Consider the following 57671-nt stretch of genomic DNA (forward strand, 5'->3'; position numbering starts at 1 on the left):
GAAGCTAAGCTCGCAGATACGCCTGAAAAACTGGGGCAGTTGTTAACCGCGCTGTCAGACGCAGGTGTCGATATATTCCACTGCTCGACACGCCGCTTCTGGGAGCCTGAATTCGAAGGCTCTGAGCTGAACTTTGCCGGTTGGGCTAAGAAACTGACAGGAAAAACGGTCATCACCGTCGGCTCTGTTGGCCTCGATGAAGTGTTTACCAGCCTCTTTACCCAAGGCAAGGGTGCTGGTCACAAGGACATCGATGAGCTCTTGAACCGCCTTGAGAAACATGAATATGACCTCGTTGCCGTAGGTCGTGCTCTCCTGGCTGATCCGCAATGGGCTGCCAAGGTACGCGACGGACGTTTCGACGAGCTTGAGCCATTCACGCCGGAATCCTTGAATACCCTGGTTTAATGCTGTTCTGGCCCCTATAGACCTGGGCTGCATTAGGCCTTCGAAATATCCATCAGAAGCCGGAAGAGGACCGCAGTCTTCTACCGGCTTTTTTTGCTGTGTACATAAACAAAGACCAAGCTCTCCCAGGAGAGTTTGGTCTTCATGTATTACATCATCTATTACAATAGGGAATCTTCGCCAAGTGCGTTCACGATCACGCCCGCTAACGTTGAGGTCAGCATGGTCGACACATTGCTTAACACGATTACCGCGATTTCTTGATCCAGCAGCTTTAGATAGGAAGCCGTGTAACCGTTAATCCCGCCATGATGGAAGGCCATGGTCCGGTTGGCCCGAATGCTTGTCCTATTCCAGCCATAACGGTAAGGCTGCTGCCCGTCCCAAGAGAATAGCTTGACCGTCATATCGCCGGACAACAGCTTCCCCTCATCCAGTGCACAGTTAAGCATATGCAGATCTCTAGCGGTAGAGACAATGCCCCCGGCCGAATAAGCGTTGGACATGTCGATGTATGAGGCGTTCCGAAGTTCTCTCTCCGCCGTCATCTCATAACCGCTCGCTCGGTTAGATAAGATCGAGCTGGATTCAAGGGAGGAATCCTTCATGCCCGCAGGGCCGAATATTTCCCGTTCCAGAAAGTCGGCGTACGTGGAGCCGCTGACGGTTTCGATGATTTTGCCCAGCAGAATGTAGCCAGAGTTCGAATAGCTAAAGTTCGTCGGAACCTCTGACTCCATGGGAAGAGAAGATATCCATTCCACAAGTTCATCAATTGAATGCTTTTGAACCGATATACGCACCGCCTCACAGCCCTCGTCCAAGGTGCCTCCCTTGCCTTGCCTAGCCTTCCCCACCCACACCCAAAAGCCCAGTTCATGCGACCAGGCTGAACTGGGCTATCTTTGCTCCCCAGCGATGGCTGCAAAAGGCTGCACACCTCCCTCATGCTCAGGTGCGTATATCGGTGGAGGAGCAACGCGTTCGCCTTTAAAATCGGGAAGCCTCCTTACCCTAATCCATCCAGCTTCCCGATTTTAACAGCGACCGGAGCCGATATTCGCACCGCCCCACAGCCCCCATCCAAGGTGCAGCCTTCCCTTTCTCCCCCTCCTCCACCCAAAAGCCCAGCTCATGCGACCAAGCCGAGCTGGGCTTTATCTCTTGTACTCTCCGGCGATGGCTGCAAAAGGCTGTACACCTCCCTCATGCTCAGGTGCGTATATCGGTGGAGGAGCAACGCGTTCGCCTTTAAAATCGGGAAGCCTCCTTACCCTAATCCATCCAGCTTCCCGATTTTAACAGCGACCGGAGCCGATATTCGCACCGCCCCACAGCCCCCATCCAAGGTGCAGCCTTCCTTGACTCTTCGACATCGCCCAATCACACGCAAAAAAAGCCCAGCTCCCAAAAAGCAGGAGCTGGACTTTCTTCTATTTCAATTATTTTTGCTTCAAGTTGTAGAACGACTTCAAGCCGTTGTATTGAGCAAGTTCGCCCAATTGATCTTCGATGCGAAGCAATTGGTTGTATTTTGCCACACGGTCGGTACGGGAAGGAGCACCCGTTTTGATCTGACCTGCGTTGGTTGCCACCGCGATATCAGCGATGGTGCTGTCTTCGGACTCACCGGAACGGTGGGAGATAACAGCCGTGTATCCTGCGCGTTTTGCCATTTCGATTGCATCGAATGTTTCAGTCAATGTACCGATTTGGTTAACTTTGATCAGGATGGAGTTACCGATACCTTCGTTGATCCCTTTTTCCAAACGCTCGGTGTTGGTAACAAACAGATCGTCACCCACGAGTTGAATTTTGTTGCCCAATTTCTCGGTAAGCAGCTTCCAACCTTCCCAATCGTCCTCGGAACATCCGTCTTCGATCGTAACGATTGGATATTTGTCTACCCAAGAAGCGAGCAAGTCAACGAATTCTGCAGGCGTGAAGGATTTGCCTTCGCCTTCCAGAACATATTTGCCATCTTTGAAGAATTCAGTGGAAGCTACGTCCATACCGAGCAATACGTCTTCACCTGGCTTGTAGCCGGCTTTTTCAATCGCTTCGATGATGGAAGTCAATGCATCTTCGTTAGAAGTAAAGTTAGGAGCGAAGCCGCCTTCGTCACCAACCGCCGTGTTCAGGCCTTTGCCTTTCAGAACGGACTTCAGGTTGTGGAAAATTTCAGCGCCCATGCGAAGTGCTTCTTTGAAGCTAGGTGCGCCAACAGGCAATACCATGAACTCTTGAACGTCCACGTTGTTGTCTGCATGAGCACCACCGTTAACGATGTTCATCATAGGAACTGGAAGCTGTTTCGCGTTGAATCCGCCAAGGTAAACATACAATGGGAGATCCAGAGCGTCTGCAGCAGCGCGAGCTACAGCCATGGATACAGCCAGAATTGCGTTTGCACCCAATTTGCCTTTGTTTGGAGTTCCGTCCAAAGCGATCATCAATTTATCGATGCCGAGTTGGTCCAAAGCGTCCATGCCAATTACTTCAGGAGCAATGATTTCATTCACGTTCTCAACAGCCTTCAGAACGCCTTTGCCCAGGTAACGGGATTTGTCCTCGTCGCGAAGCTCAACGGCTTCGTGAATACCAGTGGAAGCACCGGATGGAACGATAGCGCGACCGATCGCACCGGATTCCAGGTATACTTCAACCTCTACGGTTGGGTTGCCGCGGGAGTCAAGGACTTCGCGTGCATATACGTCAGAAATAATAGTCATGTGTATAGTCTCCTTTAAATGTTATGTTTACGTTCCATTATGAACGACTTACTTCCGTGCTGCAATCATGGAGGTTCCCGTCATTTCGTCCGGCTTCGGCAGACCCATCAGATCGAGAATCGTTGGTGCGATGTCGGCAAGAATGCCGCCTTCACGCAGCGTTACGTTCTCATCCGTTACGATGAACGGAACCGGGTTCGTGGTATGCGCTGTGAATGGACGCCCATTCTCGTCAAATACCATGTCCGCATTTCCGTGGTCAGCGGTGATCAGAACAACCCCGCCTTTTGCCAAAACAGCCTCGACAACCTTTCCAACACATTCGTCTGTGGTTTCAACAGCCTTGATTGTTGGCTCCAGCATACCGGAGTGACCTACCATGTCCGGGTTCGCAAAGTTCAGGATGATCGCATCATGCTTATCCGCTTCGATCTCTCGCACACAAGCATCCGCCACCTCATAAGCGCTCATCTCCGGCTGCAGGTCATACGTCGCGACCTTCGGTGAATTGATCAGTACGCGCGTTTCGCCTGGAAGCTCCACATCGCGTCCACCGCTGAAGAAAAACGTCACGTGTGGATACTTCTCGGTTTCCGCAATACGCAGCTGCTTTTTGTTGTGCTGAACCAGCACTTCACCGAGGGTGTTGTCCAGATTCTTCGGCTTGTAGGCTACGAAGCCTTCCACCGTCTCGCTGAACAACGTCAGGCAGACAAAATGCAGGTTTTGCGGGAACTTCGGTCCACGTTCAAAACCGCGAAAATCATTGTTCGTAAACACTTGGGACAGCTGAATCGCACGGTCAGGACGGTAGTTCAGGAAGATAACGGAATCTCCGCTCTCCACCAGGCTTACCGGCTCGCCCTCACCGTTCACAATCACGGTCGGTTCCACGAATTCATCATAAACCGATTTCTCGTAAGATTCGGTGATGGCTTTCAGCGGATCCGTGTATTGAGGTCCTTCGCCGTATACCATAGCACGGTATGCTTTCTCGACACGATCCCAACGCTTGTCACGGTCCATCGCATAATAACGACCGGAGAGTGTAGCGATTTGGCCAACGCCCACTTCTTCAATCTTCGCGATCAGATCCTTAACAAACTGCTTGCCGCTGTCCGGTGCCACATCGCGTCCATCCATGAAGCCATGGATGTATACGTCATGGAAATCTTCCTTCTTGCAAAGATCCAGCATCGCAAACATATGCTCAATGTGACTGTGCACGCCGCCGTCGGACACAAGTCCGTACAGATGCAATTTCTTGCTGTTGTTCTTAGCTGCGCGAACGGCTTCCACCAACGTATCGTTCTCGAAGAATTCTCCTTCACGAATCGACTTCGTGATGCGAGTCAAGTCCTGATACACAATCCGGCCTGCGCCAATGTTCAGGTGACCCACTTCGGAGTTCCCCATTTGACCTTCCGGCAAGCCAACAGCTTCGCCGCAAGCGGTCAATGTTGTGTTCGGGTATTGCTTCAAATACCGGTCGTAATTGGGTTTGTTCGCTTGAGCGACCGCATTACCCACATCGGTGTTGCGAAGCCCGAAACCGTCCATGATGATCAGAGCTACGGGTCTTGGAGCTGACATCTACTTCGCCCCCTCAACGAGTGCGATGTAGGAAGCCGGTTGTAGACTTGCACCACCAACGAGCGCGCCGTCGATGTCGCTTTGTCCCATATACTCCGTTACATTTTCAGGCTTCACACTGCCGCCGTATTGAATACGCACCAGTGCTGCGACACTTTCACCATACAGGCCTTTTACGAGTTCGCGGATATAAGTGATTACTTCGTTAGCGTCCTCAGCTGTTGAGGATTTGCCTGTACCGATAGCCCAGATAGGTTCGTAAGCAATAACAACATGAATGGCTTGATCAGCAGGAATACCTGCGAACGCGGCTTCAGTCTGTACTTTGCACACGTCTTTGGTTTGGCCTGCTTCGCGTTCTTCCAGCTTCTCGCCGACACATACGATCGGAAGAAGACCATGACGGAACGCCGCATGTACTTTCTTGTTCACGATCTCATCGGTCTCTGCAAAATACTGACGACGCTCGGAATGTCCGATAATGACATAATCCACGCCCAGATCCTTCAGCATCAAACCGCTGATTTCGCCTGTAAAGGCACCATTATCTTCAAAATGAAGATTTTGTGCACCAATTTTGATGTTCGTGCCCTTTGCAGCTTCAACCAGAGCAGGAAGAGTGGTGAACGGCGCGCAAATTACGCTTTCCACGCCTTCAACTTCTGCTTTGCCTTTTACATCTTCGAAAAATGCGGTTGCTTCCGGAACAGTTTTGAACATCTTCCAGTTACCCGCTATGATAGGTGTTCTCACACGATTCACTCCTTTATTCCCCCCGAAGAGCCGGGGTTCAAACTTCATCCACTTGCTACCATCTTATATCATAAATCTATTTATCGTTCAGTGCCACAACACCAGGAAGTTCTTTGCCTTCCATGAACTCAAGAGATGCACCGCCGCCTGTGGAGATGTGGTCCATCTTGTCAGCCAGACCGAATTTCTCAGCTGCTGCAGCAGAATCGCCGCCACCGATAATCGTGTAAGCTTCCGTTTCCGCACAAGCTTGTGCAACTTCACGAGTACCGTTTGAGAACGGAGCGATTTCGAATACGCCCATAGGACCGTTCCACACGACAAGCTTCGAGTTTTTGATCACTTCTGCATACTTGGCACGAGTCTTAGGACCGATGTCAACGCCTTCCCAGTCTGCTGGAATGCCGTCGATGCCAACAATCTTTGTATTCGCATCTGCGCTGAACTCGTCCGTAACCACGATATCTTCCGGCAGGTAGAAGTTTTTACCCAGCTCTTTGGCTTTCTCGATGAAACCGAGCGCAACATCAAGCTTCTCTTTATCGAGCAGAGATTGACCGATTTCATGGCCTTGAGCTTTGAAGAACGTGTAAGCAAGTCCACCGCCGATGATGACATTGTCAGCAAGCGTAAGCAGATTGTCGATCACGTCGATTTTGTCTTTAACCTTCGATCCACCGATGATCGCGGTAAAAGGACGATCCGGATTCGAAAGGGCTTTGCCGAGAACGGACAGCTCTTTCTCCATCAACAATCCCGATACAGCCGGAAGATGATGAGCAATACCTTCTGTCGAAGCGTGCGCACGGTGAGCAGCACCAAACGCGTCGTTCACGAACAGATCAGCAAGCTCTGCGAACTGCTTCGCAAGTTCCGGATCATTCTTCTCTTCACCAGGGTAAAAACGAACATTTTCAAGCACGAGCACGTCGCCATTTTGCAGCTGGTTTACTTGTGCTTTTACTGCTTCCCCTACCGCTTCATCCGCTTTGGCTACCGGTTTGCCGAGCAATTCGGACAAACGTTCGCTTGCCGGAGTCAGGCGCAAAGATTCAACGACCTCTCCTTTGGGACGACCCATGTGGCTGGCCAGGATAACTTTCGCTCCTTGCTCCACCAGGTAGTTGATCGTCGGCAAAGTCTCACGAATACGAGTGTCGTCTGTAATTTTACCATCTTCGAGCGGTACATTGAAATCGACGCGGACAAACACCCGTTTGCCGCTTACTTCTACATCACGTACACTTTTCTTGTTCATCTCCACGTTCCTCCTAAGAAAACTATTCTCCTCACCGACAGCATGCAGTTGCTCCCGTTTCTCTCTCTATCGTCTCACCAGCGCCCGGATATGATCTATTCTTCCCAGTGCTCTGGCATGAAACAAGTAAAAACCATGAACCAAAGAGGAGACCCGTGAACGGAACTCCTCTTCGATTGGATGGCTAGATCAATTACAGACCTTTGCTTGCGATGTAAGCAGCGAGGTCAACGACACGGTTGGAGTAGCCCCACTCGTTGTCATACCAGGAAACGACTTTCACCATGTTGTCGCCAACTACCATAGTGGAGAGCGAATCGATAGTGGAAGAAGCCGGGTCACCATTGTAGTCGCTGGATACAAGCGGCTCATCGGAGTAGTTCAAGATGCCTTTCAGTGGGCCTTCAGAAGCTTCTTTCAGCGCACCATTCACATCTTCAAGCGTAACGTTTTGGGACAGTTCTACTACGAGGTCAGTTACAGAAACGTTCTTCGTAGGTACACGCATCGACATGCCGTTCAGCTTGCCTTTCAGGTGTGGCAGTACGAGACCAACCGCTTTAGCAGCACCTGTTGTGGATGGAATGATGTTCTCAGCAGCTGCACGAGCACGACGCAGGTCTTTGTGCGGCAGATCAAGCACTTGCTGGTCATTCGTGTAAGAGTGAATAGTATTCATCATACCTTTCACGATACCGAATTTCTCGTCAAGAACCTTAGCGAAAGGAGCCAAGCAGTTCGTTGTACAAGAAGCGTTAGAGATGATGGTGTGGTTAGCAGCATCGTATTTATCTTCGTTAACGCCCATAACGATGGTGATATCCTCGTCTGTAGCCGGAGCGGAGATGATAACTTTCTTAGCGCCGCCTTTCAAGTGAGCGGAAGCTTTGTCTTTCGCTGTGAAAATACCAGTGGATTCTACAACGATTTCTACGCCGTACTCAGCCCAAGGCAATGCTTCAGGGTTACGCTCAGCGAATACTTTCACTTCGCGGCCGTTTACCACAAGTGCGCCTTCTTTAGCTTCTACTTGTGCGTCAAGTCTGCCGTGAGTTGTGTCATATTTCAAAAGGTGTGCCAGTGTTTTCACGTCCGTCAAATCGTTGATTGCCACGATTTCAACTTCGCTGTTGTTCAGCGCAGCGCGGAACACGTTACGTCCAATACGTCCAAAACCGTTAATACCTACTTTAACCATGAGTAGTTCCCTCCATATTTGTAAAATTTATATATTCAAGATTGACCATAAGATCAATCAAGACAACAAGGTTTGTAAAAACTGTGCTGCTCTAAATTTCTGGACTCAATCAAATGGCGGCATCGATTTCCTTCTCAAGCTCCAACGCTGCCGCTTCATCCGTCACGAGGATGTCCTCATGTCCGAATTTCAGCACGGCGTGAATCGCTTTGCCCTTGCCTTGGCCTCCGGCAATGCCGATGATCGTCTCTGTTCGCATAATGTCCTCAAGCCGAAGTCCGAGGGTTAGCATCTTATGCACAACTTCGCCTTCTTCGCTGAAATAATAGCCGAATGATTCAGCAATCGCGCCATCTGCCTGCAAGTTCTGAATGGAGCCTTCATCCAGCTTGCGTCGTCTCGCCATCTCCATCGCGTCGCCGATGCCGTGTATAATGACCCGGCAGCGCCGAATTACATCCACAATCTCCTGGATATGCTGATCCTGAACAAGAGACTGATAAGCATCCTCGCTTAGCAGATCAGGCACATGGAGCAAACGGTATTCAGCCCCAACACGCTTTGCCATCTTGGAAGCAATGGTGTTCGCTTGAATCTCCATACTCTCTCCGAGGCCTCCGCGCGCAGGCACAAACCACGTGCTTCTGAGCGGTCCGCCACCAGGCAATGATGACATCTGCTCCGCCACTTCAGCGAGTGTAGAGCCGCCTGTTACGGCGATTGTATCTCCATCCTCCACAAAACTAAGCAGCGTCCTTGCGCCGGCCCGGCCAAGCTCACGTTTGACTTCCGGAGATGACTCACTGTCACCGGGAATAATGACCACTTTACGAAGCCCATAAGCCTGACGGATCTTCTCTTCCAGTTCAACCAGTCCGAACAACTCATTCATGACCGGTTCAAGTTCCTCAACCAAGCATAATCCTGCACTGCTGATTCGCATGCCAAGCGTCTCAATCTCGATCAGCCCCTGCGCTTTCAGAAGATCAGTCTCTGCCCTGAGGACACGCTCGGTCATCGAGAGTGATGAAGCCAGCGTTCTTCGGCCAACCATTCCGGACAACTTGATCTGATGAAGGATGGAATACCTTCGTTTAAGAGTGTTCATCAGATCCGGCAGAAGTTGCTCTTGTATTTCTAATAGGTTACGCATGCATTCCACTCCTGCAAACTTCGTCTCGGCTCTCCTCTATCGGGCCGTAAAATGTCCCAGTTAAACTTTTTGAGTCCCACCTTTATTCTAACCAATAATCACGCCCGTTGCAAGTGTCCGAAAGTATATTTCTCTGCCCCAGCCATTCTTATACATTATGGCCAAATGCAAGCTTGTCTATATAGTAGGAACAAAGTTTTGTCCGCTATTGTATTTTCGAAATAGATGCGGTATAATCAACTTCGTTGCTAATTTTTTAGATATCAGAAAGTATATACATCGCAGAGTGTGCTTCCTGATATCGCAAGAAAATCTACCGCTAAACGCGGTCTGTCTTCTTTGAATGTACGTCGATAGACCTTTTTATTATGCGCCCGTGGTCCAATGGATATGACGTAGGCCTCCGGAGCCTGAGATCGAGGTTCGATTCCTCGCGGGCGCGCCATTTTTACTTTTTCTATATACTGATTACCCCAAAGTGCCCATGACGGCTCTTTTTTTTACCCAATAGTTTGACTTTCTTTGACTTTTTGATTTAAATTGTTTATCATGTGGGTAATACGGTAACAGTATTTATATGAGGTACTTAAGAGGAGGTTTTCCACGTGAGTTTTATACCTATGGTCGTTGAACAAAGCAACCGCGGTGAGCGGGCGTACGACATCTATTCCAGATTGCTGAAAGACCGCATTATCTTCCTCGGCTCCGACGTAAATGACGTGGTCGCCAATTCCATCATTGCCCAAATGCTGTTCTTGTCGGCTGAGGATCCCGAGAAGGATATTCATCTTTACATCAACAGCCCAGGCGGTTCCATTACCGCAGGTATGGCGATATTCGATACGATGCAGTTCATCAAGCCGGACGTTTCGACGATCTGTGTCGGCATGGCTGCTTCCATGGGCGCATTCCTGCTGAATGCAGGCGCTAAAGGCAAACGTTATGGTCTGCCTAACAGCGAGATCATGATTCACCAGCCGCTCGGCGGCGCACAAGGTCAGGCCACGGATATCGAGATCCGTGCTCGCCGCATCCTCAAGATGCGCGACAAGCTGAACCGCATCCTGTCCGATCGTACCGGCCAACCGCTGGAACGCATTGAGAAGGATACCGATCGTGACTACTTCATGACGGCTGATGAAGCCAAGGAATATGGTCTTATCGATCAAGTACTGGAAAATACACCACCGCAGGGACTATAAAAGAATGCAAGCAAAGGGCAGGCGCCGTTATCCGGTGCCTGCCCTTTCTTATCCTCTGGATTATTCATTGAAGACTTCGAGTACTAAATCGTGAGAGTATCCCCTCCGGTCGCTGTTGAAATCGGGAAACATGAATGAACAGATAAGGAGGTTTCCCGATTTCAAAGGCGAACGCGATGCTCCTCCGAGGATACTCTCACTTCGGTACGACTCTTTTCAATAAGACATAAAGAAGGTAAGAGCATCCCCCTCCTAAAAGACCTGCCTTAACTTGTGGGGAGGGGAATAGAGGAAAACCTATGTAGGGTATCTTGCAAGGGTAATTGGTTGCGCACAGCCTAATGTGCTCCCCTCACTCTCTGCGTCCATAAACGGGTGGCATCCGATATCGCATAGGGCGACTTATGGCATTTTCCCCCGGACCATGCACCGTGCTCACAGGGAGCAGTGCGCACGGTGTACAAACCATATAAGTCACCATCGAGGCAAGCCTCTCGATAAACACAAAAATCCCCTGAGCATAAGGAGCGGGAGGATGCTCCACGCCCGTTATCAAGGGATTTTTCGCAACTAGTTCCAGCACAGTGTTAAATCAGGACAACATCATGTATCTAAACAAGCTATAGTATTAAAAATGATTTCAGCTAATACAAACTGATTGATCGAGTCTTACTTCCATTCCTTCAGCTTGAACTCAAACTCAGGGAATCCATAGGCATACGCCGTGTACTCATAAAGCTGGAAGTACAGTACCGCCGCGTTATCCTTCACATAGAAGTCGGCATCGGCAGGCACTCCCTCAAAACCGCCGAGATAACCTCCCTCTTTCTTCAGCTTGCTCAGCACAAGGTTGTTCATCTTCTGCTTGTTCTTGCCCTGCATGTTGATGAAATCGCCCAGCTTCATTTGCTTGCCGTCCTTCAGTGAGAAGGTGAAGCTCTTGCGGAAGGTCATGCCATGAGCACCGCCCGTGTACGAATAATCGTACGCCGTAATGCTCAGGATGCCATCCTGATTGTAATGAACTACATAATCACCGCTGAATTCATACGGAAAATCTGTTCCCGATGGCGGGAGTGTGCCCACATTTCCTTCAGCGCCCGTGATGACGCCGGATGCATTTTCTTTTAGCACTTTGTTGATCTCTGCCTGCACCTCAGTATTACCGAGGCCACTGATAACCGGATAATTCACAACGGCATCAACGCCTTGAATTTTCTTTTTCAGCGCAGTCGATTTGATTGTAATGTCGTTTTGCTTTTTCTGCGTCATGCTGAGTGTTTTCAAGGAAGGATTCCACTGTCCCTGAACTCCCATATATTCGCTGATCGTTTTGAACGGCATATACAGACGACCGTTGATAATCTGTCCGCCTGGCTCACCAGCATAAGCTCCGTTCACCAAAATACCGATTTCACTCGCATCATATACGACGGCGCTCAACTTGTTATATCCGTTACCCAGCGTGTAGGTCCGATTCTTCGCATCATATTTAAGAGGCATTCCCAGACCATCCCGTAAAGCGGTTGCCGGAACATAGGTTACCCCATGCAGCACGATGCCCTTCTGTGATAAGGTTTTGCCATTCCATTTCAATACAACTTCATTCTTCGACGATTTTTGACTGGCGGAAACGGATGCCTTAGAGGTGCTTGCATCGATCACCTGTCCACTCAAACCAAGACTGCCAAGCAGGACACTAGTTGCAATTAAGGATGCACATACACGAAATTTAGGATTCATATTAGAATTCCACCTTTGTTAAAATAAGTTTCCGTTAGTTGTTACTCTATTACCCTCATTCATTATAAGGAAAGCTTTCAATCTATTGGTAACAAAGTCAATGACAATTTTGACTCCATGCTAAAGGACCTATATATTCTTGCTTATCTTTGAGTATGGGCCTCGTTATACTAATGAACACAAAACAATGATGTCATGCGCCCAACATGAACATTTCACGGACCCGGACAACGTAAACCAATGGAATGATAAGCAATACCCCCAAGTGCTCCTTCAATGTTTATCAACAGTAAGCGCAAGGGGCTTTTTCTGGAAAACATCCAGTCACAACCACTGCAAATATATAGCTAAAAGCAGCAAGCAGCCAGAGAATTCATGCTGTCTTTATCCCGACTTGTTTAAACCCTTCAGAATCCATATCAAAATGGCATATTTCCACTCTTTATATATAACAATGAAAAGACCCCGTAAGTTATGGGAAAATTCGTATAAGCGATCTTCTACACCAATTTATAGGTCTTAAGATTCAATTTCTATAACATAAAAAAACCTGCCCCCTTGAGGGACAGGCTTTCTATATTACAGTTATATGAAGAAATATATATTTCTTATCGACCGCTCTTCAGCTCGGTCCACAAACGATCGTAGATGGACAGGGAATCGCCGACATTGTCGAGCCATTCGGTACGACGCAGCTCGTCTTCCGTCAGGTTGATCATGGTATTGGCGCGATATTCCTCGCTATGGAATTCCATCGCTTTGGTGTTCGGATTGCTGTATCCGATAAATTCATAGTTCTTGGCGCTGACTTCCGGCTCCAGCATGAAGTTAATGAATTTCTCGGCGAGCTCCTTATTCTTCGCACCTTTAGGAATCGCGTAGTTGTCCGAGAAGATGGTCGCTCCTTCTTCAGGCACAACATATGCCACATCCGGGTTCTCCGCCGCGATAAACGCCGCGTCTCCGGACCAAACCGTAGCAATCCATCCTTCTTCCTGAATCATCTTCTGCTTGATATTATCCGTATCAAATGCAAGCACGTTAGGCAGCAGCGTCTTCAGCTCATCGGATGCAACTGTGATCTCCGCTTCATCCTTACTACTGTTGGATTTCCCCTGCTTCTTAAGTGCCATGCCAATCATCTCGCGGTTGTCATCCAGAAGCAGGACTTTGCCCTTGTATTCCGGGTTCCAGAGATCTCCCCAGCTTTTGATCTCGTCTTTCACGTACTTCTTGTTATATGCAATTCCCGTTACACCGGACGTGTAAACGATCGAATATTTGTTGCCCGGGTCATAAGAAGGATCTTTAAACGTATCCGTAATATTGACGAAGTTCGGGATATTATTCATCTCAAGCGGCTCAAGCAGCTCCGATTCAATCATGGTTTTCACCATATAATCGGACGGCTGAATGAGATCATAACCACTGCCGCCAGCTTTGATCTTAGCCAGCAGATCTTCGTTGTTTGCATAATTGTCATAGGTTACCTTCACGTCAAACTTCTCTTCGAAGTCCTTCAGCACCTCAGGGTCGAAGTTGTCAGCCCAACTGTAAATATGAAGAGTTTCCTTATCCGAGCCGCAAGCAGCCAGGAGTCCTACAGACAATACTGCAACCATACCTGCCATCAGCAGGCGGGTCCATCTTGATTTGTTCAATTCAATATCTCCTCTCTTTCCACTTCCATATTCTATTCGAAAAAAGCGTTCATATCGCTTAGATCGGCAATGTTTTGTGCTTCTTCTGACCGTTGCCGCGGTTGAGAATGTATTGGGCTAACAGGATCAGCGTAATGCTCACCAGAATGAGCAGCGTACACAGCGCGTTGATCTCAGGCGAGATGCCTCGTTTCACCTGCGCGTAAATATAGATCGGCAGCGTCGTTGAGCTTGGACCAGCGACAAAAAAGCTGACCATGAAATCATCCAATGACAGGGTAAAAGCAATCAAAGCGCCGGAGATAATGCCCGGTGCAATCTGCGGCAGCGTTACATGCCGGAACGTTTGCCAAGGCGTGGCTCCCAAATCCTGAGCCGCCTCATCCAACTGCTTGCCCATGCCGGACAGTCTGGCCGTAACCACGACGTAGACATAGGACAGGCTGAACGTGATGTGAGCAATAATTACCGTGGTTTTGCCAAGCGGCATGTTCAATTGGCTGAACAACACGAGCAGTGATAACCCCATAATTATATCCGGGATAATGACGGGCAGATATAACAGCCCGTTCATGCCGCTGCGTCCTTTGCGGCCCATATTTCGGAGCGAGAGTGCCGCTGCGGTTCCCAGCAGGGTGGATACAACCGTAGAGATGACGGCCACCGTCAAGCTGTTCATCAGGGCTTCCATCACATGCCGGTTCTCGAACAGCGATACATACCAATCCAACGTAAATCCTTCCCAGTTTCCGCTCAGCCGCGTATCGTTGAAGGAATAGATAATGATCATAATGATGGGTACATAGATGAAAGCCATCATAAGGAAAGAGTGAATCCCGAGCAGCGGATGATTCTTCTTCTTCACTTATCTCCCCTCCCCTACACGTTGATGGCGGGCTTGCATGGCCCGGTTAAAGAGCAGGATCAGCACCAGGGACGTGGCGACAAAAATCACCGACAACGCCGCTCCAAACGGCCAGTTCCTTGCACCCAGGAACTGTGACTGAATAATATTACTGATCATGGAGGACTTCGCGCCTCCCAATATATCCGTAACTACAAACATCCCGGAGGTCGAGACATACACCAGAACCGCACCCGTCATAATGCCGGATTTGCTCTGCGGCAGCGTAATGTGCCGAAACGCCTTCCACCTCGATGCACCCAGATCGCTGGCCGCATCCAAGAGACGCTTGTCCATCTGCTCCAGCGCTACATAAATCGGCAGCACCATGAAGGGAATAAAGTTATACACCATGCCAAGCAATACGGCACCATACGTATATAACATCTGAATAGGCTCATCAATCCACCCCACCCATAACAGCAGGCTGTTCACCACGCCTTGCGTTCGCAAGAGCAGAACCCAGGCATACGTGCGAATCAGAAAGTTGATCCAGAACGGAACGGTGATCAGAATCAATCCCCATGTCTGGATACGCGGGGAAGCGTTGGCTATATAATAGGCCAAAGGATAGCTGACTAACAAGCAGATCACCGTAGTCAGCAGCGACAGTACCAGGGTATCCCAGTAGATTCCTAAATATAAGGGATCAAAAAAGGTCTTGTATCCTTCCAGACTGAAGGAAAACACGATATTACCGAGCGAATCCCGCGACAGAAACGAGATGCCGACCACGATCAGCATCGGGACGATCAGGAACAGGGATAACCACAACAGCACCGGCGTCAGCAGGAACCTTGATTTCCTCATGGCCCGATGATCACCTCATCCTTCGTGCTCCAGTTCACCCCGACCCGCTCACCAACCTCCCAAGGACGATCATCCGAAATATCCAGGGCAATCGTTACCTTCATCGGCTCATTGTCAAGCTGGACCAGCAGCTTATGCACACTGCCGAGGTACTGCACATCCTCAATCACGCCGCTCTTCTTCGCACCCGACTCCCTCTGCGGAACCAGTTTCTCCGGCCGCACGGCAAAGAGGCCTTCCGGTGATGAGAAGAGATTATTCTCCCCAACAAAAGTGGCAGCAAACAGCGTTTGCGGCCTCGCGTAGATCTCGCGCGGCGTGCCGATTTGCTCTACCCGTCCATGATTCATAATCACGATCCGGTCGGACAGCATCATGGCTTCCTCCTGATCGTGCGTTACATATACAAACGTAATGCCCAGCGTCCGCTGCAAATGCTTCAGCTCGGATTGCAGGTTTTTGCGCAGCTGCAGGTCCAGTGCACCCAGCGGTTCATCGAGCAGCAGCACCTTCGGTTTGTTGGCGATGGCACGTGCGATAGCTACCCGCTGCTGTTGTCCTCCGGACAGCTGATGCGGGAAACGTTCCCGCAGTGGGGTTAGCTGTGTCATCGTCACGGCCTCGTCCACACGTTCCTTGATGAGCTGACGCGGCATTTTTTTCATTTTTAATCCAAAAGCAATGTTATCTTCTACGGTCATATGCGGAAACAGAGCATAGTGTTGGAATACAAGATTTAAATCCCGCTTGTTCGCAGGCACATCCGTCACATTCTGACCCGCCAGCAATACCTGTCCTTCGGTAGGCTGTTCGAATCCTGCTATCATTCGGAGAATCGTCGTTTTGCCGCAGCCGCTGGGGCCCAGCAAAGTCAGGAATTCCCCTTCTTTAATGGAGAGCGACAGCGGATGCACGACCGCTTGTCCCTGAAAATGCTTCTCGATCTGGACAAGTTCAATCACATGCATCAACCCCTTCTTCAAAATGTGACCTATTCCATGTGTACCAGTGTACCAATCCTACTTGCTAGTATGCACAAAAACGTGCTCCACTAAGAAGAAACGGTTATACTGCCTATCTTGCTCAGGTGGGCAGGATCCGTTTCTTAGGGGAAGCTCTAGAAGTCTCTACTAAGAGAAAAAAGCCATATCCATGGGTATGGCTTTACGCTTTAGAACAAAGTTCAGTTTTTCGCATATTCACTATACCTCGTTTTCCCCCTATACACAACACTTTTCTGTGTATTTCGACAGGGGAAGGTACGGATATGGCACCGTATTATGGTATTTCAGTTTTCAGAGTGAATGCATCAGAAAAGTCAAAGAAAACCGTTCACCCGGTAATGACCCGGATGAACGGTTCTCTGCACGCTTAGTGAAAAGACATTGACTATTTCAGCTCATATTGAACATACAGCTGTGTCGAGATTTTGATCTCGCCCGGCTTCACGGATGTGCTGGCGCCTGCGTCCGCTGCATTGGATTGAGCCGCCATCTCCATTTTTTCGAGGCCATAGATGTTATTTACGCCAACGGAGCCTTCCACAATGTTAAGCACGACACCCAGTTGACGCTTGGAGGCTTTCGCCATAGCTTGAGCCTTAAGGTCTGCATTTGCCATGGCTTTATCAATCACCTGCGCTTCGAATGCATCGCGGTTCTCAACAGAGAAACGGGCGTTGCCAATGGAGTTCGCCCCCGCATCAGCGGATGCATCCAGCAGGTCTCCAACTTTGCTCAAATCGCGAAGGGTAACTTCCAGGGAATGGTACGCTGTGTAGTTTTTCACTTTACGGCCATTCTCATCGGAATACGTATAGTTGGGCTGTACGTAGAATTGTTCGGTTTTAATATCCTTGTCATCGATTTTCCATGTTTCCTTCAACAGCTTGGTCACTTTATCCATTTTCAGCGCGTTGCTCTTCTGTGCGGATTTTGCGGTTTCCGCATACGATTCAGCCCCGATGGAAAGATATACGATATCTGGCTTCACCGAGATTTCGCCTTTACCGAGTACGGTGAGAAGATTTTGCTGTGCTGCCTCCGCCGCATGCACCTCGGTTGCCCCGCTCAATCCTGCCAAAGCCGTACTGCCTGTCAACAGTGCGCCTGCAATCATAATGGAACCTACTTGTTTGACCCATCTTTTCATTATTGTCAGCCTCCTTCAATATTGGCATCGCTGCCATGCTTGACTTACCCTTCTAACGTGGCGGGATTGGTAAATGTTGCATCCGATGTGAACGGTTTAGCGATTTTTCCTCAATTTATTTTTCGGGACCCCATGTGATGGTATTTCTAGGCATGATTGGTTCATTGGGAAAATAAGATACCGAATAAAGCAGGAAGCAGCTGTTAACAAGGAAGCAACAATGGGTAACTAACTTACGACGGTGTTTAAAAAGAGGAGGTCACTATGAAATCATCCCGGGTGTTATACGCGTTCATGTCACTGCTGCTCCTTATGGCAGTTGGCATGCCATATGGGACGGCAAGCGCTGCGGCAGAGCCTGCCTCCGGCAAAACCTATCAGATCGGAACGGACGTTACGTTTGCTCCGTTTGAATTCCAGGATGCCAGCGGCAATTTTGTCGGTATCGATATGGATCTGCTCGATGCTATCGCCAAAGATCAAAACTTCAAATACGAAATCAAGCCGCTCGGCTTCAATGCTGCGGTTCAAGCGCTGGAAGCCAATCAGGTAGACGGCGTCATCGCGGGCATGAGCATCACGGATGAGCGGAAGCAGAAGTTTGACTTCTCGGATCCTTATTTTAACTCGGGCGTGGTCATGGCTATTCGTCAGGATCAGGAGTCCATCAAGGGATATGAGGATTTAAGAGGAAAAAAGGTCGCGGTCAAAACCGGTACGGAGGGATACAGCTTCGCGGAATCCATATCCTCCAAATACGGTTTCACCATTGTGCCTTTTGACGATTCGGCTCAAATGTATGACGACGTCAAAACCGGCAATTCCGTTGCCTGCTTTGACGACTTTCCGGTATTGGCCTATGGCGTTAAACAGAACAACGGGCTAAAAATCGTTACGGATATGGAGCCCGGTGCATCCTATGGATTTGCCGTCAGCAAGGGGAAGAATCAGGAGCTGCTGGAGAAATTCAACGCCGGCTTGGTCAATCTGCAGGCAAACGGAGAATATAATCGCATCAAGGAAAAATATATTGGCGAAAACGCTGTAGGCCCGGCAGATCAAAGCCGCTGGGGACTGATTGTGGAGTCGCTGCCTTCCTTGTTGAAGGGCCTCGGCAATACACTGCTGCTGACATTTGCGTCCCTGTTTTTTGCATTTTTCCTAGGCTTGATATTCGGTTTCATGAAGGTCGGACGTAATAAGTGGCTTCGAGGTCTTGCCACCGTATTCGTGGACATCTTCCGCGGCATTCCCTTGCTTGTCCTTGCCTTCTTCATCTACTTTGGTATTCCTCAAGCATTCGGTTTTACCATGTCGCCTATTGTGGCAGCCGTTCTGACCCTAAGCCTTAATGCTGGAGCCTATGTAACGGAGATCATCCGCGGCGGCATCCAGTCCATCGACCGCGGGCAGATGGAAGCAGCCCGTTCGCTCGGTTTGCCATACCGCAAGGCTATGATGAAAATCATTATTCCGCAGGCAATCAAAATCATGATTCCGACCTTTATCAACCAATTGGTGATCACGCTCAAGGATACATCCATCCTGTCGGTTATCGGCCTGGTCGAGCTGACCCAGTCCGGGAAGATCATTATTGCAAGAACTTTTGCATCGTTTGACATCTGGCTGGTCGTTGCGATCATGTACTTGATCGTCATCACGATTTTGACCAAAATCTCGGACCGTCTGGAAAGGAAGGTACGTCATGGATAAGATTCGCGTTGAAGGATTGAAGAAGAATTTTGGTACCAATGAGGTACTGAAGGGCATCGACATGCAGGTTCAGGAAGGCGAGGTTGTCTGTGTCATCGGACCTTCCGGTTCCGGCAAGAGCACGTTCCTGCGCTGCATTAACCGGCTGGATGACATTACAGCAGGCAGGGTGTTCGTGCATGACCGGGATATCAATGACCCTAAAACGAACATCAACAAGGCGCGGGAGAACATCGGCATGGTGTTCCAGCATTTTAATCTGTTTCCGCATTTTAACGTGCTGAAGAACATTACCTTTGCCCCGGTGGAGCTGGGTAAACAGAACTCGGTCGAGGCGCGTGCCACGGCACTCAAGCTGCTGGAGCAGGTCGGCCTCTCGGATAAAGCCGAGGCATTCCCTAACCAGTTATCAGGCGGTCAGAAGCAGCGCGTAGCGATCGCCCGGGCGCTGGCGATGAGCCCGGACATCATGCTGTTTGACGAGCCGACATCGGCGCTGGACCCGGAGATGGTCGGCGAAGTGCTCGGCGTCATGAAGGATCTGGCACGCGAGGGCATGACGATGATAATTGTCACGCATGAGATGGGCTTCGCACGCGAGGTGGCCGATCGCGTGATCTTCATGGACGGCGGTTATATCGTCGAGGAAGGCCCGCCGGAAGAGGTGTTCGGCAGACCGAAGCATGAGCGTACGATCAGCTTTTTGGAGAAGGTGTTGTAATGATGGGGCAGGGGCTGTAAGCACAGGCTAGGGGCGTATGCACAGGCTAGGGGCGTATGCACAAGGGCTTGGGGCGTATGCACAGGCTAGGGGCGTATGCACAAGGGCTAGGGGCGTATGCACAAGGCTAGGTGCGTAAGCACAAGGGCTGGTGGCGTAAGCGCAAGGGCTGGGGGCGTATGCACAAGGGCTGGGGGCGTATGCACAAGGGCTGGGGCTGGGGGCTTACACATACGGCCAACTTATCTTTAGAATCGCTGTTACCGTGCGGTTACTTCCCCATTGCAAGTAACCTTATGACCATGCAGCCTTCATTGTGCAGCTGCCCATCATCGAACTACCAGAAATAGCATCTAATGATGACATCTGGATAAAATTTGGTACTCTAAAGCATGGGCAATCAAGGCATTACTGCAACCCGAAAAACTAACGGACCCAGCGGACCTTATTGGCGGAAAAACGGGGTTTTTAGGAAACTAAGGGACCCAGGATCCTTTATTCCCCAAAAAGGCTTCATTTTCCTGATAAATTCCTATGATAACGTCTCTGGAGTCCGTTAATTCTAAATATGGAGCTGAATTCGACCAATAAGATCATTAGGGTCCGTTAGCATGGGATACACAGGATGTATTGCATCATTTGCAATTATTACTTGCACCACTGTGCTACTTACAATAATTTCCCGACTTACTTCACTTGCACAACTTAGTTATTCGCAACATTACATCGCTGCCCAAATCATCATCACTTACACTTACACCACTTACATCACGTTAGTGTGCGTGATGATGAAGTGGGCAATATGTAAGTGATGAAAGTGATACCAGCACCACTTACCTCCACGTACATTACCTTATGCCACTCTCACCCTCCTACAATTGCACAGTGCTCTCACTGCTATCACCAGCTTTGGTGTTACTTGTACCTCTTTACTATTCTTGCAACATATTCAACCCTTCATATCCAATCTTCATTTCCAATCCTCATTCCCAATCTTCACGCACGACCACTACTTTGTATCCAAAGATCGCTTATAAGGCACCTTCACGGTAAATGTAGATCCCTTCCCAAGCTCGGATTGAACAGCGATCCGCCCTTGATGGATATCGACGATCCGCTTCACGATCGATAATCCCAGACCGCTGCCGCCAGCAGCGCGATTACGCGATTTGTCCGCTTTGTAGAAGCGTTCGAAGATGTGCAGCTGATCGGACTCCGTCATCCCGACCCCCGTGTCCGTGATTGTGACCTCGGCTTCGTCTTGATCTGCCTTCAGCACAATCGTGATTATGCCATCTTCCGGCGTGAATTTGATGCTGTTGTGCAGCAAATTGGTCCACACCTGATTCAGCAGATCCTCCGTCGCCTCGATCTGGACCTCGGCGAGGTCCAGATCCACCTGAATCCGCTTTGCCAGCCATTGCGGTTCGTTGGCCAACACCACTTCACGCAGTTGGCCGTCAAGACGGTAACGTGCCCTTTCGAATACAGGCTGATCGCCCTCCAAGGACGACAGCTTCAGCAGATTATCGCTCAGCTGCGACAAGCGGCGGCTCTCCCCTTCGATGATCTCCAGGTAACGAGCCCTCTTTTCCTCCGTAAGGCGGGGATTGCGAAGCGCTCGGGCAAACCCCCGAATCGAGGTGAGCGGGGATTGGATTTCGTGGGATACATTGGAGATGAAATCCTGACGCATACTTTCCATTCGCCCCAGCTCCCCCGCCATATCGTTAATGCTGCTGGCAATCATCTTAAACTCCCCGCGCCACTTCTGATCGTCCATCTTCACGTTGAAATCCCCTTGAGATATCCGGCGCATGGCATCTGTGATGGCAGTCAGCATGGCAATCTGCCTGTGCTTGAAGAACATGCCCACGATCAGCATGCACAGAAAGAAAATGATAACACCCACAAACAGGTCGAGCAGATGGACAACATAATCCCACTTCGGGGTTCCCGTCCAGTTATATACGAACCTTGTTACATAGGTTGCTGCCGTCCATGAGGCACCCAGGACCGCGAAGATCGAAATGGTCTGAAGGATTTCCCGCACGATTTTCAACAAAATTTTGAGGATTTTTTTCATCAGCCCTCACCTACCTCCAGGCGATAGCCAAGGCCGCGCACCGTACGAATCCTGAACCGGTACTTCTCCTCCGGGAACCGCTCCCGCAGCCGGTTCACGTGTACGTCCAGCGTCCGTTCGTTCCCCTCAAAATCATAGCCCCATATATCCTCAATCAGCCGGTCCCGTGTCAACGTGCTCCCCGGATAGCTTCCCAGCTTGAAGAGCAGCTCGAACTCCTTCAGCGGCAGGGCGAAGATGTCATCAGCCGTCTTGACTTCATAGGTTCTGCGATTCATCTGCAGCTTCCCGACGTTCACCGTCTGGGAGGCCGCGACCTGATACCGCTTCAGCAGCGCTTTGACGCGCACAACCAGCTCGGCTGGTTCGAAAGGCTTCACCAGGTAATCGTCGGTCCCCAGCTCAAAGCCCTTCACGATCTGCCTCGTTTCCCCCTTTGCCGTCAGCATCAGCACCGGGATTCCCGTATTCCTCCGAATCTCCCGGCATAACTCCCATCCATCCATATTCGGCATCATGATGTCCATCACGACCAGATCGACTGATGCCTGATCCATCACGGACAGGGCTTCGACCCCGTCCGAGGCTTCGAGTATCTCCTCCATCCCCGCTTCCTCCAAAAACACCTTCACGAGTTCGCGGATGTTCGGATCATCGTCCACTACCAATATTTTTGCCATGGTCATCCCTTCTTCCCCAGCATGTTCAAGCTGCCATCAAGCCTCCATCGTTTCATTCATCTGCAGCTGCTGCACCGCGAATTCTCTATACATCGCATGCTGCTCGATCAATTCGTCATGCGTTCCCCGTCCGGTTACCGTTCCCTTCTCAATGAAAATGATCTGGTCGGCTCCCACCACCGTGGATAACCGATGCGCAATAATAATCGTGGTCCGTCCAGCCATGAGGTTCTTGAGTGCCTTCTGGACTTCAATCTCCGATCGGCTATCCAGACTGGAGGTCGCTTCATCCAGCATCAGAATCTTGGGATTTCGCAGCAGTGCTCTGGCAATCGCAATCCGCTGCCGCTGCCCGCCGGAGAGCTTCACGCCCCGTTCGCCCACATCCGTATCAAAGCCGTTTGGCAGCTCATCAATGAATCCGTCCGCATACGCCATCTCGGCTGCTCTTCTAATCTCGGTCATGCTCACTTCCCGGTCCATCCCATAACATAGGTTTTCGCGAATGCTTCCGGCGATCATCGGGCTTTCCTGTGAAACATACCCGATCAACCCGCGCCAGGAACGTAAGGAGAAGGTATCATGGATGCCTTGCCTAAACGGATCTGACCCTTCTGCGGAAGGTAGAAACGCTCCAGCATGGAGAACAGTGTCGTTTTGCCTCCGCCGCTCGGACCGACCACGGCCGTGACCGTACCCGGCTCCATCTGAAAGCTGACATCGCGCAATACCGGCTCCTCCGGTTTGTAACCAAACGAGAGATTCTCGATGGACACCCGCTGATTCGCGTTCACGACCTCAGCACCGGCTGAGATGAGTTCTTCCTCTGCATCCAGTGTTTCCAATAATCGCTCTGTTGCTCCCTTGGCCTTCTGAAACTGGGTAAAAAACGTCGTTAACTGCGTCATGGGCATCACAATCTGGATCAGATACAGAATGAATGCAACCAGCTCGCCCGCCGTGAGTGCTCCTGTTGACACCTGAAGCCCGCCATATCCAATAACAACCACCAGCAGCATCATCAGCACAAAGGACATCAGCGGTGCGATACAGGCCGACACAACGCCTTCCTTAATACCGAAGTTGAGCAGGTTGGTAATGCCTTTATTTCCGTTCTCAAACTCTTTATCCTCCGCGTTAGAGGCTTTAACCAAGCGAATCTCCGACAAAACCTGGCTAATATTCGCCGTAAACGCAGCCGTCTCGTCTTGCATGCCAAGCGAGATTTTATACATCTTCTTCCCAAGTGGCACCAGAATCAGCGCAGCGATCGGTATGACGATAAACATCGTCAGTGTCATTTTCCAGTTAAGATATAACAACACGCCTATCGAACCGACTATCGAGATGATCCCGCTGAAGAATCCCGCCACGTGATCCGATATGAGACTTTTGATCACACCTGTATCATTCGTCATTCGACTGACCGATTCCCCTGAACGGTTATGATCAAAGTAACGGATCGGCAGCACAAGCAGCTTCTTCCACAGCCTTTCCCTAAGGGAAGCCACCATCTTCTGTCCCGTATAACTTAGCAGGAAAATCGAAACCCCGGCTGCAATCGTCTGCACGATAAACGCGACCCCAAGGCCGATGATATGCGTGCTGTTCATATCCGTTAAGGAGAAGCCGTCCACCAAGCTCTTGGTAAACATCGGAATGACAAGTCCAACCAGCGTCGAGACCACATTAAGAAGGATAGCCCCAATCAGCAGCAGCATGGGTGGTTTGGTTTCTTTTAATAGTCGAAAAAACGCCTGGGAACCTGCTTTCCTGCTCCCGGTCATCTCTTTCTGCGGTATTGTCTGAGTCGAAGCATTGTCCGTCACACTCATCATGTTCTCTTCCCTTCCCCATATCCCTTTATATTGTCTATAAGGCAAGAATAAAACAACAAGTTAAACGGAAGTTAAACGGACAGCTTTCTTTGATCTAGACAACAAAAAAAGGCGGATTCCCCCGCCCCTTCTCTTAATCTATTCTTATGTACTATGAATCCCACGAGACTCAACATGAACTAGATAGTAAAAAAAGCCTTGCATTGACAAGACTTTTCTTATACTTGAATCACGGATGCAATTATTGATTCTCGAGTTCCTCTTTGCTCACCAAGTTCACGAGAGACGTAACCGCTTGCTCAGCGTCAGCTCCCTCAGCACTAATGTAAACTTCGGTACCTGAGCTGATCGCAAGGCTCATAATTCCCATGATACTTTTGGCATTTACTTTTTTATCATCTTTTTCAACAAAAATTTCGGATGAGTATTTATTCGCTTCCTGAACGAACAGCGCGGCCGGTCTGGCGTGAAGACCCGTCTTTAACCGAACGACTACCGGGTGCTTTGTCATGAAAATTACCCCCTATCTAATAAATCTGCTGCATTGAAAGCGCGATTGACATTTTATAATATTATACCATTTTACCATACAGGACACTAGAAGAAAAAAATCTTATGCATTCCGAATCTTTTCGGCCATTTCATCGATTTTGCGCAGACGGTGATTTACCCCTGATTTGCTGACGGTTCCTTTGAGAAGCTCTCCGACTTCCTTCAGATTCATATCCGGATGAGCCAGCCTTATTTCGGCCACTTCCCGCAGTTTATCAGGCAAGTTTTCAAGGCCCAATTCCCTTTGGAGCAGCTTGATGTTCTCAATCTGACGAACGGCAGCACCAATCGTTTTGTTCAGGTTGGCGGTCTCGCAGTTGACAATTCGGTTGACCGAGTTGCGCATATCCCGCATAATCCGGACATCCTCGAACTTGAACAGCGCCTGATGGGCACCGATCAAATTCAGAAATTCGATGATTTTCTCGCCTTCCTTAATGTAGAAGATAAAGCCTTTCTTCCGTTCGATGCAGCGTGCATTCAGATGAAACTCATTCGCCAGATCCACCAGGGACTGACAATGCTCTTCATACATCGAGGCAATTTCCAGATGGTACGAAGATCCCTCCGGATTGTTCACGGACCCGCCTGCCATAAAGGCACCACGAAGATATGCCCGCTTACAACAGTTTTTATGAACGATCTGCTCATCAATGCGGGACTGAAACAGAAAGCCTTCGGATACAATGCGCAGTTCTTTGAGGATCTCCTGAACCTGGGCGGGAATACGAACGATATATACGTTATTCTTCTTCAAACGCATTTTTTTACGCACCAAAAGTTCAGTATGCGCCTGGAAATGCTTCTTAATTAAGGAATAAATACGTCTTGCAATCGCGGCATTTTCCGTTGAAATATCCAGGATTACCTTTTTGTTCGAAAGCTGAACAGAACCGTTCATCCGAATGAGCGCGGACAGCTCGGCATTTTCACAGCAGTTCTGGCTTTCGACCATCGTCAGTTCTTTCTTCGTCTGTGCCGCAAAGGACAAGGTACTCACCCCTTTCGTGTAGTCCAATCCTGCACCAGCTGAAAAATATGGTTGCTCAGCTTGTCAGCATCATGCCTTAAGTATGTTCTAAATAGCACAAGCTTATCTGCAATGAGTTTATATCCTCGGCTGGTCACCTCGTCACGATCCAGTACCACGGGCTTTGCACCCTTCTGGGCATACTTATCCTGAACCTGAGGCGGGATTTCTCCATCATTTACAATAACATAATCGAACAGATGAAGACCAATATGGTCATAAACGGCCTGCAAGTGGTCACTCACCGTATAATTATCCGTCTCTCCCGGCTGCGTCATCACATTGCACACAAACATTTTGATGGCTTCGGACGATACAATGGCTTCTGCAAGCTTGGGAACAAGCAAATTGGGCAAAATACTGGTATACAGACTTCCCGGGCCGATCAGAATGGCATCGGCCTGTTGAATCGCCTTCAATGCCTCCGGCAGCGGCTCGACATGCTCAGGCTCCAGGGATATCCGCTTAATGCGACCCCCGGCCTCCGGGATTTTGGATTCACCCGTCACAATGGTGCCATCCTCCATCTCCGCATGCAGAATCACGGCTTCACCCGCTGCGGGGAGCACCTGTCCACGAACAACAAAAACCCGGCTCATCTCCTTGACTGCCGTGACAAAATCTCCGTGCAAATCCGTCATGGCAGCCAGGATTAGATTGCCGAGGCTGTGCCCGGCCAGTCCCGAGCCTGTTTTGAAACGGTATTTCAATATATCTGACAACAGCGGCTCCACGTCAGCGAGTGCTGTAAGTACGTTACGGATATCTCCCGGAGGCGGCATCTGTAACTCGCTGCGCAGTATGCCGGAGCTTCCTCCATCATCAGCGACTGTTACGATGGCCGTAATATCGAGCGGCTTCTCCTTGAGTCCCCGAAGCATGACGGACAGCCCGGTTCCTCCACCCATCACAACAATGCGGGGGCGCTTTCTAGCTTGCACAGCCACATTTATCACTTCCCTTAATTAATGCCGATCCCGATCAGAATCGCGGTGGCTCACCGATACCGTCTCCGTTTCGCTGACCCCGAGCATTTTGCCAAGGTATTCAGCAATTGCCACGGAACGATGCTTCCCACCGGTACAGCCAATGCCGATAATAACCTGACTCTTGCCTTCCTTCCGATACTGAGGGATCAAGAAATGCAGCATATCCAGCAGTTTGGTCAGAAAAGCTTGCGTCTCCGGCCACTTCATTACATATTCATACACATCACTGTTTTGACCTGTGTTTGGCCGCAATTGCTCAACATAATGGGGATTGGGCAGAAAACGAACATCAAACACCAGATCGGCATCGATCGGAATGCCATATTTGAATCCAAAGGATGTGATATTAACCGATAGCGTGCTGCTCTCCAGATGCGTAAAGCGTGAAATAATCTTCTCCTTCAAGCGGACAGGCTTCATGTTGCTGGTATCAATCACCTGGGTAGCTGAGTTCTTCAGCTCATCCAGCATTTTGCGCTCCAACCGGATACCGTCAAGCGGCATGCCTTCCGGAGCGAGCGGATGGCGACGGCGACTCTCCTTGTAGCGCTGAACGAGCACGGAATCCGTGGCATCCAGGAACAGAATTTCACAATGAATGGTGAAATGATCCTTAATGTAGTTCAGAGACTCCGATAAAGCGGTGAAAAACTCGCGGCCACGCAGGTCGATGACCAATGCAACCTTGCCGATCTTACCCTTCGATTGATCGATCAGCTCCGCGAATTTAGGAATGAGCACCGGGGGCAGGTTATCAACGCAAAAGAATCCAAGATCCTCCAGACTTTGTACGGCCAAGGTCTTACCTGCTCCCGACATCCCCGTGATGATGATCAGGGTGGCCATGGATGATGTGTTGCTGCCGCGGTTGGCTGCTTCCAGCATCAGCTTTCCCTCCCTTATGAGTTTAAATCAGACGATGTATGGTGAATGAATACTACGAACGTAAATGCAGACCGGCAGCTCCAACAACACCGGCATCGTTGCCAAGTTCAGCGGGAACGATGCGCACGCCGCGCTGCAGCGGTTCCGGTGTCAGCTTCGCGAATACCGTGCGAACCTCATTGAACAGAATGTCGCCGGCATTGGATACGCCACCGCCAATAATAAAGGCTTCCGGGTTCAATACGGCGGCAACAGCAGCCATCGATTTGCCCAGGTAGTATGCTGCGCGGTTTACGATGCGAATGGCAACTTCATCGCCCGCTTTTGCAGCATCAAACACTTCCTTCGCTGCAATGTTCTCAACATGCGCAAGGGAAGTGCGGTCACCGCGCTCGACAGCATCCTTCGCCATACGGATGATACCCGTTGCCGAAGAAACCGTCTCCAGACAGCCCATTTCGCCGCATCCGCATTGAATCGCTTCCAAATCCGGCACAACCGAGATGTGACCAAGCTCGCCAGCCATGCCGCCGAAGCCTTGATAAATCTTGCCGTTTACAATTATACCGCCACCCACGCCGGTTCCAAGCGTGTAGCATACGCAGTTCTCAACGCCGCGACCTGCACCGCTCCAGGCTTCGCCCAGTGCAGCCACGTTGGCGTCGTTATCTATTTTGACAGGCTTGCCGAGACGCTCTTCAAGCAGTGCGCGAATCGGTACATCTTTAAATCCTACATTCGGTGCCAGAATGATAATGCCTTCACGTATATTCGTAAAGCCGGCGAATCCAGCTCCAACACCAGCAAGTTGATCCCAGCTGTATGGCGATTCCTCTACGATGTGACGCACATATTTCTCAATGTTGTCAATAACCGTGTCAACGCCTTTGGCTGTTTCCGTCGGTCCCTCATACTTCTGCAGAAGATGCCCTTCTTCATTGCATATTCCAACTTTAATCGCTGTACCGCCTAGATCGACACCGACGTAGATGTTCTCAGACATGTTTCAAGCCACCTTTTTCCTTCTATATTATAGATTGCTCCTACTGTACCCACTATAATTGAAGGCACTGCTCCGGTCAAGAGAAGACCAAGGGATGGAAAACCGGAAGCAAGCCTTTATCCATGCATATGTAAGCGGATACAAACCTCCTCCAAATCGCCCTCATTTGTTCATAATCCTACTTCCTCTCACCTTAGGTCGAAACCAACATGACAAAAGTCACTTCGAAGTGATGACATCCTGTACTAACGGGTGTTTCTTCTCTTTCGTATGATGAATTCAGATCATTTCGATACGAGAGGGTGCGATACCATGCCAGAATTCATCGGTGAGCCAGTTGCAGAACTGCGGAAGGTTACCAAGATGTTCGGAAGCAAAAAAGCCGTCAACCAAGTGTCATTTGCTATAGAAAAAGGATCCGTCACCGCGATTCTCGGGCCCAACGGAGCAGGGAAATCTACCGCTATTTCCATGATGCTCGGACTGAAAGACGCGAGCGAAGGTGAAGTTCTCCTGTTCGGCCGAAGCCCGAAGGACCTCAAGGTTCGCGAGCGGCTCGGCGCCATGCTCCAGGAGGTCAGCGTCATGGATGGACTCCGCACGCGTGAGATCATTAATCTCATTCGCGGCTATTATCCCAATCCGCTGTCGCTGCAAGACATCGCCTTACTTAGCGGGCTCACATCCGAGGAGCTTAACAAATGGGCCGTCAAAATGTCCGGCGGCCAGAAGCGCAAGCTCAGCTTTGCGCTGGCCATTGCTGGCAATCCCGAGCTGCTATTCTTCGATGAGCCTACCGTCGGGCTGGATACATCGGCACGCCGGTTATTCTGGCAGACGGTGCGCAAGCTCGCGAGCCAGGGCAAGACCATTCTGTTCACCACCCATTATCTGCAAGAGGCAGACGATATGGCTGACCGGATTCTGCTGTTCCATCAAGGTCAGGTAGTTGCAGACGGTACGCCGGCAGCCATCAAATCCAAGCTGACCCGCCGCTCGGTATCCTTTATCGTGGATGCGGATCACCGGCAGGTCAAGGAACTGCTTCATGAGGTGCCGGGTGTAACGGATGTATATGAGCAAGACGGCAGGCTGCACGCCGTCACCGACGATACGGACACAGCGCTTGCGGCTCTGTTCCGCACGGGGCTTGCCGTGCGCGATATGCGCATCGATCAGGGAAGCCTGGACGAAGCCTTCGACCAATTAACGACGAGTCAAGAGGAGGCCGTATAAACATGACAACCTGGAAACTGATTATCTTGCAGTGCCGAATGGAGCTGCTGCGCATGGTACGTAATCCGTATTATATTTTCTGGTCGCTAGCGATGCCCATACTGTTCTATTTCATCTTCACCCGGGTGGTCAATACGGGAGCGGACGACGCCGGACAATGGCAGGCGCATTATCTCATGTCCATGGCATCCTTCAGTGTCATGGGCACCGCTATCATGTCACTCGGCATTCGCCTCGTTCAGGAGAGAGTTCAGGGCTGGGCCATCTACATGCGGGTGACGCCGCTTCCCGGCAGTGTATATTTCTTCGGTAAAATGTTTGTGCAAACCGTCATGCATCTGCTTTGCATCGTCGTAATTTTTGTTGCCGGTTACCTGATGAACGGGGTGTCCCTCTCCTTCTGGCAGTGGGTGCTCAGCGGTCTCTGGATTCTGATCGCGTCCGTTCCATTCCTAGCTATCGGCACCTTGATTGGCTCCATGAAACGCGTGGACACGGCAAGCGGCGTCAGCAACGGCATCTACTTGGGGCTTGCTATTACGGGCGGGATGTGGTTCCCAATCGATGCAATGCCTTCCATCATGCAAGCCATTGGCAAATGGATGCCGTCCTACCATTTTGGCGGCGGTGCCTGGTCAATCGTGCGCGGAGAAGCGCCGGGGCTGGATAATTTCGTTATTTTAGCAGCTTATTTGGCTGTATTTATGGTAATATCCACCTATATCCGTAAAAAACAACAAGCCGACTGAAGGATAAGGTGATGGGATGAAACGCTTCCGGTTTGAAATATTTCCGCGTCATATGGGATTCTTTCCATATATGTGGCTCATCTATATGCTAATGCCGTTCTTTAACATGTTCCAGGCGGATGCCTTAAGGCAATGGATAGGATTTCCGCTGCTGGCGTTGTTTCTTGTCACGTACCGCCAGCTTTATTTTCTGGAGGGCAAAAAGCAATTCATGTACTGGCTCGTCCTCCAGATGTCCATTATCTTCATCCTGTCTGTCTGGTATCATCCAACCTATATGTATATGGGCTTCTTCACGGCTAATTTCATCGGCTGGTATGCCGATCATCGTAAATTCACGCAGGCCATGATTCTGTTCTTCATCGTCGAGGCGATTCCGCTTGCCCTTCATGTCCGAACCATGGCCCCGATGGATTTTATGATCATGCTGCCGTTCTTCCTGATCATGCTCATATCTCCGACAGGATTCCGTTCCCTGAGCAGGCGGCAGAGGCTGGAGCAGGAGCTCGCGCAAGCAAACGAGCAGATTCGCAACCTGATTAAGGGCGAGGAGCGAATGCGCATCGCGAGAGATCTCCACGATACGCTAGGGCATACGCTGTCACTTATCACATTGAAAAGTCAGCTTGTGGAGAAACTCGTCGTAAAGGATCCCGGGAAGGCCCAGCTCGAAGCCAGGGAGATTCAGAACACCTCGCGTGCCGCGCTGCGTCAAGTCCGTGAGCTGGTATCCGATATGCGAACCGCTACCCTGCCCGAGGAACTACAGGAGGCCCGGATCATACTGGAGAGCGCAGATATCCAGTTGATCTGCACGGGCAATCCGAAGCTGGAGGGAATATCCGACCTCGCTCACAATATCCTTAGCCTCTGCTTGCGGGAGGCAGTAACCAATGTGGTCAAGCACAGTCAGGCAAGCCAGTGCCGGATCGTTATCGAATCGCTGAACAATGAATGGCGTATTATGGTGGCTGACAACGGGATCGGTCTTGCAGGCAAGGAACAGGGCAGCCCCGCTTCGGACAGCAATGGCCTGAAGGGCATGGCCGAGAGGCTGGCCCTCATTGGGGGTACCGTCGAAGCGAGCTCCGAACAACAAGGCACGATATTAAACATACGCGTTCCCATTGTCATCAAGAACCGGAAGGAGGACACATCCCATGAGCATCAAAGTACTGATAGCCGAGGATCAGCGAATGCTTCGCGGCGCTCTGGCTTCTTTGCTTGACTTCGAAGACGATATTGAAGTGATTGGCCAAGCGGGCGACGGTGCTGAAGCACTATCTCTGATTGCAGTGCACAAACCCGATGTATGTCTGCTGGATATCGAAATGCCCGTGCGCAGCGGCCTTGAAGTGGCGGAGGAAGTGAAGCAGCGCGGTTATTCAAGCCGGGTGATCATTCTGACCACGTTTGCAAGACCCGGTTATTTTGAGCGGGCCGTACAGGCGGGGGTTCAGGGATACTTGCTGAAGGATGAACCCAGTGAGCGACTGGCAGAAGCCATCCGCCGGGTGATGGAGGGGCGGCGGGAGGTTTCCCCTGAGCTGGTCTTCGGGACGTTATCAAGCGCAGGCGCCAATCCGTTAACCGAACGCGAACGGGAGGTGCTGCGGCTGGCTGCAGACGGAAACAGCTCTAATGATATCGCCTCGAAGCTGCACTTGTCCTACGGGACCGTCCGCAACTACATGTCCGAAATATTAAGCAAGCTGAATGCCAAGAACCGGATCGAGGCCATCACGATGGCGGAAGAGAAGGGCTGGATATAGCGTCTTGGCTGCTTTGATAAAGTTTGTACCCTCGTCTTTATAAGACGGGGGTTTTTTGAGATTCACAGTACAAACAGGCCCATTATGGTCTGTTTTTTCTTTTTTTGTTGACACATCCTTCCACCTGGTATTATAGTATGTCACAAGACTAACATACTGACAGGGTGATATCATGAATTCGATGTTTGACGAAGGGCAGCCGATTTTTCAGCAAATCGCAGACATGATTGAAGATGACATATTAAACGGGACTTACCAAACAGATGATCAGATTATCTCGATGTCGCAGTTCGCGAGTACTTTTCAGGTCAATCCCGCCACAGCTGTAAAAGGCATTGCCCTGCTTGTCAATGAAGGAATTTTGTATAAGAAAAGGGGGCTGGGCATGTTTGTTGCAGCGGATGCCAAATCCATCATTTTAACGAAACGGCAGGATCGATTCTACAACGAGCTTGTATTGAAACTGCTGGACGAAGCGGAAAAGCTTGAGCTGACCACCGAGGATGTTATTGAAATGATCAAACAGAGGAATAGGAGATGAGCAAAATGGGCGCATTACTTACATGCTCCAACCTGGGCAAGCGTTACGGGAGTACGGAGGCAGTCCGAAATTTGGAACTGCATTTAGAGGAGAATACCATCTACGGTCTCCTTGGCCCGAACGGTGCCGGAAAGACCACGCTGCTCAACATGATGACCGGCGGAGCCTTTCCCGACAATGGCAGCATCCAGATCTCGGGCGCAACGCTGAAACGGGGAGAAACCCCGAGGGGCATCTGTTATGTAAGAGAGAAAAATTTATTCTTCGGCGGAGCAAAGGTTATTGAAGTATTGCGACTTGCATCAGCCTTTCATGAGAATTGGAACTGGGACTATGCCCAGAGCCTGCTGAAGACATTCAAGCTGAACCCTGACCAAAAAATCCGTCAGCTCTCACGGGGCATGGAATCCCTGGTTGGAAATATTATCGGCCTTGCCAGCCGCGCACCCATTACGGTATTTGATGAACCGGTGCTTGGACTGGATGTGCTTATGCGAGAAAAATTTTATCGCGTTCTGGTTGAGGATTATGCCAATCATCCCCGGACCATCCTCCTCTCGACCCATCTGATCGATGAGATTGCTACTGTCGTTGAGAGGGTCTACATTATGGATTCCGGCTCCATTTTACTGCATGACGATGTCGATCACATCCGCGCTAACTCCCATCTGTTGACAGGGAATCAGGAGCAAATGGAGCAATTTACGAAGAAGCGGCATGTGATCTATAAAGAATCTTATGGCAAGGGCTCCATAACGGCTATATACGGGACTATCCATGAGGCTGACCGCATGCAAGCCAACAAACTCGGGATTGTCATTGACGGCTTGCCGCTGCAAAAGTTTTTCTCCTATTTAATAGAAGGAGGTCAGATCATTGAATAAGTCCACTGTGCTCATGAGAGCTTCATTTCTGCAGCTTCGACCTTATCTCTGGTCGATTCTTGGCACTATTGCCATTAGTATTCTTGCAAATGTTATCGTAAGCCTGTCTCTTGGAGATAATGGTGAGAATACGCAAGTGTCGGCGGCCAATCTTCTCACCGTGTTCCTGTTATTCATAGGCAGTGTGCTGCCAGCAGGCTTATTCAGACGGGTGATGAATTTAGGAGCTACACGAAAAGAATATTATGCTGGCATGCTCCTTGTTTACGCCCTATGGTCTGCCATCTTTGCCATGCTTAATATCATCTGGCTTCAAATCGAAATCGGCTTTATACGAAACTACGAAAACACCTTTAACATCCTCGAGATATTCGGGTGGAGCCAATTCGGTATCGTTGGCATGTTTGTCTATCAATTTGGCGCCTATCTGCTTCTTATTTCATTGCTGAATCTGCTGTTCTCCGGCCTCCGTCACGTTCTGGGCTGGGTAGTTTGGGTGGTGTTCATAGCAGCAATACCGATCTTTACATCCATCCCTTCCCTCCGGCATACACTGGCCGATGGCTTGCAGGCCCTTCTGTTTAACGATTCACTTCTGCAGGGATTCGGACTCACGCTGCTCATATCACTTGTTCTCCTTGCAGGTGGCTGGTGGTTTACGGCTAGACGTACTATCTCGTAGTCCCAATTCACATAACAGCGCGTATATTAGATCAGTCACTCTGGAGAGGAATGATAATTCACATGAAGAAGGATGCTGTTCCCCATGAGGTATTCCAGTCCTTTCTGTTATGGATGATTGCCATCGGTGCAGGCATATTCGAGATGACGGTAGCGGTCATCGACTATATTTCCACCCATGCAGGATCTGAAATCGGCGGTATTCTCATTCATATAGCCACACGATCCATGTTATTCGCTGCCCTTGTCTACATCATGTTCAGAATGCTTCGAGGAAAAAATTGGGCGCGCATCGCATTGGCCCTGCTATTAGGCGGGATTGGCCTCCTCTCCTTAACCATTGACCCCATCCAATGGCTTATGTCAGGAAATTCATTGTGGGAGGCCTTCGCTCATGCAGACAATATTTCTATACTGTTTGCATCCAGCCGAGTCCTTCATATCATCGCTGTTATTTCCGCCCTCGTCTTTATGTTCAAACCGGCGGCGAACCGGTACTTTAAAGCCGGGTTGTAAATCAATCCAGCCGCAGGTTCATCAAAGGACTCAACCGCATAACAGCCCCTGGCCTATTCAAAGCACGGGGCTGTTTTTATGTACTGCTGGATCCCTTCGAGAGTTCTTCCTCAATCAACCCCATCATTTCAAAGGCTCCGCCACTGCCATTGGACGTGACCACCAGGGTATGGCCTGTGGCCGGATAATAGGCAGACCGAAAATTCACACCTGGGTCGTATCCCATCACATGGTATTTGAACAGGTCCTCATCCTTCTTGGTGATCCACACGCCAAGCCCGTAATGCAAGCCACTGCCCGGATCATATTGATGCGGAATGAGCAGCTGCCTTGTCATGGATGGAGTGAGCAGTTTGTTTGCCAGCAGCGAACTCCATAACTTCATCATGTCCGGAGCTGTCACATATGCTCCTCCATCGGCATAGCCTTGGACCGGAATAGCATACTGATTCGTTCTCCACGTACCGTCCTTCTCATCGATATACCCTATAGCTGTATTCGCAGGCAGGCGGTCCAGCGAGAAATACCCCGAATCCAGCATCCCGCACGGCTGGAAAATACGTTGCTCGATATAATCCTGGAATGGCATGCCCGCATGCTGCTCAACGATCAGGCCGAGCACCACAAACCCTGCATTGTTATAATGAAATCTCTCGCCCGGCTGAAATTTCATGCCCTCATTCTGGAACAATGGAAGAAAATCCGTTCCGTTCCGAAAAGTATACATCGGTACGGCCTTCCACAGATCCTCAAAGTCATCCATGACCTCTTCGTCATAATAATCCGGAATACCCGAGCTATGACTCAGCAAATGATGAACCGTAATCTCCTCGCTGAAATCTGGCAGCGGAATATCCAAGCATTCGCTCAGCTTGCTGTCCAGGGACAGCTTGCCCTCTTCTATTAGCTGACAAATGGCAATAGCGGTAAACAGCTTGCAGCCTGAGGCTATGCCAAATCTTGTGCCCACCTGATTAGGCAGACGGTCAGCCCGGTTGGAATAACCGAATGCCGCTTCCCATACGATGTTGCCGTCTTTATCGTTTAAGAGCACGGCTCCTGAAAAACGAATGCTTGCCGCAAACTCTTCAATTTTATGATTATCCACCTGACCCCATCCTTTATCATGATAGGGATATTTTAACATACTCGTTCATGAGCATCCCGGAAGAAGATAATTATAACGGAATGTTCCCATCGCCCTCCCCGAATACGCTGCGAATCCAGAGGAAATCATTTATGCTTGCACGACAGCAGATTCGTGACCGTATCGCTGAACCGTTCCGGATCTACCGGCTTTAATAAATAATTCTGTGCATTCTGTTTGAATACTTCCAGAGCATAATGACCATAGGCCGTCACATAGACGATATGGACATCAGGGTCAAGCTGTGCAAGCCTTTCACCTGCCTCAAGTCCACAGAGTCCAGGCATTTCAATGTCGAGAAATACAACATCCGCCATACACAATTGCCATTGATCTATGGCATCCTGGGCCTGGGTAAAGGTTCCTGCAACCTCTAGGCGCCCATCGCGTTCGATGAGCCGCAGCATGTGCACCAATGCCGGATTCTCATCATCAATCACAATTGCTTTCATATCGTCAAATACTCCTCCTTATTCCAATCTGTTGTCGAGCTTGGTCGACAAAGGCACTTCAAAGCTGACGGACGTGCCGAATCCCAACCGACTTTCGATCTGAAGTCCTTTACCGTATAGCGTGAGCAATCGGGCGTGTATATTTCGGAGTCCTACACCCCCTGTATGGTGCGCCCCGGAGAGCAAGGAATTGACCTTGTCCGGACTCATGCCCACACCGTTATCCGTAACGGAAATCGTTATCCGTTCCTCCCGTTCATGGATCTGAATACGAACCGTTCCCCCGGAGAGCTGCCTCGTCACCCCATGCCGCACCGCATTCTCTACGATTGGCTGTATGCTAAGCGGCGGTACCAAACGGTCTAATGGGGCATGAACATCATATTCGATGGTCAAGCGATCCTCGAAACGGGCCTGCTCCAAGAATAGATAGGATTGAACCAAGGCGGTTTCCTTCTGCAGCGTACCAAGCTGATCCCTGTTCTGAAAATCAAAGCTTCCGCGTAAATAATGGCTAAGCTCGATGAGCAGCCGTGTCGCTTTATCCGGATCGGTATACAGCACGGCAATGATGGTATTCAGCGCATTGAACATAAAATGGGGCTTGATCTGCGCTTGAAGAAACGCCATCTCCGCCGAAATCGTCTGACGTACAGATCGGCGAAGCTCAAGCAGATTGCGGACTCGGGCCCGCAGCTCATCAGCATCCACCGGCTTTCTTAAGAAATCATTCGCCCCGGCCTGCAGTCCGGTACGGACGTCCTCCGGCAAACTTCGTGCGGTCAGCATCAGAATGGGCAGCTCAAAGAGTGTGTGCTGCTCCCGAACCGTTCTGCATAATTGCAGTCCGGACATCCCCGGCATCATCCAATCCGTAATCACCAGATCAATCCCTTGCCCTGAACGGATATGCTCCAGCGCCTGGACTCCATTGCTTGCTGTGAGCAGATTATAATTCTCCGCAAAGAGCAGACTCCGAAGCACCTGCAGATTCACAGGATCGTCGTCAACCAGCAGTACGGTGGGACCCTTCGGGTACGTTCTGGAGCCACTCGGATCGCTCACATGCTCCGCTGCTACCGCAACAGAAGCTGTCGCGGATTGCGCAGTGCCAATCCATGAAGTCTGGGGCGGAATTAGTGTAGATGGTAGCGTAAAGTGAAAGACCGAACCAACACCCGGCTCAGACTCTGCCCAGATCTCCCCGCCCCCCAGTTCCACCAGCTTTTTCGTAATGCTCAGCCCGATGCCTGTGCCGCTGTATTCCCGATCGGAGGCATATCCAATTTGATCATAGGATTTGAAGATGTCCACGAGACGCTCCTCTGAGATGCCAATCCCCGTATCGCTGACCGATATTCTTACATGCCCATGGATTATATCTGCAGTCACTCGCACCGTCCCTGACTCTGTGAATTTCACAGCATTGCCGAGCAGATTGTACAGAATCTGTCTTAATCGATCTTCATCGGTGTCAAGCCACGGCAAATTCTCCGGCCACTGCTGCTCCAGGCTAAGCGGCTTGCCCGCCGACAGATGTGTAACCACCTCAAGCACGGATTGTGTCACGGCTTTCAGATCAACGGGCTGCCGATGCAGCACAATCTCCCCATTTTTCAGCTTACTAAAATCCAGTATGTCGTTAACCAGCGTGGATAAACGGTTACCGGTTGACACTATCATGGACAGTTCCTTGGACTGCTTAGCGCTTAACGAACCCGAGGACCCATCCAGCAGCGACTGGGCAATATTCACAATGCCATGCAGAGGAGTCCGAAGCTCATGGGATGTATTCGCCATAAATTCGTCCTTCAAGCCATCCAATGTCAGCAATCTCCGGGAGAGCTGATCCACCTCAGTAAATGTTGTGGAGAACCGCTGGGCGAGCAGCAGCGCCTGTGTTACTACAAACAGCAGCATCTCCAGCGGCACGATGATCAAGTTGCTGTATATCCCCATCAAGTTGAGCACATGAACGGTAATCACAACCATGATGCTCAGGATGCCTATCAGCATAAAGCCGGTGTCTTCCGAGCGCCGCCAGATCCCCCGTCCCATCACCGTAGTGATATAGAGAATGATAAATACGGAGAATAGGTAAATGACCGGTTCCAATTCCGAGAAAACAACCGTCGGCAGAATGAGACCGCTCCCTACTGCAATCAGTGTTGCCGCGTTGCTCAGATAAAGTGCCCACCGGTGAACAAGACCTTGAACGGTCTCGGCAATATATCGCAGCAAGAAATAATAGACGAATGCAGAGAAAATCATCTGAATCCGAATGAACCACTCATACGGAAGATCCGGCCATACAGCAGATAGCAGCTTCTCGCCGTGTGTCGCCACATAAACCATAGCAGACAGGCAGAATAACCCCAGGTACTGAAGCGACTTCTCATTTCGCTGCATGCGATACAGTAACAGAAAGTACATAGCCGGAATCAGAAATCCCGCCAATGTCATCAGGTCTACAAAAGCCGTGGTTTCCCGGCTCTTCATCACCGCCTGCTTGTCGCCAAATACAAGCGGAGAATAAATTCCGCCTGAGGAATAGATGAAATTCGATACCTGCACAAGGATCTCAACTTCACTGCCGTCTACTTGGGCGTATCCAACGTATGGGATATTGTTGGGAACACTCCCATCGTCCGATAATCCGGGGGAACCGCTGGCCCCAACCTCCTGACCACTCATAAAAATTCGGTTAGCCGTCCGTATGTTTCCGGTATGAATGCCGTAGATGCCCTCGGCTTCCCTTAATTGAACGACCAGCCTGAACGTCCCGGCTCCTGCTGCCCCAGGCTCACCATCTTCATCTATATATTGATTCCACTTATCGGGGACAGATACGATACTTGTAGGAGAAGGAATCTTCTCATCCGGATGCTGCTGTTCAAAGCTTTCCGGGGTTAACAGCTGCCCTCGATAAAACTCCCATTCCCCGTTGAGCTCTACGCCGCCTTGCTCTGAGAAATCCCACGCGGTTAAATCAAGTCTGCCCTGGACGGCTTCAGGACTTACATCGGGTGTCATGATAAACCGAACAATAAACCATATGGGCAGAAGTATAACCAATGCCAATCCCGCAATCATCACACGCCGCTTCTTATTCATTGTTGACCTACTTCTCTATAGAATGTTAGGATTCTACGGATGAAACACCACTTGAGATACCCAATATATCGGCATTTGGCATAAAGATTTAAGAATCCACCTTAAACTATTCTCTGCAGACATGAAAAAACCCCTCCTGCAAGCCGTGTGGAATTCATAAATTTATGAATTCTTCGATCACGGCCTGCCGTAGGGGCATATGATATAGCGGGTTATTTGACGTTCACTCGCTTAATAAAGAATGAGGCGATTAAACCGATGATGGACGCTACAAATGCAAGCATAAAGGCATTCTGCACACCGGAGGTTAGCGCTTCTGCCATAGGATTGGTAGTCCCTGCCGATGGCACGTAACTCGCCTGGCCGGCTACCATAATACTGACAGCCACTGCGGTTCCGATGGCACCTGCTATTTGCTGAAGCGTGTTCATCACAGCAGATCCATCCGGGTAATAGGCTCTTGGCAATTGATTCAAGCCGTTGGTTTGCGCCGGCATCATGATCATCGCTACACCGATAAAGATACAGGTGTGCATGATAATAATGGTGGTCTGCGGTGTTTCCGTTGTGACATTCGTAAATAGATACGACAGAATCGTTGTGATAATAAATCCGGGAATGACCAGAAATTTTGGACCGAATTTATCAAATAAACGCCCTGTAACAGGAGACATCAAACCGTTGATGATGCCGCCAGGCAGCAGCACGAGCCCAGCCGCGAACGCAGTTAACAGCAGCCCTCCCTTTAAATACATAGGCAGCAGAATTGAAGTAGACAGAATGAGCATCATGCAGAGAAATACCATCAGCACGCCGATGGAGAACATCGGGAATTTGAACACCCGCAGGTTCAGCATAGGCTGCTTCATGCGAAGCTGACGGACAGCAAACAGAACGAGCGCAATCGCTCCAATAGCAATAGGAATGAACACGCCTGGCTCTCCCCATGACCCCGCGCCTTCACCTGCACTGCTGAAGCCAAAGACGATGCCTCCAAAACCTATGCTGGATAGAAAAATGGACAAGATATCGATTTTGGGCTTGGTGATCGTTGACACATTCTGCATGTACACCAGACCAAAAACAAAAGTGAGCGCAAGCAGCGGCAAAGAAATCCAGAAGATGGATTGCCAACCGAGACGATCAACGATGAACCCTGATAATGTGGGTCCGACAGCTGGTGCAAACATAATCACCAAACCCATCAGTCCCATAACCGATCCGCGTTTATGCGGCGGAAAAATAACGAGAATCACGTTTGTCATTAATGGCAACAGCAATCCGGTCCCGATGGCTTGAATCACTCGGGCTACGAGCAGAAGCTCAAAGTTCGGGGACAGGGCGGCAACGATGGTACCTATGATCGAGAAGATAAGCGAGGCATTAAATAATTGCCTTGTTGTAAACCATTGAAGCAATAGGGCGGAGACTGGAACCAGAATACCCAGAACGAGCAGATACCCTGTGGTCAACCATTGTACCGCGTGTGCATCAATGTGAAAATCCGTCATGATATTGGTGAATGCCATATTTAATGCAGTTTCACTGAATAACCCAATGAAAGCTCCAATCATCAGCGATACCGCAATAGGTATAGGCCTGATCTTGGTTTGTTCGATAGATGTTGCTGCAAGACCTTGTTTACTCAACCCCATACTCCTCTCAAACTCTAAATTAGCACTAGACCAGTCTATATAATATGGACATTGAAATAGAATATTTTATTTATTTATTTATTTTTTAAGTAAAATAGGGATGTATTCTGCTATAAGCTGCAGTGGTTCGCCGTTTTTGTTAGTCAGCGATCGCGTGATGGCTCCCTCAATCATGCTATTAATCACAATGCCCAGCTTCTGTGCGGATGCGGGATCATAGCCTGCCTCGATCAGCCTTTTGGCATATAAAAGCTCCCAGCCTTCGAAGGCTGCTTGACAAGCTTTCCGTAACGGCTCGCTGATCAATGAAGTCTCGGCGGCCATTAATCCGATGGGGACACCATCCAGCTCATCGGTATTGTTGAATTGTTCCGCTATGTGTCTGATATGCTCCTGAAATGCCGTCATTACATCCACATCATAGCGAAGATAAGTCTTGATATCATTCTCGATATATATCGCCATAGCTTGTACAGCTTCTATAGCCAACTGCTCTTTTCCCTCGGGAAAATGATAATAAAGCGATCCCTTAGGGGCTCCGCTCTCTTTAAGAATCTGATTCAAACCCGTGCCATGATACCCCTGCAGATGGAACAGGCGCGTGGCTGCGGCAAGTATGCTCTCTCTGGAAACATTCTTAGTACTCAAGAAATACACCCTCTACCCATTATATAGTGACTGGTCTAGATAATGCGACGATTCATTTATTGTATAAAATGTAATGCAGCAAGTAAAGACATAAAAACAGGGAGCCCGTGACTCCCTGTTTTTATAATCTTCGCCTATTCTTTTCTACCCATCAGTACAGCCAGCATAAGTCCAATCAACATGGTTCCGATACTGGCAGCCATCATGCCAGATCCCGACGGAATGCCGGGAAACACAACAGCAATGGAACCCAGAATGAGACCGGTAATGACGGAATACGTCAAGCTCGGGTACTGATCCAGCAGATAACGAATGAGTCGGCTGCTGACCACAAAACCGATCACGGCTCCTGCTCCGATTACAGCAATAATACCAAAATTCAGTGAAGATAGGGCTGCAATCGCCGTAGAGTAAGCCCCCAGAAGCAGAAGTACAAACGATCCGCTGATCCCCGGAAGCAGCATCGCCATACTGGCCAGCCAGCCCGATAAGAAGAGGCCGATGCCGCTGGCCCAGGTCAATGTCGTTATCGGATCTGATGTGGCATCCGTTCTAAGAAAAGCCGTTGAGGCCAGCAAGCCGGCTGCCACTATCAGCACAACCACATGCACGGTTTTGAACTTGGTTCGAGCCTCCGCTTTACGCAGAATCAAAGGCAGAACCCCCAGAATCAACCCTGTGAAGAAAAACTGGGTGGGCTCATAATAGCTTGTCAGCAAATACTCAATCAAGCGGCTTAATGCCAATAAAGCAGAACCGATCCCGATACCAAGCGGAATCAGAAAGCCCAGATGTTTCTTCCATTCCCTGCTGAAGAATCCACTGATAGCCTCCAACAAACGGTCATAGATGCCCAGCACAACGGCAATCGTGCCGCCGCTAATGCCCGGAATCAGGTCACTGACTCCCATCAGCACGCCCCGATACAGGTTCTTCCATTCCATAATGGCAATAATCCTCCCGCCTTACATAGTGAATCTAAACGTGATGGCCCAGCGAAGGAAGCCTTATTTGTTCTTAGCATGCAATACCAAATTGCCTACTCCGCCAATCGCAAACAGCAATGAAACGACTCCAAATCCCCATTGCCAAGAGCTTCGATCTGTAATAAAAACAACCACCAGGAACGCTATCGCAGCCAAAAAATTGAGCAGCGCAACGATCAAAAATTCCTTTTTCTTCATCATTCATCCTCTACATTCCTACAGAATCAAATCTGTCCAGTCTACTAGCCACTGAGGTGATCATATCATATTTTGGACTAGACTATGAAGTATGATGGGTTCCTTAAGCTTAAGGCACAAAAGTGACCGTCTGTTCGGTCCACAATGCATCGTGGAATGCCTTAGCAATCCCTTGCTCCTCAATACTCGACTTCAGCACATGTTTCCACTTGATCGACGCCGACCATTTCCGTTCAAACAAAAACGGGCTGATTTGGATTTCATGTTCGCTGGCCCAGGTCGCCACGACTCTTTGCCCGTCGATCGACATGTTGAAGCCCTCTCTGAACCACGGATGCTCCTGATCCTTGGATGCCCCTGGCGGATTCATGTTTACATAGAGCGAGAGGTCATCGCACAATTGCAGCAGTCCAAACTGCCTGGTCACGGTATCATCGTCAGGGAATGAAAACTGATCCCGCAGCTCTTGTTGCCGAGCCTGCTCGGCACGGTAGAAATCCGCAAAAGGCGCTTCCGTCGTATTTTTCATAAAAGACGCATAATGAAGGCTGCAGAGATACCCTGCATAAGGACTCATGGCTATGGTCTCCTCAACACCCTTGCTGTACATCAACAATTTCGGCAGTGGCGGATAATCCATAAAAGTGAACGGAGTCCGGCTCTCGTCATTCCAGATCGGCATATCATCCATCAGCAGCCAGGCCCGATCATGCTCCGCTATAGCAAGCAGCACTTCCTCCAACACAGACTCATCTATAAACAGCTCTCGGCGAAATCCCCGGGCGATCTCGCCGGAGAACCGGCCATGGTCGTCCTGGGTGGTCATGACAAAAGCATCCTCTGTCTCGCGAATGATCATCCCATCTTCTCCCTTCTGTTTCGATCCTTACCCCAGATACGCTCTGCGCTTCATGACGGCAATGATGTCCCTGGACTGTCCCTGATGCACGCTGGTATCAAAGCATGAGATCAATTCCCACCCATCAATGCCGTAGCTATTCAGTAAATCCTCGAATTCTTCCTCGTTTACCTTGCCCCCGAGGAACCCCCCGGTTTTATATTTCAGCGTTTTGTATTCCCATTGATCCATGGATTGTTTCCTCCATCATCCCATTGAATTTTGACGGCCATTCAAGCCGGTATATCCGGAAGCTCGGAATCAGTTCGTGTCGCCAACATAGCAAACCGCCGAGTGCTCGGCCTGATCCATGAGCGGCTTCACCAGTGAATGCGGGTATATTCGAATCTCGTTCAATGCGGACAGATCGATCCATTCCACGCCTACTTGGTATTCATCCGGATTATGGCCCTGGAAGGTGTCACCGACATCCGCCAGACAACATTCAAAATAAAACTCCACTTGATGCACGTCCGAATCCCATTCGGCAAACTCGTGATTAGATCCTATGTATTCACGGACATGCAGTAAATCCAAAACCTCCACTTTACGCCCGATTTCCTCCTGACACTCCCTGATTACCGCTTGTACCAAGGTTTCGCCTTTCTCCTGCCCGCCGCCGGGGAACAGGTAGAACTCCCCCAGTTGGTCCACATTTTTTGTCAGCAGAATTTGATCATTGCGCATAATTACGGCCTTGGCCGAGTTCCGAATCGGTTTCATAGGCAGTCTCCTTATCGTAACGTTTCATGTTCTATATTCTATTGTAGCAAAAATAACCCCACTGTCGCCCCCATACACCTAATTATGCATATACTTCCTTTACACAAAACAAACGAAAAAAGCCGGCATCCTTGAAGGTTTCTGCAAGAATTCCGGCTTCTTTTGCGGCTGGGGAAATGGGTCTTAGCCTGGCTATATGGCTATCCATACGATCCATAAACTAGTGCCTATATGAGCCATCCTTCATCTTCTTGCGCACAACAACCGCCACGCAAACAACAATCAGCAGGATCAGTCCCGCAATAATCCAATCCTTGATGACTTGCCAAGGCGTATGGGCTCCTCCGCCATACTCACCCTCATACTGAGCTAACAAATAACCTTCCGTTGTCTCTACAGCAATAGCTGTTTCGGTGGCGATTCCCTTAACGGCATAGTATTGGGTTCCCTTAGGGTAGGCATTGGAGAAATTACCGCTATAAGTCCCTTCCCTGTCCGAATAGTAGGTGACCTTTCCCACCACGTCTCCAAGTGTGGATGCTTCCACTCGATCTTCCGACATGACGTAGATCTTCCCGTCGTTTACGACAAACGAATATGCCCATGAAGCAGCCGCGGTTGAAGAACACACCGGCAGCAATAACAGCGATATCAGCCATATTTTCACATACCAATTCATGTGACGAAGTCCCACCACGGTTCACCTCAGGCATCAGGATGATGTTTCTCTTCAGAATGGGATAGTTATTCCATCACCTTGCTTCTGCCATCGACGGTAAGCTCGATGCCCGGCTCCCTTGCTCCGCCCGACATACTCATGGGAGAGTCTGGCTGCGCCACGGAACCCTCAAAGGTCTCGCTTACTTTTGTTTTGTCCCGCGGCCGAACGGCAACAACCTTACGCTCGAATTCCACCATCTTGCCTCCTATTTCAGAACTTAGCGGGCGCACCGCAACCTGCGACTCGTTGCCATAGCTGTAGATATGGATCTGGCAGTCCGCCAGAATCGTTTCGTTCCTTGTACGATAATCGCATTTGCTGTCTTTTTTGGAGTAAGATACAGAGGAGATTCCACTTGCATTGTATTTCACAAGGTACATAACTTGCTCGGATACAAATGGAAAAAGGACGATCCAAGCAACACAGCCGATCAGCACCCGGCCCATAATCTTCGGATAACGGGGACGATACATTCGGCTTACCCACGGAATTCCGACCATCAACAAGATAAGTCCTGCAATGACAGGTAAATGAAAACCATAAACGCCTTGCTGAGTCCAGGGAGGTATCCCTGCCCAGCGAAACAAATCATCCCCGAATGAATAGCCCAGATGGTGATTAGATATAAACAGCAAACCAACAATAATTGCGGAAATGGAGAGGATTCTACTCTTCAACTGCTTCTCCTCCTCGCCTGATTCATTTACCACATTATAGCAAACAGGAGCTTGGGTGGTAACCCATATTAACCAGCCTTATTTATGGAGTGGTTGTCTACAATCGCAAGCCTCGTTCCACTCTTGGCTTCATGCAGCAGCTTGCGGTCGCGGTAAATCAGACATAACAGCACATGAAGAAACACAGCCCCATCAAGCAGCACTACCCCCATCACATACATGACCAGCAGGATATGGGAGCCCGCCGTATTGACGGTAATCAGCAAGACATGAAATCCGCCCCACACCACATACAGCAGCCCGTTGCGAATCATTACTTCCTTCAGCTTCAGATGCTCACCCGCCCCGCGGATTTGAACCCGTACGATCCAGGTACCCAGAGTCTGCCCCTGCATCATGTACGGCAGCACGATATAATATGCAATCACCACTATAAAATAGGCGCCTTTCAAGTTCAGCACAGTCAACACGCCGATAAGCGGCAGCACGATCGCTCCGTCCATGCAAAAAGCGATGGTCCGGCGCGTATAACTGACCCGCTTCTGCGAAAGATCCACCTTCTCGTCCAGACGATCCAGGCGAGGCAGGTGGTTTTTCATCCAACCGGCAAGCATGAATCCGACCATCCCCCCCATCGTATTCAGCAGCAGATCGTCCACATCAAACAAGCGGTAAGGATAATCATAGAAACCGTAAATGCCCGTCACCTGGGTAACTTCGAAGAACAGCGATAAGCCAACCGAGGCCACAAGACACGTAATCCAGGTCGTCCGCACGTAATAACGCAGGAACATACCGAACGGAACCACGAGAAACACGTTAAAGACAACCTGCAAGAAGGCTCTTTCCTTAAACAACAGCATGTAAGTGGACGGCTCGCGCCACACCACCTTGGTTTCCTTCAATATATCCTGTATGAAATTCAGCGGAATCCACTGCATGACCGAGACAACATTCATCGGGGCATTGTGCCGCGAGGCTGGTAAAGGAAGCAACACCAGATAGACCGCGTTCATCATGTAGAGCAAGAACAAATATAACAGAAATCCCCGGAATTTATTAAAATACCCATACTTGCGATACTGCACGATCAAAAAGGGAACTGCGCACAGCAAAGCCGCTATGGGAAAGGTTAAAAATGCATACGATATCGGAAACAGATAGGCTTCGAGCATTTTTTTCTTCACTCCCTTTGTGATGTTCTGCTTATAATGTACAGGACCAAGTTTAAATGCCAGAGTCCCCTGGGTTAAAAAGCGTTTAAAAAAACAAAAACCTCATCATCATCTGCTTCTCAATTCCTTGGCCATATTCCAATGGCAAATAACCCACACCAATAGTGTGGGCAGGATCACCATAAGCAAGACGCTATTCAATCGGTTATCCTAAAATGGCTTATATGAGTTTATAACGATCATAAGAGCAGAATGGTTTTTCATATTTTCACATCATCCATTCTCTGCCCTCCGATACACCCGTTCCGGCCTGCCTACCGTGCCATATGAAATATCGGCCACCAGCACGCCTTTCTCCACGAAATATTCCAGGTATCTTCTGGCCGTTGTACGGCTGAAGCCGCCTCGCTTGCCAAGCTCCTCTGCTGTCCACACATCTTCCGACTCCTCGATATAGGACAGAATTTTCTCACTCGTCAGTTTGTCGATGCCTTTTGGAAAATACGTCTCCCGATCCAACCGTTCTCCTGCACGCCATAACAGCTGGTCGATGCCCTGCTGATCGATCTGCTTGTTCGCGCCGCCGAGCTGCCTCATATGCTCGTAATATTTCCGGTAGGCTTTCAGCTTCTCCTGAAAACGGTCGAATACGACCGGCTTGATCATAAAATCGTAGACTCCGCCGCGAATCGCCTCTCGCACTGTATCGAATTCCTTGGCTGCCGTTATGATAATAACGTCCGTATGCGGATACCCCCGCTGAATATGCTGCAGCAAATCCAGACCCGACATGTCAGGAAAATATAAATCCAACAAAACCAGATCCGGCGCCAATATGTCCAGCTGTTCATGCGCCTGGGCCCGATCCGTTGCGATGCCAACGACCTCGAAGCCCTCCACCTTCTCTACGAACCGTTGGTTAATGCTGGCAATGCGCACATCATCCTCAATGATTGCGACCCGAATCATGGACATCCCCCCTTGTTTTTGGAATTATAACCGTGAATACCGCGCCGCCCGCAGGCACATTGTGATAAGCAATCGTGCCGTGCAGCTGCTGTACGGTACCGTTTACGATAGACAGACCAAAGCCTCGGTTGCTCTCACCCTTGGTGGAATACCCCAGATCGAACAAACGCTCCGTGCTCTCCCCGGTAACTCCGGTGCCACCATCGGAAACTTCAATACTCAATTCGTCACCCTTGTCGTGTAATCTGACCTTGACCCATCTGTTATCGGGATGTGAGGCCAAAGCCGCTTCCATGGCATTATCGATCAGATTACCGATGATGGTAACCAACTGATTACGGCTGATATGACTTGGGATATCCTTGAAGGAACTGCTCCGGTCGATTTCGACCTTTACCTTCAGCTCGCTTCCGCGATTAAATTTCCCGATCAGAATGCCACCGATAATCGGGTCCGGTATTTCCTGCAGCAGGAATTGAATCAGATTCTGGTGCACATCCGTCTCATGCGTAATCAGATCCATAGCCTCCTGATACGATTCCAGCTGGATCAGGCCGTAGATCGTATACAGCTTGTTGGAATATTCATGCGTCTGCGCGCGCAGCGCTTCCGTATACCTCTTTACCTGCGTAAGTTCTTCGGTCAGGCGCAGCAGCTCGGATTTGTTGCGAAAACTCGATACCGCCCCTACAATCCGATGCTCATGGTCGTAGATAGGCAGTCGATTCACCACAACCGCGTGATCATTAATCACCATCTCCTGATCCTTCTCCGCTTCCCCGGTTTGCATAACCTCCAGCAGTCTGGTGCCCGGGATTACATCCTGTATATACCGTCCGGCGACCAGCTTGCGCTCCTCCGGATCCATCATCATCATCGCGGTATGGTTGGCCAGGGTTACGATACCCTCGCGGTTAACGGCGATAATGCCTTCATGAATCGTCTCCAGAATGGCCCGTTTCTCTTGGTATAATAATCCGATTTCCTTCGGCTCCAGGCCGTGAATCGATCTCTTGACGCTGGACGAGATCCATATGGCACCACCGCAGCCCAGAATAAGGGCAAGACTCGCTAATAACAGAACACGATTACGATACGATTGTGCTGATATCTCAATATCTTTCATCAGAATGCCGACCGATACGATACCGATAATCTCGTTCTTATCATTATAGATCGGCGTTTTGCCCCGAAGCGAGGGGCCCATGGAACCGATGGCCTTCGAGATGATACTCATGCCCTGCAGTACCGGCCCATTATCTCCACCAACCATTTCCTTGCCAATTCGATCGGTAAGGGGATGCGCATACCGGATGCCGTCCCGGTTACCGATAACGATATACTCCGCGTCCGTTTCCAGCCGAATTTCCTCCACAACGGGCTGAATAATGGCAGAGGGATTCTCTTCCTCGAATGCATCCTGAATGACGTCCATTTCGGCAACGGCCTTTGCAAGTTTCAATGCCGATGCGCCGATGCTCTTCTCCAGCGTGTTGACCAGCAGCCGTTCAAAGCTGAAGGTCAAAGCAACAATTACGGCAAACAGCAGCGTGCCAATCAGCAGAATCAGCCTCGTCTGTAAACGCATTCAATCTCCCCCGTATGCTTGTCGATATACTCTAGATTCTGATTTTCTTATTGTATTCTAGATCACACCTCTAACATAGCCCCTGACAAAAATTGGCCGTAAATTTTATGAACAAAATTAGCGAAATGAAGCTTTTTCAACTTATGGCGCAATTCTATTCAAGCCTTACGCAGGATGATAGTATTAAAACACCCATTGCAGTAAGCGCTTACAGTCTAAGCGCACTCTTGGCTAAGAACAAAGGAGGAACTTATCCATGCGTAAACAAAATGGCTTAAAAATCATAGCGGCCGCACTTGTCCTTGCGATGAGCCTGACAGCCTGCAGCACTACCGGAAGCAGCACCGGCGATTACCCGACAAAACCCATTATTGTGACGGCCCCATCAGGTGCCGGCGGTGGCTGGGATAAAACCGCACGCTCCCTCGCCAAGGTATTAACGGAAACGAAGCTCATTGACCAGACCATGACCGTCGAGAATAAACCCGGCGGCGGCGGTACCGTATTCCTGGCGGAGTTTGTGGCAAAAGACAACGAAGATCCTTACAAACTGTTTGTCAGCTCCCCGCCGATTCTCATCAACAATCTGAAAAAGGAAGGAAACAGCCCATTTGGTTACAAGGACGTGACCCCTCTCGCCCAGATGACCAAAGACTTTGGAGCGATTGCCGTACCGGCCAACTCCAAATTCACTGACCTGCAAGCGTTAATCGACGCCATCAAGGCCGATCCCACCTCCGTTACACTTGCGGGCGGTTCTGCACCAGGCTCCATGGACCATTTAATCAGCGTTCTGCCTGCATTTAAATCCGGTGTGGATCCAAGAACCGTGAAATACCTGTCCTATGATGGAGGAGGCGAAGCCATCGCCGCACTCCTGGGCAACAATGCGGACGCCATCGGCACGGACATCTCTTCGCTAGGCAGCTATCTGAAAGCCGGTAAAATCAAAATCCTGGCCGTCACCTCCAGCGAGCGCCTCGGCGGCGACTTCAAAGACGTGCCTACGCTGAAGGAGCTGGGCCTTGACGCTGAATTCACGATTTGGCGCGGTGTATTCGGTCCGAAAGGACTGTCGGAGGAGCAGCTTGCCTTCTGGGACAAAACGCTGAAGGACCTCTCCGAGAATGAAGTGTGGCAAAAAGAGCTGGTTGCCAACGACTGGGCAAGTGAATACCGCAATGCTGCCGACTTCAAGGCATTCCTTGAAGAGCAGGAAAAAGATGTCCAGGAGCTGCTCACAGCGCTTGGCATGCAGAAGTAATACAGGGGGAATGAGGGAGCGAAGGTTCCCTCTCCCTTTTCATCCATGAGGAGGTGTCACCCTTGAACAGCACGTTTGACCGCTACGCCAGCATCGTATTCCTGCTCCTGGGCATCGGCTTCATGTGGCAGAGCGCCAAGATCAGCGCATCCGCATACGGCAGCACCGTTGGGCCTAACATATTCCCTTTTGGTCTCGGATTGGCGCTTATACTGCTAAGCATTCGTTTGTTTTATGAAGCTTTGAAGGCAAAGCCGACAGAAAGCCAGAAGGAGAAGCTGGATTACAAGCGATTCTTTATGATTTTCGCTGCAGCCTTTCTCTACGCCTATTTCCTGGAAGTCATCGGTTATATCATCGGCACATTCCTGTTCCTCCTGTTTGCGTTCCAGACGCTGGAACGAGGGAAGTGGCTGAAATCCATTCTAATCTCCGCGCTGTTCTCCGGCGGCGTGTATGTCATCTTTGTTGTCTTGCTGGAAGGCTCCATGCCGGGCTTCCCGTCTTGGCTATCATGAGCATGGGAGGAATCTACAATGAACGTTTTGGATTATTTGGCGGATGGCTTTATGACCGCCTTGCAGTGGCATAATCTTCTCTTCGCCTTCATCGGCGTGCTGATCGGCACCTCCGTCGGCGTGCTGCCCGGCATCGGTCCGATGAGCGGCGTCGCGCTTCTGATCCCGGTGACCGCCTCCATGACAAGCGGCCTGCCAGCGGAAGCAGCAGCCACCAGCTCCATCATTCTCCTTGCTGGCGTATATTACGGGGCCATGTATGGTGGCTCTACAACCTCGATCCTGCTCAATACGCCCGGAGAGTCCTCGTCTGTCGTGACAACGCTGGACGGCTATCAGATGGCAAAACAGGGCAGAGCCGGCCCGGCACTGTCCATCGCTGCCATCGGTTCGTTTGCAGCCGGGCTCTTTGCGCTTGTGGCATTAATCCTGCTGGCACAGCCTTTATCCAATGTTGCGATTAAATTCGGCCCTGCCGATTATTTCTCGCTCATGCTGCTCGGACTCTGCGCGGTGAGCGGGCTTGCGGGGAAATCGATCACGAAGGCACTCATTATGACCGTTTTCGGCCTGCTTCTGGCCACCATCGGCATGGATACCGTATCCGGCGTCGCCCGATTCACCTTCGACATTCCAATCCTGTACTCCGGTCTGGAATTCTTGACGATTGCCGTTGGTTTGTTTGCCCTTGGTGAAGTGTTCAAATCCATCCTGGAGAGAGACTACATTGCGGGTCAAACGTCCAAGATCGGCCGTATCCTGCCAACACGCAAGGATCTGAAGGATAGCGCCGGACCGATTGCCCGAGGTTCCGTTCTCGGCTTCTTTATCGGCATTCTGCCGGGCGCCGGTGCAACACTCGCTTCCTTCTTCAGTTATATCGTTGAGAAAAAGATCAGCAAAAATCCGGAATCCTTCGGCAAAGGCAACATCGCAGGCGTAGCCGCTCCGGAGTCGGCCAACAACGCAGCATCCGGAGGCGCTATGATCCCGCTGCTGACGCTCGGCATACCGGGCTCCGGCACCACCGCCATCCTGATGGGGGCGCTCATCATGTATAACATCCAGCCGGGCCCGCTTCTGTTTGAGGAACATCCTCAAGTCGCATGGGGGCTGATTGCCAGCATGCTCATCGGCAACCTGCTTCTGCTCGTACTGAATATGCCGCTGGTCAAAGTATTTGCCAAGGTCATCCAGACCCCGGCTAAATACCTCATCCCGATCATCATTGCCATCTCCATATTCGGTGTTTATGCCGTTCAAGCGCAGATCTTCGACCTGATCCTGCTGCTCGGCTGCGGCATTGCGGGCTTCCTGCTTGCTCGTAATGACTTCCCGCTGGCCCCGCTCGTGCTCGGACTCGTACTGGGCCCGATGATTGAGAACAATATGCGCCGGGCACTAACCACATCCAACGGCGACTTCATGATTTTCCTGCAGAAGCCGATGTCGCTGACATTCCTCATCATTGCAGTTCTCTGGATTCTCGTTCCGATTCTGCTGAAGCGCAGAGGCAAAGAAGTTGTCGTGAATGAAGAAGGCTAACTATACGTATACCGATAGGTCAAGGAGGCAGTCATGAATACCAGCAAACTAGGCGGCAAAAGTGTCATTGCCCGAATCGAAATGAATACGGAAGAAGCAAGCTTTGGTCAAGTGACGGCCGCTATCTTTGAGGCTGGCGGCGACATCGTAGCCATTGACGTCATCCAGACCAGCAGTCATACTACGATTCGCGACGTCACCATCACCGTCATCGATACCGTTGACATCGACATCATTACCGAGCGCATCCGCACCTTGCCGGGTGTTCGGCTGCAGCATCTGTCCGATCGCACCTTCCTGCTGCACCTGGGAGGAAAAATCGAGACCAAGCTGAAAGCGCCGATCCAAAACCGTGACGACCTCTCCCGCGTGTATACACCGGATGTCGCACGCGTATGCATGGCCATTCATGAGGAGCCGCGCAAGGCGTTTACGCTCACCGTGAAACGCAACACCGTCGCCGTCATCTCCGACGGCAGCGCTGTCCTGGGACTCGGCAATATCGGTCCATATGCTGCCATGCCGGTCATGGAAGGCAAATCGATGCTGTTCAAACAGCTGGCGGACGTGGACTCCTTCCCCATCTGCCTGGATACGCAGGATACCGAGGGCATCATTGCGGCGATCAAAGCCATTGCCCCTGCGTTCGGCGGGATTAATCTGGAAGATATCTCCTCACCGCGCTGCTTCGAGATTGAACAGCGGCTGCGCGAGGAGCTGGACATCCCGGTATTCCATGACGATCAGCACGGAACAGCCGTCGTCCTGTACGCTGCCCTGATCAATGCGCTTAAGGTCGTTGGTAAATCGGTCGAGGATCTGAAGGTGGTCGTCTGCGGCATCGGTGCTGCGGGCATAGCCTGCAGCAAAATACTGTTGTCGGCAGGCGTGAAGAATATCATCGGTGTTGATCGCATTGGTGCACTGACGGCAGATCAGACGTATGACAATCCGATGTGGCAATGGTACGCCAACCATACCAACCCCGATCGATTGTCCGGAACGCTGCAAGAGGTCATCCAGGGTGCTGACGTATTCATCGGCCTGTCGGCCGGGGGAATCCTGAAAAGAGAGCATGTTCAAACCATGGCGGAACGTCCTATTGTCTTCGCAATGGCAAACCCGGTACCGGAGATTCTGCCGGAAGAAGCCGAGGATATCGTGGGTGTAATCGCCACAGGACGATCAGATTATCCGAACCAGATCAATAACGTGTTATGCTTCCCCGGCATCTTCCGCGGCGCCCTGGATTGCAGAGCTTCCGCGATCAACGAGGAGATGAAGCTGGCAGCAGCGGAAGCCATCGCTTCTGCTGTCTCGGACAAGGAACGAAGCAGGCACTATATCATCCCGAGTGTCTTCAACCAGCAAGTCGTAAGCGGTATCCGGGACCTCGTCATCCGAGCAGCCATCCGGACAGGAGTAGCCCGCAGAATTCCAAGAGAATATCGTTAACGATTATCGACTCCATTCCATGAAGCGGGGAGGATTCACTAATGGGAAGCAGCATAAGGGCCATCGTGGACATTAATATGAGGGCAAATGATTTCTCATCAAGCATCGTACTCGTCCTGGGGCCGGATCATTATATTGACGTAAAAAGCATACTGGGCCTAAGCATGACGCTGTACCGCAATCAAACCTACCTTCTGTACGTTTACGGCCCAGACCAATTGGAAGCGAAAGCCGCCATGCAGGAAGTATTCGCGAAGCATCATCTTCAGCTTCAGCTGAAAGAGGATTAGAGCTTCTTATATTCCGATAAAAAGCGCCCCCGATTATGCTCGTGGGGCGCTTCATTATGTTTATAATGGTTCCTCGGATGAATTTGATTGGTGGCGTTTCCCCCTATATTCTATGATCCAGCAGTCCCGAAGCTCTCCCTCATGCAGTTCATGCTTCTCCAGCATTCTTACCTTACGGAACCCGCACTTCTCATAACAAGCGATGGCACGTTCATTCCAGGTTTGCGGATCCATCACGATACGTTCGGCCTGCCGGTGATGCACGAGATAATCCACCATGGATGATACGAGTTTCGTGCCGATGCCCTGATTCCAATAAATCGGCTCTCCGATGAACTGATCCATCCCGAACGCTATGGAACCGGCTTCAGCCTTCTCATACCCGTAATGATATAGCCCCTCTTCATCCAGGGGATAAAACTGAATGTATCCGATCGGCTTCCCGTCATATTCGATCAAACACCGAGTCTCCTCATCATCCACGTAGAAATGCTCCCTCACCAGCGCTGGGTCATGGGGATGGTCCCTTCCCCCATAGTACTGCAGCACATCCGGGTTGGATAGCCAGGACACCAAAGATGACTCATCTCTCTCCTCCAGCTCGCGGACCGTGATCGGTCCTGCCTCGTACACCAGCATCGTTATCCACCCTTCTCCATCATGAGTCGTTCAAGATTCCTTGTTTTAGACCACATCTGCAACCATCGTGATAGAGGTACCGCTCACCCCCACCTCCAGAAATCCAAAACGTTCATATAGTTTCATAGCCGCCGCATTCCCCGGATCTACGCTAAGCGATACCTTGTGAATTCCCTTCTCCTTCATTCCCCTGAACAATTCCTTCATGAGTGCGGTCCCAATTCCTTGTCCGCGGGATTCCGGAAGCAGCGCCATCCCGAGCTCCGGAATATCATCGCTGACATAACCGAATCCCTTGTTCCCTTCATCAAAATAACGGATATGGATCGAGCCTATCGGCTTGCCGACACCATTTTCAGCAATGTAACCCAGATCGCCGGCTCTGCCCCAGTTCTCCACATATTTTTTCATGAACGGCTCTTCAAGCACGTCCCGGCTAAAAGGCTCCTCTCCTTCAGTCACGTACAGGGACTCATACAGCATATCCCGCAAGAATGCCCCGTCCTCCATTCCTGCAGCGCGAATCTGATACGAATTCATATGCATTTCCTCCTTTCTCCTCTTCTGTTAGTTGATCATGTCTGTCAGTGCAGTCCATATAGCCAATCTCTCCGCATCGAAGTGGGTACGTCCGTAATGATTTAGGAAAATATCCTTGTAGTCATCGCAACTCAGATTATATCGCAGCGTCCAGATGCCCCAATAAAGGTCATAATGAAGGTCTCCAATCCCGCCATAACCCAGGTCAACGAATCCCTCGAGGCGGAAATCCCTCATGATGATATTCGGCAGACAGTAGTCGCCATGGAGAAGCACATCATGAACTGCCGTTCCTCCCAGCTTCTCAAGATCGGACAGAGCCCGTTCCCTTCCACCGGGAAAGGCTCCAATTTTATCTGATTTGCTCATGAGGCTTTCCTGATACTCTTTCAAAAGTTCAGCCGTTCGATTCGGAAATGGACAATCCGCAGCAGATAAAGAATGGAGATAACGAAGACTCTCCCCGAATACGGCAGCCAGCTTCTTCGGATCTTCCAAATGCCCTCCGGATACACCGTCATCCCCTTGCAGGGCTTCGGTCAGCAGGTAATCACTGCCGTTATCCTGTTCATAAGCCATGACCTTGGGAGCCAGACCCTTTCCATGTAGATAGTCCGACATCATTCCTTCTCTCTTCAGTTCATTCCTTTTCGCTATCTTCAAAAACAGAGGTTGGCTCGCTCCCTTGATGTACAGGGTTCTGGCTTGTTCCGAGGAGCTGCTGTCATAGACGGCAGCCGCCTGGATATAGGGCTGCAAGCTGACAGGCAGCGTCTTTATATCAAATGGAATACGTACTCTTTTCATAACTTCTCCCTACCTGCCATCCCATCGGCGGCCTCAGTTCATTAGAATTAAGACGTCCCCCTCGGAACGCCTCGGATCTGTACAGTATGAATTGGCGATTCACCGGTCTAATCCTTCCCTTACAGCCGGTATTTTTTTGTTTAACCTATTTTTGATCACCAAAACGCCCTCTTCCATCACACCTTCTGCGCAAGCATCTTGGTCATGGCATGCCGATGCG

Annotated in this window: 56 protein-coding genes, 1 tRNA gene and 1 pseudogene (2 of these 58 running past the window's edge); 18 read left to right on the plus strand and 40 right to left on the minus strand. The window is 50.2% G+C overall.

Features of this window, described 5'->3' with window-relative positions:
* Positions 1 to 408, plus strand: partial view of an NADH:flavin oxidoreductase gene (locus B9D94_RS27375; RefSeq protein ID WP_006207591.1) — the end only. Its footprint begins 717 nt before the window's first position; the window shows 408 of its 1125 coding nt (coding positions 718–1125); its start codon lies beyond the left edge, outside the window; its stop codon occupies positions 406 to 408.
* A gap of 161 nt (positions 409 to 569) precedes the next feature.
* Here B9D94_RS27375 and B9D94_RS27380 read toward each other — a convergent pair whose 3' ends face one another.
* From B9D94_RS27380 to B9D94_RS27410, 7 genes are all read right to left on the minus strand, one after another.
* Positions 570 to 1232 carry a serine hydrolase domain-containing protein gene (locus B9D94_RS27380; RefSeq protein ID WP_253806063.1) on the minus strand — a complete coding sequence of 221 codons (663 nt, stop codon included), beginning with the start codon at positions 1230 to 1232 and terminating at the stop codon, positions 570 to 572.
* 618 nt (positions 1233 to 1850) lie between these two features.
* Positions 1851 to 3140, minus strand: coding sequence for a phosphopyruvate hydratase (gene eno, locus B9D94_RS27385; RefSeq protein WP_006207587.1), 1290 nt, complete (start codon positions 3138 to 3140; stop codon positions 1851 to 1853).
* 48 nt (positions 3141 to 3188) lie between these two features.
* Positions 3189 to 4733: a 2,3-bisphosphoglycerate-independent phosphoglycerate mutase gene (gene gpmI / locus B9D94_RS27390; protein WP_006207586.1), complete on the minus strand. Its 1545-nt coding sequence runs from the start codon at positions 4731 to 4733 to the stop codon at positions 3189 to 3191.
* The gene (gene tpiA / locus B9D94_RS27395; RefSeq protein ID WP_148248471.1) at positions 4734 to 5486 is read right to left on the minus strand and encodes a triose-phosphate isomerase; all 753 of its coding nucleotides are present in this window, start codon (positions 5484 to 5486) and stop codon (positions 4734 to 4736) included.
* A gap of 76 nt (positions 5487 to 5562) precedes the next feature.
* Positions 5563 to 6744, minus strand: coding sequence for a phosphoglycerate kinase (gene pgk, locus B9D94_RS27400; protein ID WP_006207584.1), 1182 nt, complete (start codon positions 6742 to 6744; stop codon positions 5563 to 5565).
* 193 nt (positions 6745 to 6937) lie between these two features.
* Complete coding sequence (gene gap / locus B9D94_RS27405) at positions 6938 to 7942, minus strand: type I glyceraldehyde-3-phosphate dehydrogenase (protein WP_006207583.1); 1005 nt, start codon at positions 7940 to 7942, stop codon at positions 6938 to 6940.
* A gap of 109 nt (positions 7943 to 8051) precedes the next feature.
* Positions 8052 to 9095, minus strand: coding sequence for a sugar-binding transcriptional regulator (locus tag B9D94_RS27410; protein WP_006207582.1), 1044 nt, complete (start codon positions 9093 to 9095; stop codon positions 8052 to 8054).
* 370 nt (positions 9096 to 9465) lie between these two features.
* On the opposite strand from B9D94_RS27410, the gene B9D94_RS27415 reads away from it, so the two are divergent.
* A tRNA-Arg gene (locus tag B9D94_RS27415) sits at positions 9466 to 9540 on the plus strand.
* 160 nt (positions 9541 to 9700) lie between these two features.
* The gene (gene clpP / locus B9D94_RS27420; protein ID WP_006207581.1) at positions 9701 to 10297 is read left to right on the plus strand and encodes an ATP-dependent Clp endopeptidase proteolytic subunit ClpP; all 597 of its coding nucleotides are present in this window, start codon (positions 9701 to 9703) and stop codon (positions 10295 to 10297) included.
* Between the two features lie 669 nt (positions 10298 to 10966).
* Here clpP and B9D94_RS27425 read toward each other — a convergent pair.
* The 6 genes from B9D94_RS27425 to B9D94_RS27450 form a co-directional block, all read right to left on the minus strand.
* Positions 10967 to 12040 (minus strand): PdaC/SigV domain-containing protein, encoded by a 1074-nt coding sequence (locus B9D94_RS27425; protein ID WP_148248472.1) that lies wholly within the window; start codon positions 12038 to 12040, stop codon positions 10967 to 10969.
* Between the two features lie 608 nt (positions 12041 to 12648).
* A complete protein-coding gene (locus B9D94_RS27430) occupies positions 12649 to 13701 on the minus strand; it encodes an ABC transporter substrate-binding protein (RefSeq protein ID WP_148248473.1) in 1053 nt (350 codons plus the stop codon).
* Between the two features lie 58 nt (positions 13702 to 13759).
* Positions 13760 to 14566, minus strand: a complete 807-nt coding sequence (locus B9D94_RS27435; RefSeq protein WP_036644275.1) for an ABC transporter permease — start codon at positions 14564 to 14566, stop codon at positions 13760 to 13762.
* Positions 14567 to 15415, minus strand: coding sequence for an ABC transporter permease (locus B9D94_RS27440; protein ID WP_036644271.1), 849 nt, complete (start codon positions 15413 to 15415; stop codon positions 14567 to 14569). It lies immediately after the preceding gene.
* The gene (locus B9D94_RS27445; RefSeq protein WP_148248873.1) at positions 15412 to 16383 is read right to left on the minus strand and encodes an ABC transporter ATP-binding protein; all 972 of its coding nucleotides are present in this window, start codon (positions 16381 to 16383) and stop codon (positions 15412 to 15414) included. Before B9D94_RS27445 ends, B9D94_RS27440 begins: the two co-directional genes overlap by 4 nt.
* Before the next feature lie 421 nt (positions 16384 to 16804).
* Complete coding sequence (locus tag B9D94_RS27450; RefSeq protein WP_006207574.1) at positions 16805 to 17566, minus strand: SIMPL domain-containing protein; 762 nt, start codon at positions 17564 to 17566, stop codon at positions 16805 to 16807.
* A 324-nt stretch (positions 17567 to 17890) separates the two neighbouring features.
* On the opposite strand from B9D94_RS27450, the gene B9D94_RS27455 reads away from it, so the two are divergent.
* Entirely contained in the window at positions 17891 to 19279 is a 1389-nt protein-coding gene (locus tag B9D94_RS27455) for an amino acid ABC transporter substrate-binding protein/permease (protein ID WP_228029913.1), read from the plus strand.
* Positions 19272 to 20000 (plus strand): amino acid ABC transporter ATP-binding protein, encoded by a 729-nt coding sequence (locus tag B9D94_RS27460; RefSeq protein WP_148248475.1) that lies wholly within the window; start codon positions 19272 to 19274, stop codon positions 19998 to 20000. Before B9D94_RS27455 ends, B9D94_RS27460 begins: the two co-directional genes overlap by 8 nt.
* Positions 20001 to 21009: 1009 nt before the next feature.
* Here the strand turns inward: B9D94_RS27460 and B9D94_RS27465 are convergent.
* From B9D94_RS27465 to B9D94_RS27500, 8 genes and pseudogenes are all read right to left on the minus strand, one after another.
* Entirely contained in the window at positions 21010 to 22086 is a 1077-nt protein-coding gene (locus B9D94_RS27465; RefSeq protein ID WP_148248476.1) for a HAMP domain-containing sensor histidine kinase, read from the minus strand.
* Positions 22086 to 22766, minus strand: a complete 681-nt coding sequence (locus B9D94_RS27470; RefSeq protein ID WP_006207571.1) for a response regulator transcription factor — start codon at positions 22764 to 22766, stop codon at positions 22086 to 22088. The genes B9D94_RS27465 and B9D94_RS27470 overlap by 1 nt, the downstream gene beginning before the upstream one ends.
* 36 nt (positions 22767 to 22802) lie before the next feature.
* Positions 22803 to 24553: pseudogene (locus B9D94_RS27475) on the minus strand (ABC transporter ATP-binding protein).
* 292 nt (positions 24554 to 24845) lie between these two features.
* The gene (locus B9D94_RS27480) at positions 24846 to 25115 is read right to left on the minus strand and encodes an HPr family phosphocarrier protein (protein ID WP_006207570.1); all 270 of its coding nucleotides are present in this window, start codon (positions 25113 to 25115) and stop codon (positions 24846 to 24848) included.
* 102 nt (positions 25116 to 25217) lie between these two features.
* A complete protein-coding gene (gene whiA / locus B9D94_RS27485) occupies positions 25218 to 26147 on the minus strand; it encodes a DNA-binding protein WhiA (protein ID WP_006207569.1) in 930 nt (309 codons plus the stop codon).
* A gap of 5 nt (positions 26148 to 26152) precedes the next feature.
* Positions 26153 to 27094: a gluconeogenesis factor YvcK family protein gene (gene yvcK / locus B9D94_RS27490; RefSeq protein WP_172964084.1), complete on the minus strand. Its 942-nt coding sequence runs from the start codon at positions 27092 to 27094 to the stop codon at positions 26153 to 26155.
* Positions 27095 to 27151: 57 nt separating this feature from the next.
* Positions 27152 to 28060: an RNase adapter RapZ gene (gene rapZ, locus B9D94_RS27495; RefSeq protein WP_006207567.1), complete on the minus strand. Its 909-nt coding sequence runs from the start codon at positions 28058 to 28060 to the stop codon at positions 27152 to 27154.
* A 52-nt stretch (positions 28061 to 28112) separates the two neighbouring features.
* Positions 28113 to 29063 carry an ROK family glucokinase gene (locus B9D94_RS27500; RefSeq protein WP_036644252.1) on the minus strand — a complete coding sequence of 317 codons (951 nt, stop codon included), beginning with the start codon at positions 29061 to 29063 and terminating at the stop codon, positions 28113 to 28115.
* Between the two features lie 312 nt (positions 29064 to 29375).
* Here B9D94_RS27500 and B9D94_RS27505 point away from each other — a divergent pair, with 312 nt between their 5' ends.
* From B9D94_RS27505 to B9D94_RS27540, 8 genes are all read left to right on the plus strand, one after another.
* On the plus strand, positions 29376 to 30299 hold the full coding sequence (locus tag B9D94_RS27505; RefSeq protein ID WP_006207565.1) for an ABC transporter ATP-binding protein: 924 nt from the start codon (positions 29376 to 29378) through the stop codon (positions 30297 to 30299).
* A 2-nt stretch (positions 30300 to 30301) separates the two neighbouring features.
* Positions 30302 to 31048, plus strand: coding sequence for an ABC transporter permease (locus B9D94_RS27510; protein ID WP_063478272.1), 747 nt, complete (start codon positions 30302 to 30304; stop codon positions 31046 to 31048).
* Between the two features lie 16 nt (positions 31049 to 31064).
* Entirely contained in the window at positions 31065 to 32276 is a 1212-nt protein-coding gene (locus tag B9D94_RS27515) for a sensor histidine kinase (protein WP_076152932.1), read from the plus strand.
* Positions 32209 to 32820: a response regulator transcription factor gene (locus B9D94_RS27520; RefSeq protein ID WP_036644244.1), complete on the plus strand. Its 612-nt coding sequence runs from the start codon at positions 32209 to 32211 to the stop codon at positions 32818 to 32820. The genes B9D94_RS27515 and B9D94_RS27520 overlap by 68 nt, the downstream gene beginning before the upstream one ends.
* Positions 32821 to 32992: 172 nt before the next feature.
* Positions 32993 to 33361: a GntR family transcriptional regulator gene (locus B9D94_RS27525; RefSeq protein ID WP_006207562.1), complete on the plus strand. Its 369-nt coding sequence runs from the start codon at positions 32993 to 32995 to the stop codon at positions 33359 to 33361.
* Positions 33362 to 33366: 5 nt separating this feature from the next.
* Positions 33367 to 34245 carry an ABC transporter ATP-binding protein gene (locus B9D94_RS27530; protein ID WP_148248478.1) on the plus strand — a complete coding sequence of 293 codons (879 nt, stop codon included), beginning with the start codon at positions 33367 to 33369 and terminating at the stop codon, positions 34243 to 34245.
* Positions 34238 to 34927: a hypothetical protein gene (locus B9D94_RS27535; RefSeq protein WP_006207559.1), complete on the plus strand. Its 690-nt coding sequence runs from the start codon at positions 34238 to 34240 to the stop codon at positions 34925 to 34927. Before B9D94_RS27530 ends, B9D94_RS27535 begins: the two co-directional genes overlap by 8 nt.
* Before the next feature lie 62 nt (positions 34928 to 34989).
* Complete coding sequence (locus B9D94_RS27540; protein WP_006207558.1) at positions 34990 to 35442, plus strand: hypothetical protein; 453 nt, start codon at positions 34990 to 34992, stop codon at positions 35440 to 35442.
* A gap of 76 nt (positions 35443 to 35518) precedes the next feature.
* Here the strand turns inward: B9D94_RS27540 and B9D94_RS27545 are convergent, their stop codons facing one another.
* The 15 genes from B9D94_RS27545 to B9D94_RS27615 form a co-directional block, all read right to left on the minus strand.
* Positions 35519 to 36589: a serine hydrolase domain-containing protein gene (locus B9D94_RS27545; protein ID WP_148248479.1), complete on the minus strand. Its 1071-nt coding sequence runs from the start codon at positions 36587 to 36589 to the stop codon at positions 35519 to 35521.
* A gap of 86 nt (positions 36590 to 36675) precedes the next feature.
* On the minus strand, positions 36676 to 37041 hold the full coding sequence (locus B9D94_RS27550) for a LytR/AlgR family response regulator transcription factor (RefSeq protein ID WP_148248480.1): 366 nt from the start codon (positions 37039 to 37041) through the stop codon (positions 36676 to 36678).
* Positions 37042 to 37059: 18 nt separating this feature from the next.
* Positions 37060 to 40155 carry a hybrid sensor histidine kinase/response regulator gene (locus B9D94_RS27555; protein ID WP_148248481.1) on the minus strand — a complete coding sequence of 1032 codons (3096 nt, stop codon included), beginning with the start codon at positions 40153 to 40155 and terminating at the stop codon, positions 37060 to 37062.
* Positions 40156 to 40367: 212 nt separating this feature from the next.
* Positions 40368 to 41810 (minus strand): DHA2 family efflux MFS transporter permease subunit, encoded by a 1443-nt coding sequence (locus B9D94_RS27560; protein WP_148248482.1) that lies wholly within the window; start codon positions 41808 to 41810, stop codon positions 40368 to 40370.
* Positions 41811 to 41888: 78 nt separating this feature from the next.
* Complete coding sequence (locus tag B9D94_RS27565) at positions 41889 to 42458, minus strand: TetR/AcrR family transcriptional regulator (RefSeq protein ID WP_006207553.1); 570 nt, start codon at positions 42456 to 42458, stop codon at positions 41889 to 41891.
* Between the two features lie 134 nt (positions 42459 to 42592).
* Positions 42593 to 43402, minus strand: coding sequence for a DUF368 domain-containing protein (locus B9D94_RS27570; RefSeq protein WP_148248483.1), 810 nt, complete (start codon positions 43400 to 43402; stop codon positions 42593 to 42595).
* 63 nt (positions 43403 to 43465) lie between these two features.
* The gene (locus B9D94_RS27575; RefSeq protein WP_006207551.1) at positions 43466 to 43645 is read right to left on the minus strand and encodes a hypothetical protein; all 180 of its coding nucleotides are present in this window, start codon (positions 43643 to 43645) and stop codon (positions 43466 to 43468) included.
* 106 nt (positions 43646 to 43751) lie between these two features.
* Positions 43752 to 44501, minus strand: a complete 750-nt coding sequence (locus B9D94_RS27580) for a DUF3891 family protein (RefSeq protein ID WP_148248484.1) — start codon at positions 44499 to 44501, stop codon at positions 43752 to 43754.
* Between the two features lie 27 nt (positions 44502 to 44528).
* Positions 44529 to 44732, minus strand: a complete 204-nt coding sequence (locus B9D94_RS27585) for a DUF4177 domain-containing protein (RefSeq protein ID WP_006207549.1) — start codon at positions 44730 to 44732, stop codon at positions 44529 to 44531.
* A gap of 69 nt (positions 44733 to 44801) precedes the next feature.
* Entirely contained in the window at positions 44802 to 45263 is a 462-nt protein-coding gene (locus B9D94_RS27590) for an NUDIX domain-containing protein (protein WP_006207548.1), read from the minus strand.
* A gap of 220 nt (positions 45264 to 45483) precedes the next feature.
* The gene (locus tag B9D94_RS27595) at positions 45484 to 45942 is read right to left on the minus strand and encodes a hypothetical protein (RefSeq protein WP_006207547.1); all 459 of its coding nucleotides are present in this window, start codon (positions 45940 to 45942) and stop codon (positions 45484 to 45486) included.
* Positions 45943 to 46007: 65 nt separating this feature from the next.
* Positions 46008 to 46661 carry a hypothetical protein gene (locus tag B9D94_RS27600; RefSeq protein WP_172964005.1) on the minus strand — a complete coding sequence of 218 codons (654 nt, stop codon included), beginning with the start codon at positions 46659 to 46661 and terminating at the stop codon, positions 46008 to 46010.
* A gap of 68 nt (positions 46662 to 46729) precedes the next feature.
* Entirely contained in the window at positions 46730 to 47836 is a 1107-nt protein-coding gene (locus tag B9D94_RS27605) for a VanZ family protein (protein WP_148248874.1), read from the minus strand.
* A 273-nt stretch (positions 47837 to 48109) separates the two neighbouring features.
* Positions 48110 to 48805, minus strand: coding sequence for a response regulator (locus B9D94_RS27610; RefSeq protein WP_006207543.1), 696 nt, complete (start codon positions 48803 to 48805; stop codon positions 48110 to 48112).
* Positions 48783 to 50393, minus strand: coding sequence for an ATP-binding protein (locus B9D94_RS27615; protein WP_148248486.1), 1611 nt, complete (start codon positions 50391 to 50393; stop codon positions 48783 to 48785). The genes B9D94_RS27610 and B9D94_RS27615 overlap by 23 nt, the downstream gene beginning before the upstream one ends.
* Positions 50394 to 50649: 256 nt before the next feature.
* Between B9D94_RS27615 and B9D94_RS27620 the strand changes: the two genes are divergently transcribed.
* The 5 genes from B9D94_RS27620 (at position 50650) to B9D94_RS27640 (ending at position 55465) form a co-directional block, all read left to right on the plus strand.
* Positions 50650 to 51657: a Bug family tripartite tricarboxylate transporter substrate binding protein gene (locus tag B9D94_RS27620; RefSeq protein ID WP_006207541.1), complete on the plus strand. Its 1008-nt coding sequence runs from the start codon at positions 50650 to 50652 to the stop codon at positions 51655 to 51657.
* A 62-nt stretch (positions 51658 to 51719) separates the two neighbouring features.
* Positions 51720 to 52175: a tripartite tricarboxylate transporter TctB family protein gene (locus B9D94_RS27625; RefSeq protein ID WP_148248487.1), complete on the plus strand. Its 456-nt coding sequence runs from the start codon at positions 51720 to 51722 to the stop codon at positions 52173 to 52175.
* Between the two features lie 18 nt (positions 52176 to 52193).
* On the plus strand, positions 52194 to 53720 hold the full coding sequence (locus B9D94_RS27630; protein WP_006207539.1) for a tripartite tricarboxylate transporter permease: 1527 nt from the start codon (positions 52194 to 52196) through the stop codon (positions 53718 to 53720).
* Between the two features lie 33 nt (positions 53721 to 53753).
* The gene (locus B9D94_RS27635) at positions 53754 to 55175 is read left to right on the plus strand and encodes an NAD-dependent malic enzyme (protein WP_063478259.1); all 1422 of its coding nucleotides are present in this window, start codon (positions 53754 to 53756) and stop codon (positions 55173 to 55175) included.
* A 41-nt stretch (positions 55176 to 55216) separates the two neighbouring features.
* Positions 55217 to 55465 carry a hypothetical protein gene (locus B9D94_RS27640; protein ID WP_006207537.1) on the plus strand — a complete coding sequence of 83 codons (249 nt, stop codon included), beginning with the start codon at positions 55217 to 55219 and terminating at the stop codon, positions 55463 to 55465.
* A gap of 60 nt (positions 55466 to 55525) precedes the next feature.
* Here the strand turns inward: B9D94_RS27640 and B9D94_RS27645 are convergent, their stop codons facing one another.
* The 4 genes from B9D94_RS27645 to B9D94_RS27660 form a co-directional block, all read right to left on the minus strand.
* Positions 55526 to 56104 (minus strand): GNAT family N-acetyltransferase, encoded by a 579-nt coding sequence (locus tag B9D94_RS27645; protein WP_148248488.1) that lies wholly within the window; start codon positions 56102 to 56104, stop codon positions 55526 to 55528.
* 45 nt (positions 56105 to 56149) lie between these two features.
* The gene (locus B9D94_RS27650; RefSeq protein WP_148248489.1) at positions 56150 to 56644 is read right to left on the minus strand and encodes a GNAT family N-acetyltransferase; all 495 of its coding nucleotides are present in this window, start codon (positions 56642 to 56644) and stop codon (positions 56150 to 56152) included.
* A 27-nt stretch (positions 56645 to 56671) separates the two neighbouring features.
* Entirely contained in the window at positions 56672 to 57451 is a 780-nt protein-coding gene (locus tag B9D94_RS27655; RefSeq protein ID WP_148248490.1) for an aminoglycoside 3'-phosphotransferase, read from the minus strand.
* 176 nt (positions 57452 to 57627) lie between these two features.
* Positions 57628 to 57671 carry the 3' end of a helix-turn-helix domain-containing protein gene (locus B9D94_RS27660; protein ID WP_036644210.1) on the minus strand. The gene runs 775 nt beyond the window's last position, so 44 of the gene's 819 nt are visible here — the last part of the coding sequence; its start codon lies off the right edge, out of view; its stop codon occupies positions 57628 to 57630.

It is taken from the genome of Paenibacillus sp. Cedars (assembly GCF_003184205.1).
GTDB lineage: Bacteria > Bacillota > Bacilli > Paenibacillales > Paenibacillaceae > Paenibacillus_AQ > Paenibacillus_AQ glucanolyticus.

Coding starts and splice junctions, on each gene's coding strand:
- eno (WP_006207587.1), bottom strand. CDS start 3,140: ATGACTATTATTTCTGACGTATATGCACGCGAAGTCCTTGACTCCCGC.
- gpmI (WP_006207586.1), bottom strand. CDS start 4,733: ATGTCAGCTCCAAGACCCGTAGCTCTGATCATCATGGACGGTTTCGGG.
- pgk (WP_006207584.1), bottom strand. CDS start 6,744: ATGAACAAGAAAAGTGTACGTGATGTAGAAGTAAGCGGCAAACGGGTG.
- gap (WP_006207583.1), bottom strand. CDS start 7,942: ATGGTTAAAGTAGGTATTAACGGTTTTGGACGTATTGGACGTAACGTG.
- B9D94_RS27410 (WP_006207582.1), bottom strand. CDS start 9,095: ATGCGTAACCTATTAGAAATACAAGAGCAACTTCTGCCGGATCTGATG.
- B9D94_RS27425 (WP_148248472.1), bottom strand. CDS start 12,040: ATGAATCCTAAATTTCGTGTATGTGCATCCTTAATTGCAACTAGTGTC.
- B9D94_RS27440 (WP_036644271.1), bottom strand. CDS start 15,415: ATGAGGAAATCAAGGTTCCTGCTGACGCCGGTGCTGTTGTGGTTATCC.
- B9D94_RS27445 (WP_148248873.1), bottom strand. CDS start 16,383: ATGCATGTGATTGAACTTGTCCAGATCGAGAAGCATTTTCAGGGACAA.
- B9D94_RS27450 (WP_006207574.1), bottom strand. CDS start 17,566: ATGAAAAGATGGGTCAAACAAGTAGGTTCCATTATGATTGCAGGCGCA.
- B9D94_RS27455 (WP_228029913.1), top strand. CDS start 17,891: ATGCCATATGGGACGGCAAGCGCTGCGGCAGAGCCTGCCTCCGGCAAA.
- B9D94_RS27460 (WP_148248475.1), top strand. CDS start 19,272: ATGGATAAGATTCGCGTTGAAGGATTGAAGAAGAATTTTGGTACCAAT.
- B9D94_RS27465 (WP_148248476.1), bottom strand. CDS start 22,086: ATGAAAAAAATCCTCAAAATTTTGTTGAAAATCGTGCGGGAAATCCTT.
- B9D94_RS27470 (WP_006207571.1), bottom strand. CDS start 22,766: ATGGCAAAAATATTGGTAGTGGACGATGATCCGAACATCCGCGAACTC.
- B9D94_RS27480 (WP_006207570.1), bottom strand. CDS start 25,115: ATGACAAAGCACCCGGTAGTCGTTCGGTTAAAGACGGGTCTTCACGCC.
- yvcK (WP_172964084.1), bottom strand. CDS start 27,094: ATGGGTGGAGGAACCGGGCTGTCCGTCATGCTTCGGGGACTCAAGGAG.
- rapZ (WP_006207567.1), bottom strand. CDS start 28,060: ATGCTGGAAGCAGCCAACCGCGGCAGCAACACATCATCCATGGCCACC.
- B9D94_RS27500 (WP_036644252.1), bottom strand. CDS start 29,063: ATGTCTGAGAACATCTACGTCGGTGTCGATCTAGGCGGTACAGCGATT.
- B9D94_RS27505 (WP_006207565.1), top strand. CDS start 29,376: ATGCCAGAATTCATCGGTGAGCCAGTTGCAGAACTGCGGAAGGTTACC.
- B9D94_RS27510 (WP_063478272.1), top strand. CDS start 30,302: ATGACAACCTGGAAACTGATTATCTTGCAGTGCCGAATGGAGCTGCTG.
- B9D94_RS27515 (WP_076152932.1), top strand. CDS start 31,065: ATGAAACGCTTCCGGTTTGAAATATTTCCGCGTCATATGGGATTCTTT.
- B9D94_RS27520 (WP_036644244.1), top strand. CDS start 32,209: ATGAGCATCAAAGTACTGATAGCCGAGGATCAGCGAATGCTTCGCGGC.
- B9D94_RS27525 (WP_006207562.1), top strand. CDS start 32,993: ATGAATTCGATGTTTGACGAAGGGCAGCCGATTTTTCAGCAAATCGCA.
- B9D94_RS27530 (WP_148248478.1), top strand. CDS start 33,367: ATGGGCGCATTACTTACATGCTCCAACCTGGGCAAGCGTTACGGGAGT.
- B9D94_RS27540 (WP_006207558.1), top strand. CDS start 34,990: ATGAAGAAGGATGCTGTTCCCCATGAGGTATTCCAGTCCTTTCTGTTA.
- B9D94_RS27545 (WP_148248479.1), bottom strand. CDS start 36,589: ATGTTAAAATATCCCTATCATGATAAAGGATGGGGTCAGGTGGATAAT.
- B9D94_RS27550 (WP_148248480.1), bottom strand. CDS start 37,041: ATGAAAGCAATTGTGATTGATGATGAGAATCCGGCATTGGTGCACATG.
- B9D94_RS27555 (WP_148248481.1), bottom strand. CDS start 40,155: ATGAATAAGAAGCGGCGTGTGATGATTGCGGGATTGGCATTGGTTATA.
- B9D94_RS27560 (WP_148248482.1), bottom strand. CDS start 41,810: ATGGGGTTGAGTAAACAAGGTCTTGCAGCAACATCTATCGAACAAACC.
- B9D94_RS27570 (WP_148248483.1), bottom strand. CDS start 43,402: ATGGAATGGAAGAACCTGTATCGGGGCGTGCTGATGGGAGTCAGTGAC.
- B9D94_RS27575 (WP_006207551.1), bottom strand. CDS start 43,645: ATGATGAAGAAAAAGGAATTTTTGATCGTTGCGCTGCTCAATTTTTTG.
- B9D94_RS27580 (WP_148248484.1), bottom strand. CDS start 44,501: ATGATCATTCGCGAGACAGAGGATGCTTTTGTCATGACCACCCAGGAC.
- B9D94_RS27585 (WP_006207549.1), bottom strand. CDS start 44,732: ATGGATCAATGGGAATACAAAACGCTGAAATATAAAACCGGGGGGTTC.
- B9D94_RS27590 (WP_006207548.1), bottom strand. CDS start 45,263: ATGAAACCGATTCGGAACTCGGCCAAGGCCGTAATTATGCGCAATGAT.
- B9D94_RS27595 (WP_006207547.1), bottom strand. CDS start 45,942: ATGAATTGGTATGTGAAAATATGGCTGATATCGCTGTTATTGCTGCCG.
- B9D94_RS27605 (WP_148248874.1), bottom strand. CDS start 47,836: ATGCTCGAAGCCTATCTGTTTCCGATATCGTATGCATTTTTAACCTTT.
- B9D94_RS27610 (WP_006207543.1), bottom strand. CDS start 48,805: ATGATTCGGGTCGCAATCATTGAGGATGATGTGCGCATTGCCAGCATT.
- B9D94_RS27615 (WP_148248486.1), bottom strand. CDS start 50,393: ATGCGTTTACAGACGAGGCTGATTCTGCTGATTGGCACGCTGCTGTTT.
- B9D94_RS27620 (WP_006207541.1), top strand. CDS start 50,650: ATGCGTAAACAAAATGGCTTAAAAATCATAGCGGCCGCACTTGTCCTT.
- B9D94_RS27630 (WP_006207539.1), top strand. CDS start 52,194: ATGAACGTTTTGGATTATTTGGCGGATGGCTTTATGACCGCCTTGCAG.
- B9D94_RS27635 (WP_063478259.1), top strand. CDS start 53,754: ATGAATACCAGCAAACTAGGCGGCAAAAGTGTCATTGCCCGAATCGAA.
- B9D94_RS27640 (WP_006207537.1), top strand. CDS start 55,217: ATGGGAAGCAGCATAAGGGCCATCGTGGACATTAATATGAGGGCAAAT.
- B9D94_RS27645 (WP_148248488.1), bottom strand. CDS start 56,104: ATGCTGGTGTACGAGGCAGGACCGATCACGGTCCGCGAGCTGGAGGAG.
- B9D94_RS27650 (WP_148248489.1), bottom strand. CDS start 56,644: ATGAATTCGTATCAGATTCGCGCTGCAGGAATGGAGGACGGGGCATTC.
- B9D94_RS27655 (WP_148248490.1), bottom strand. CDS start 57,451: ATGAAAAGAGTACGTATTCCATTTGATATAAAGACGCTGCCTGTCAGC.